Origin of the sequence: Catonella sp. (genome assembly GCF_052173895.1) — a bacterium.
Taxonomy (GTDB): domain Bacteria; phylum Bacillota; class Clostridia; order Lachnospirales; family Lachnospiraceae; genus Catonella.
The window spans coordinates 57672-115342 of sequence record NZ_JBQMXS010000002.1; the positions used below are offsets into that span (position 1 = coordinate 57672).

Below are 57671 nucleotides of genomic sequence, written 5' to 3' on the forward strand. Positions count from 1 at the left end.
CCTTGTAAGCAACCTTGAATGACAAAGCCTCGCTATCCGGATATAACACATAGCTACCTGCTCCCTCCAGATAACTTCCCGGATTAAAATCTTCAACTAATTTTCCATCCCTAAAAAGCTTAAATGTAAGAGTATCGCTTTTGGCAATCATAACTGACTGATTAGTTATGCTACCATTTGCAACGTTAGTTAAAAATACATCGCCACTCTTAAGCGAATTCTTAAAAAGTCCACTGCTCGTATCAAAGGTAACTTCTTCTTTCTCTGCTGCCTGTTTTTCTTTCTCATCAAGCTTTCCAATTAGCTTTTTTATTTCCTCTTCCTTAATCTCGCCTTTCTCATCCATTATCTTAGTATCGGATTCATTTTGTTCTATTTCTTCAAGTTCTCTTGTAATCTCATCCTTATTTATATCTCCAATATCGGGCTCTTCTTTCTTCTTGGTTTCGGAATTCTCTTTATTATCCTCAGATTTTTCCCGACTGTTTTCTAAGCTATTTTCAAGACTATTTCCATTACTATTTCCATTACTGTTTTCATGATTATCCAAGAAGTCTCCCATATTGGGAATCATATTTTTGCCTATATTAGAACTAGATAGGTTTCTTGTAAAATCCTCAAGCCTTTTTTCATACTCAGCTATTTTTTCAAGTTCTTCTTTATTTTTTAATTCTTCTTCAGCCTTAAGCTCTTCCGGTGTTTTTTTAGGCTTTGGCTGTATCCTAAAATGAAAATTTGCTGTGAGCACCTTCCCCCTATCGTTCTTTACTTCAAGTGTAAAATAATATGTTCCTTTTTTAGTAAAATCTTTACCTTTGACATATTTATAAGTTGCTCCATCTTTTTTTACCTTAACCTTCATCTTAGCCGGAAATTCAATACGAACTTTCTTATCTGTCCATCCTCCATTTCCTACACTTGAATAGAAAAAATGCTCATCACCCATTATTTCTTCATAGGTCTTATATTCTTCCTTGTAGTTTTCTACTAAAGTAACCTTTTCTCTATTTGACTCTTCTTGCTCAGTTTCTTCCTCATCCTCATCATCATCTACATTATCTTCAGACTCTTTTTCAATAGTATTTTTTTCTAGATTCTGTTCTACTACCTTCTCAACATGTTTTTTTTCTGTATTTGACTCACTGTTTTTAACTGTATTGCTATCTTGATTAGAATTTTGTTCAAAGATGTTTTTGATTCTATCTAATTTTTCATCTGCAATTGCTGAAGTCATTCCAAAATTAAGACTTGCTACAACTACTGCCAAAATGAAAACTTTATAATTGATCTTCCTCTTCATTTTCCTCTTCCATCTCCTTTCTTTCTAATACTAGATAATTTCTTTCTTCCAAATCATAATAAACCTGAGCGGCATAAAAATCATTTTCCATAACTTCTTCCATATCCATCTGCCCTATTTCAAAGAGAGGACATTTATAAGATGGTGTAAACATGGTTTTTAATGGAGGATTTCCAAATGTTACTATAATAGCATTTCCACTGTTTTTAGCATTATTTAATTTCATAAGTTCAGAAGGATATATAAGTGGACGCTGCTGCAGCGAACTTGAAACTGTAAGGGCTCCTGTTTTATCAATGGTTGAAGATGATACATTTCTTGTCTCAACAGTCATATTTCCACAAAGCTTAGAGAACTCTTCACAGGTTGCAAGGTCGTTAGATCCGATAAACATCTTTAAACCACAGTTTCCCTTAATAATATTTGATACTGTCTGTCCATATACATTATCAAGCTGTGCAAAAGACTGTACCACCATCTGAAACCATATCTTTCTACTTCTTCCTACTGTTATCATCTTGTCAAATTTTTCAATCTTAGGCATATTTCCAAACTCATCAAGTAAGAAATACACATTTCTTTCGAGAGATAAATCTTCATTTGCTGATGCAACCTTTATAAGTGCCTTATATATAGAAAGAATAAATACTGCTGCAAGTACATGCCTTGTATCTTTTTCATCAGGAATTTTAAGAAACAGGGCAGTCTTTTCCTTTGCTATCATTTCAGGCTTAATATCCGTTCCTGCTGTCATTGCACAGATACCTTCATCATGGAACATCGAGAGCTTATCAAAAGCAATCGACATATAAGAAGATAAGGTCTGATCCGGTGCAGATAGTACCTGCCTTGAAAGTCCATAGGCCTTTGAGGTCTTATCTCTTCCCTGAAAATATTCTTTAAGAGCTATGAACTCTCCCTCTGAATTACCTATTGCCTGATTTACATTATAAAAGCAGAATTTCTCCTTAGTCATTTCCAGTTCATCAACTGCACTGTCTTCTAACATAGCTAAAATAACTGCCAATATAATAGACCTTGCTCCCTTTTCCCAAACCGGATCATTTTGTGATTCAATAGGACAAATTACACTTACTAAGTCATTTAAATCTTCATAAATAGAATCAAATATCTTTTGTCTAGCACTTCGTATTTCCTGTAAAAGCTTTTTACAGTCAGCATAAGCCCTTCCCTCATACTCATACCAAGTATCTCCATAAGCATCCTCAGGATCAAGCAATTCTAAGCTGCCTGCATTGTCTATTGTGTCTGTTCTCTCATAAATTTCATCGCCGGTATGAAGATAAGTTTGGTATCTGTCATAAATCTCCTCAAGAGGATTCCAACGAAACGAGCTATAAGGATCTCTAAGGTCAAGAACCATACAGTTATATCCCTGTTCCTTCAGCATCTTTGAATGCATCATAAAAAGCTCACCCTTAGGGTCGGTACAAATCATTGATGAGCCGGCCTCCCTGGCATGTCCTAAAATCTGAATTACAGGATTAATAAAGGTTGTAGTCTTTCCTGAACCGGTAGCACCTATTATAATTCCATGAGCCGGTTTCATAATATTTATGTCTAATTCTCTTCTTTTTGATGAATACACTGCCTTTACAGGGATTCCATCTCCTTTTAACTTATAAAGACTGCTATAAGTAGTTTCAGGAAAAAATTCCTTTTTTTCTTTTTCTGTCATAAATCTTGCATTTTCAAGACTTCCTTCTACACGAGATGATTCCATATTTCTTTCAGAGTCTTTTAACACATTTTTTGTTCTCTTACCTACCCCACCTGTATAGAAAACCTGATAAAGAACTATACTAAGAGTCGCCTCAATAGATCCATAAATCAGAGTGAGTGGAGTAAGCATTTTTGCTATTCCATCATTCGGTTTAAATTCTATACCTTGTATCGCTCCTTCGAAAAAAGCAGTAATTCCACCAAATACTACACAAAGCAATATCCACAAAAGGATGTAATTCACAATTTTTTTACCAATACTTTTCATAAATATAATTTCTTCTTTCTAAGATAGATATATGCCAACATAAAAGCTACTATAATAGACAATAAAAATAAAGGAATCTGAAAAACAGCCCTTCCCAAGCCTTCCTTAATCATCGGATTTTGTTGATATAAAAATGCTAAAACCACTGAAGGCAGATTAAAACCTATATGTACAAAGATTCCCTCTAATATATTTTCCTCAATCATAGAAAGACATATCAACAGAAATCCCATCCCTCCTGCATATATCATCCATATAGGATGAATATGACAGAGCATAAAGGCAATGACTGTAATTGATACTGCTGTCTTTTTCTTAAAATGCCTAAGCAAGGTATTTAACATATAACCTCTAAACACAACTTCCTCTAAAATCGGTGATAAAAAACCTACTGTAATTACACTAAAAATAAAGTCCGGACCCTCTAAAAGTTTTGATAAACTCTGCCTATACCCACTTTCTCCAAGTCCTAAAAGAGTAACCAGGCTAGATACTGCTATTGCTGAAAATACACCAAAGACAAAAAATCCTATTCCTTTTAATAAAAGATCCTTTCTTATATAGAGCGTAGCATCCTCACAAAAGCTTTCTCCTCTTTTTTTTGATCTCTTACGAAGAATGAAAAACGTTGCAATCATCCCTAAAGCTGTATAAAAATTGCCGCCATAGGTAAAAAATTCACCACCTTCCATATTGCTGTGAAATAGCATATATCCTATCGTAGCAAACAATGCCGGCATAACAACATACAGAATAAGTGGCCAAAACGCTCTCAAAATAATACTACAATCTATCCAAATCTTCTGTTGAGCAGTAAGAAGGGAAGGGTCTATTTTTTTATCATGTTTCATGTTCTACCTCCCTCCATTTTAATATATTACTAAGGCATTTTATCTATTTCATAGACACAAAAGGGACACAGGTAACTAGCTATGAATACGTGGAATAAAAATCTTTGCTGTAGTCCCCTTCCCTTTTTCACTTTCAATTTCCAAAGTACCACCTACCATAAGAGCCAATCTTTCTCGTACATTCTCAATACCTACATGACTCCTTCCATCTTCTTTTTTATTGTCCGGGTCATACCCTCCAACACCATCATCTATAACAAAAACCTCATACCCTTCATCACGCTCAACTGTTTTAATGGTAAGCTTTCCCCCCTCCATCGCCTGTCCTATACCATACCTTACTGCATTTTCCACCAAAGGTTGTACTGTAAGTGGAGGTAAAAAGAAATTAATTGTACCAAGCTCATAAATAATTTCAAGTTCATCCTCATAACGGAGTTTTTCTAAAAAAAGATAATTTTTGATATGACCCAGTTCCTTTGAAAATAAAACAGTCCTATCCACTCCTACAGAGTCAAGATTGCCCCTTAAATAATCAGAAAACTCCGCAATAGCATGTTGTGCAAGCTTAGGATCTTTTTCACATAAATAGTGGATTACATTTAATGCATTATATAAAAAATGAGGCCTTATCTGACTAAGCATGATAGATATACGACTTTGAACAAGTTTTTCATCTTTTATACGAAGAAGAACATTTTGTTCAATATGGATTCCAATATAAAGTCCTATAACCAACAATGTAACAATCAAATATACTACAGGTATACCCACATCGGGTACAATCTCTCTCAGTATTATTGATAACAAAAGTCCAAAAACACAACCTATGAATATAATTCTATCTCTTTTCTTTAACACATTAAAAAATAGAACTATCATTAAAAAGATATAAACTATCATTCCAATAGCCATAAACTGTGATAGCCAAAACAACTCACCTCTTTTATAAACACCATCTGTTATACTATATAAAGTACCAAAATAATAAGAAGTTATCCAAATCAAACTCTCAACTGTAGCAAAAATTAATCCTATATGACCAAACCACATTGAAATGCCTGTTTTTTCCCTAATATGAATTATAACATAATAATTAAAAATTGTTAGCATCACAAAGGCAAGTGATGTCGATATAAGAAAAAATATCTCTGCCAAATGGGACATATATCCCGAAATAGAAAGCATATATGAGGCTCCATCCGATGCCAAAAGCAAAAATAAGGTACTCAAAAGTATATTTAAAATGCGTACTTTACTACTTGGTTTTGATATAAAATGACTCTCTATTAAAAGCACAAGCATTATTACAGCCCCAAAAAACTCAACCATAGCATATGTATAATTATGATTTACCATTATATTTCTCCAATATCTTAATCAGCCTTTCAAATGATATTTTTCTCCTCTTTATCGGCTTTTCTTCTTCAATTACAAATGTCCATATTTCTCTCTTCCTCTTATGAACAAACCTGACATTTGACAGATTTTTTGAAAGCTCTCCTTCAGTTAAATTTTCGATAACATGACATATTACTTCTAACAAATTTCCATTAGTTACCTTAGGCATTTGATAACTTATTTTATAGGAAATTCCATTTATTTCTAAATTTTCTAAAACTTCTTCCACCATCATAGGAATATTCACTTCTTGCCCTTCAAAAAATATATTGGAAAAAGTTTCCTCATATTCCATCTTCATAATTAACCTGTCACCTTTGGGCTTATCATTTTCCCAAAAATTTTCATTTTCCCTAGCATATTCCTTCATTTGATTAAGAAATTGCTTTTTTTCAAGGGGGCTTATTTTACTCCAAAGAGCCTTTTTAAGATAGGCATCAATATCATAGTCCTCACCTCGAAAACATTTTTTTAGTTTTTTAAGTTTAATCGTTTTTGTTGCAATCATTGAAACCTCTTCTGATAATCATCCATTAGCATTGCATTAGTATATTCAGCCCAGCTGTACTGACTCATATATTCTCCTCTGTATGCCTCTTTATCTCCCTCTAACCACCTATAATAATCGCATGATACTCTTTCTTTCTGTATACCAAGTTTCCCCCATTCTCTTATAAGAATATCTGAAAGTTCAAATTTTTCTAAAATTCCTATCAAATCAGACCTTAAATTTTTAAGATACGAAATATGTTTTTTTGAATCCATATCATTTTCCCACAAGACAGAAATAAGCTCACCATTACTGCATAATGCACCATTTCTATCAATGAGATAGGCAAGAAGTTCTTTGCTTTTATTATACTTTAACGGAATCGGTGTATTTTCTACAAAAACTTCAAAGTTTCCAAATGTCTGTATTTCCAGCACTTTATCCTTTTCAACCACAGGAAACCTAAGATTAGTAATCTCATTTTTAATCTTTTCTGCAGTAATTGGTTTCATAACATAACCGCTTGCATGTACTGTAAAGGCATCCTTTGTATATTCACTAAATCCACTTGCAAAAATAAGATTTATTTCCGATACTCTCTTTTTTATTTCCTCTGCCAGCTCAATTCCATTCATCTTTTTCATCTCTACGTCCAAAAACACAATATCAGGCACTATTTCTTCAAGCTTTTCTAATAGTTCTAAAGGATTGCGAAAACCATATACCTCTGACTTCGGCACTGCCTTATGTATAGCGCTGATAAGAGCCTCAAGAGCCAATTTTTCATCATCTATTGCAAATATTCGCATTATCTTAACTCCTTAGATATTATCTATATTAAAGTATAGTATAACATGATAAAAGACACAAAATAAGCACAATTTTTTATTTTTCACCTGTGTCCTTTATGTGTCTTTTAATGTGATAAGGTGTCCTCATAAAGCTTGTCAAATAAAAAAGCAAATTGAAGGGAGCGTTAAAATATGTATAACGTAACAGATAATCATATTGAAGAGGGTGTTTACTCAGAAGGACTTATTTTAGATAATTCTCTAAAAAATGCAATAGAAACAGCAGGTGGTGGAGAATTTTTCCATTTTGAAGGAACTGCTGACAATGGATTTACTATGAAACCAAAGATGCCTGAATACGGTAGTGCCTCAATTGGAAGTCCTGTATTTAAGATGAGAATTAACAACAACCGTCTTGTAAAAGGCATAGCAAATCATTTCTTTACAAACGGAGAAATTGATTTTAAAAAGGGATATGATTTTATTACAGAAATCGATGCCAGACTTGGTTTATCTGAACTTCCTATTAATGTTGATATGTTCCGTCAGGGAACTAACGCAAGAGAAGAAGGACTGGACTGGCTTGCAACTGAGCTTGGTATACCTGCTAATGAGCGTGGGGATTTTAAAAATTTTGCAGATGCTATGTTTTACAACCAAGAAGTTGGAAAAATCGCTCCATACATGAGCCAGAACTTCTCTTTACTTTGGGGAGAATTTGCAGCTGCAGGACTTGCTCTTGAACCTGACAACTTTGCTGATATGCCTGAGCAAGCTACAAGAATTAGTGAAAATTTTGCTAAAAAGGAAGATGCTATCAAAGAACTTCGTTCTTTCACACAAATTAACCCTGAAACAGAAATGCGTCTTTTTGTGCCTACAGAGTGTAGTGGAAGTCTGCATAGCAACAAGCAGATTTGTAACTATTCATCTTATGCTGCCGTCAACTTAGGAAAACCAACACCTTCCTTTTCTATATCTGATTATTCTGTAGATTTTGCTATGAAAGATTCTTTAGACGGAGTAACTAAGGGAGAGCGTAAATGGGATCAGCATGTAGCTGCACATATTGGAAATATAACTCTTAAAGATGGCAGCACCTATCAGCTTACCTTAGAGGCTTTTGCTCCACAAGCAGACCGTTTTATGGATCATCCTGCTATGACAAGTGCTGTTTCAATCGGTCTTTTTAAGAATGAAGATGCATTTAAAAACCACTATTATAAGAATGCCCACATTGAAGATACTAATACTACCGAGTTTTGTGAAAGAAAACAGGAGCTTAAAAGCAATAAGTTTACAGCCCTCGAAAAAGATGGTGTATTTGCAAGAGTAGAAGATACTATGAAAATGTTTTCTCCTTATGCTGAGGAGGCATATCAGAGCCTTTATTCTGAATTTCTTAAATACTCAATAGGAAGTGAGTGGGAAAATTCAAGAAATGACAGACATTACAAACCTATCATGGGATTTTCAGGACTTACCACCAACGAGCTTGACCACGAATTTAAGAGTGATCTCCGTATGGCAAAGACCTCTATAAACCGTATTCCTGAGGCGTATAGAGAGGAGTACAAAAATCTCCTAAATACCCTTGATCAGGTTATGGAAAGAAGTGGAGCTATAGGCCATGCTAAACTTCACTTTAACGCCCTTTCTTCTATAATAGAAACCAATGGTGGTTCAAATGATCTTCTCAACACTTCTTATGAAATAACTGCCGAACTTGAAGAAAAGGATATGGAGATGAGGCTTGCAAGAACTGCTACTAGGAGTATTCTTGCTACCGTCCTTACCGGCAGTATGCAGGTTGATCAGATGGACAGGGAAGAAAAAGCATCTCTTGAATCTTTTCTTGGTGGTGACAGCGAAAAACTTGCTCGTATGATTGATATGTCAAAGGCTGTTGCCGGAAAACTCCTTGAGCCAAGCGAAATTAATATGGACATTCAGGTACCTGATAATGAAATTGCAAACGATTTTGTAAGAGCAACAAGACTGGCAAATATCTCAGAAAGAGCTAAAGAATTTGCAAGTCACAATTTTGACCTTGCATTTTCACAGGTTGTGGATAAAAAAGTATTTAAGAGTGACGATCATAGACTCTTTGATAATATTTATATAGATGGAATATCTGCTACTGATGTATTCAAAGAAAAACATATCCACTACGCATCAAGCGAAGATAAGAAAGCTGATATAATGAAGTCACTTTTTGCAGGTAGCCAGATAGATTTTGCCTATAAGGGACAAAATGGTGATATAAATATGCTCCCTCTTCAGGCTACATCTGATATTCCTATTATTGCAGGCCGTCTTAGAAAGGCAAACGAAAAGGAGCATATCAACGTAACTCCTAAAGCAGACTTAATCAATAATAGTATAAGCCTAACTTTACCGGAAAGTTTTGTAGCAGCTAATGGAAATACTGTATCACTTCGTGAAAATTATAACTATCTTATTAAAGGAGTTAGCAATCTCTTCCTTGATGGTACAGGAGATATTAACGAGCACAGTGTTACTAAGGTAAATGACTTTACAAGCCGTTTGTATCATATGTATGCTAATAGTGAAGATATACTTAATCCGGCTGCCTCTAAAGAAGATGTAGAAGGATATAGAGATAAATGGCTCTGTGGACAGCTCGGAATTCCATCTGAAAAACAGGCAGATTTTAAGCATTTTTGGAATGAAAATTTCTCCTTAACAGACGATAAAAAGCTTATAACAAGCAGAGATTTATCGGGTTGGTCAGAGTTTGCAAATAAAATACAAAGTTTTGGCGAACTTGAAAAGGAAATTGGCTCATCTGCCATGAATGCTGTTCGAATGGATTTTGCACAAACATTTAACACCATAAAAAATATTGCTAACATAGATCCTGAAACAAATAAGGAAACATTTATCCCTGTTAATAGAAGTGCAGGATTCTTGAATACACTGAATCAAACTGCTCCTATGATTGATGAAAATGGTAATAAGCTTACATTTTCTATCTCTCAGATTACAGATGGCCTCCTCTCCTCAGACCTTTTAACTGAAGAAAATAAAGAGTCTATGCGCCACCTTAACATCGCAGGTCATTTTTGTAGTGGAATTTTTCAGACAGCAAAAGAATATGGTGAAAAGCTTGTAGGAGAAGAAGATACTTTTACACCTAGAACTTCTGTTGAAAATGAAATGTTTAGAATTGGCTATTCTGCAAGAGAAAAATCAAATGAATTCTTTAGAGAAAGAGAACATGAAACTTTTAAGCAACAATCCGGACTTAGTACAGGACTTGTAGAAACTCTTTCACAGAACATTATGGAAACTAGGGAAGAAAAAGCAAATACAGCTATGTGGGCATTAGAAGAGTTAACAGGTGCGAAACTTCTTGGAAGTAACCACCTAACTACTGATATTACTCTTATTGAGTCTGCTTTATCTAAGGTTTACATAAATGGAAAACCATATACAGAAGGCTTAAATCTTAATCAAAACAATATAGAGTCTACTCTTGCTAACTTTACAGATAAGCTACAAAGCTATATGGATATTTCCAAAAAGTCTGAACATAACCTAAGTCTGGCAGCTGAAAATGGCTTTACCCCAATTACATATAACCCAAAAGCACCTACAGAACCAAAGACCTCTATAAATATTTTTTCCGGAAAGGATAAACGCACCAAACATCGTCTTGAAATAGAGCGTTTTAATGAGGAAACAGAAACAAAGCAAAAATGGGATGAACGTAATGCTGAACGTGAAAAAGAATCCAATTCTTACTATGTAGACAAAGAAAATAAGAGACATGGGGTTTCTTTTGAAGAACTTCATAATAAGTTTAATCCATTTAAGGACAGAAAAACCGAGCACACCCGTACTCGCACGCAGGCACCTGCTAAGGAAAAAGAGTGGGAAGTTACAAGATTATAATTCCAAATTGTGGATACTTAGTTTGGGGACTTCTCATCCTTATATTCAGACCTATAGGCGTGAGAGTTTGGGCAGAGCTTATGATCGTAATCTTTAATATCAATGACAATCCTGCCAAGATAAAAGATTACTTTTATAATAAAAAATAATGAATAAAGGCTTTCCACCTAAAGAAAAATTGAAATTACCGGGACAGGTATTCTAAATGAAATGTGGCTCCCCACTATCATAAGATAATGGAGAGCCTTTTTTATTTTCCTAACAATCTAAAATTATAATCAGGTATTAAAAATATACAGGTATTTAACACCCATATAAACCCTTCATTTTTATCAGCACTTACTTTATTTTGATTTTTAAGAATCTTCAATAACTCAATTTTATTAAACTTAGCTTTCAAGTCTTCCTCATCTTTTTCTTCCTGTATTTTATATGCTTTACAAATATTAAAATATATTATTTCCTGAAAGATTTTTCGTATACAATACCAATATGTTATTTTTTCCTGTATATATCCCGCTTTAATAATCTTATCTTTTAAGTTAAACTTTAAATTTCTTTCTTCTTCAGCATTCCCAATGATATGTAATATGTTTTCTAATTCCTCTTCCAATTTCTCATCGCTTGAAATATTTAATATTTTATTACAACAGTCTTTTACTTTATCTTTGTCTATTGTAAGATCTTTATTTGCAAACACTTTCTCAATTTCATTAGAAAGATTAAGTATTTTCCCAATTTTACTTTGCTCATTAACTCGTTGTTTATATCCTCCCTGTTTTAAGGACGACACTTCCATTTTTCGTTCAAGATATTCCTCATCTGATAATGATTTTAAATGTTTATATGACTCAAGCATAGGATAATTCAAATACAATTTCCCTATGTCAGTTGAATCCTTAAAATAATTCTGCATCTCTTCTATGTTTTTTTCAGAAAAATTCGGATCCTGCCTTTCATAATCAAATACAAGAATAATATTATTAAAATCTACTTTATATCTTACTTGTTCCATGTTTTCTTTTCTACTAATGATAAGAGGCAAATCAATATCTTCTTCTATCCAGTCTTCACCATAATATTCTATAATATTATTATACAACTTATAAATATTAGTGCCATAAACCCATATATCATTTATATCTATACCCAGTTTCGGAAAGCATTGAAAAATCAGATTAAATAATTCATCTTTTTCCCTTTCACCCTCTACAATCAGCAAACTTCGCTTACGCTTCCTATCTTCTATCTGATAATTATTCATACTTGTCAAACTCTCCACTTATGTACATTTTTTCGAGATTATGCCCTTCTCTAAGTTCACGTTCTGTAGCATTACAGAGAGCTGTTAACTTTCCTTCTCTCGATAATATAAATAAGCAGTCCGGACGCATAATTCTATTTGTCATAAGATTGGTATTATGTGATGTAATAATCACTTGGCAATTAGGATAATTCTTTTTGAAAAATAAAATCACTTTTTCTGCCATTTCATAATGATAAAAGGCATCAAATTCATCGAGATATATTAATGATACATCTTCAAATGATTTAATTAATCTTTTGTATAACTCTACTAATGTTAATGTACCACTTGAAGCATTTTCAAAAAAAGGAACTAATCGCTTATGATAAAAATATAATTCTTGTTGTCCATCCGGTAATTTTTTCATAGTTAGCTCACATTTAATACCCATTGAATTTAAGAAGTTTTCAAACCTTTTTAATTCATCATCCTTTTCCAAGGATTCATAAAATCCTTGATTCAATGCAAATAATGGTGGCTCACCATCCAAATAAGTAAACTTTGCCATTTTTTTAATATAATTATATAGTTTCCTCAGAATTGAATCATTTTTTAATGCAACATTATTAATTAGCCAGCGTAAAAACGGCAATCTTGTCTCATTATTATTAGATCCCAAATTTTCTAAATATCTATCTGTATTAGCCGTTTCAGCTCCCACATAAGCTAAGTTATAGAATTTATCTCTTGGAGCATTAAAATTAAAATCAAAAATTTTTTCTCCATCTACCTTCAATTCTTCATTGGCTAATTGTCCATTTTCTAACTTTGAATATTGATATATTACCTCTGTTGTATCAAACTTAAAAGTATAATTAAATGTTACAATATTCTCTTTTGAATCTGCATTAAGTAGTATTCCGTTTCCTATGTCTGAAAATATCATTTCTATATCATCAGAACATATTGTTAGCCTTATATCGAGCAAAGCTTTCCCTAAATTTGTTTTACCTGTTCCATTTCGTCCATAAATCAACATTTTGCCTATAAGATCATTTGAAATGCAGTCTTTATTAAATTGATATTCTCCATGATTTTCAAAGTCTATTACTATTTCATCCTTAAAATTTTTATAATTCTTCACTTTAAACTTTTTTAACATATTGTATACCACCCTTCTAAGTAAACTTCGGTGTATAAATCTACATCTATAGTATAACTCATTTTACAACAATCAGCAACATATTCCGTAATTTTTTTACGGTATTTTTGCATTGTGTACTCAAAATAATTATATCTTTATTGTCCAACATCTATAAAATTGATATAATATTACAAGATACTTAATTAGATAAATTTTATATAACTTTATGATGACAGCTTCGAATAATAAAATCTGGGGCAACAATTTATAATTTACTAAGGAGGCAGTTTATGACAAAAGAAGAACGTGCTAAGAAATGGTTTTGTAATATACCCGATGCTGAATCCATCAGCTTGGAAACAAAAATAAATATATGTAATAAAGCAGCAAAAAGAATGATAATTATATTCTTTGTATTATTTACTGTGGAATGTATTTTATTGTTTATGTTAAGCGATGGTAAAATTTTCGATTTTATGGCAGATTTTCTTAATAATATTTCAGACGGCAGTCCTACAAGAAATCATTATAGAGGGATGGCACTTATAGGAGGTATTGCCTGCCTGCCAATTATAGCCTTACCCTTAATTGTTGTTCTTATATACAAGAATAAATGTCTCCAAGCCGAGGTGGCTAAAATTATAGACATAATGAAAAATAACGATACAAGAGGACAGAATATAACAGACTTTATCGAAAAAAGTACGGAAGACTTTCTTCATTTTGATAATATAAATTTCAAACTGGCCATTGTTCAAACATTGATGTACGACTTAAAACTTTTAGAGCCGTCTTTTGATATTTATGATTTTGCTAACCAATACAAAGATGAAGAAATTGATACAGAAAGTTACACTATAATTAAGCCTGCTCTCAATTATTTTAGAAACCTCCCAATTCCCAAAAAATTTGCATCACAAGTAGAAACAATCTATATGGATGGCGGCAATGAGGTGTATATGAATCTCATCCCTCAATGGGATGGAGAAGATGGCTGCTTCGACCTAAATGAAGTAACTTTGACAGAACTGGAACAATTCCCTAATCTAAAACAAGCAACTATTATGAGTAGCAATTTCGATAAGATAAAAGAAACTTTTGATGCTGCTAATATAGAGGTAGAATTACTTTAAGAGAAAATTTTCACTCCGTACTATCATAAAATGGTGCGGAGCGAAAATTTAATTTTGTCAATTTGTAATCTGTCTTCCTTTAAGTCTATTTTCTATAAAATTGATAAATAGACTAATTACACTGCAATAGAATACAGGTAACGAATAAAACATTATATATGTTGACATATCTGCATTTCCGCCTACATATATCATTGCATTTAAGATTGATACTAAGGCTGCTACTATTAGAAATAATATTATTCCTGTAACTCTTTCATTATTATAGCCATTGGAAGTTGCATTTATAAATATGTACTTATCAATTTTTATCCCCTATATCCATTAGGATTTGCAGACTGCCATCTCCAGCTATCTGCGCACATTCTGTCTATTCCATACTCCGCCTTAAAGCCCAGTTCCTTCTCTGCCTTAGAGCTGTCTGCATAGCAGGCAGGTACATCACCATCTCTCCTTGGTTTCATTTCAAAGCTCAACTCTTTGCCACAAGCTTTTTCAAAAGCATGGAAAACTTCAAGTACAGAAATACCGTTTCCTGTACCAAGATTATATATCCTTATCGCAGGCTCTTCCTTAAACTTATTCAAGGCAAGTACATGACCTCTTGCAAGATCTACTACATGGATATAATCTCTCAAACAAGTTCCGTCAGGAGTAGGATAATCATTTCCAAAAATACCCAGTCTTTCAAGTTTTCCTACTGCCACCTGAGCAATATAAGGTACAAGGTTATTAGGGATTCCCTTTGGATCTTCACCTATCATTCCACTCTCATGTGCACCTATTGGATTAAAATACCTTAAAAGAATTACACTGAAGTCTTTATCTGCAACATGAAAATCATTAAACATATCTTCCTGCATCATCTTTGTAGCACCATAAGGTGATGACGCCTTTCCATGAGGCATATCCTCTGTAAGAGGTAACTTATCAGGCTCTCCATATACAGTAGCAGAGGATGAAAAGATTATATTTTTAACTCCTGCCTTTTTCATAGCCTCTACAAGTGTCAAAGTTCCTGTAAGATTGTTATAATAATATTCAACTGGCTTATGCACAGATTCTCCTACTGCTTTGTAACCTGCAAAATGGATAACTGCATCTATTTTATTTTCTGCAAATATCTTATCCATTGCCACCTTATCAAGCATATCCACCTCATAAAACTTAATACTCTTTCCTGTAATCTTCTCTACTCTTTTGATAGACTCTATACTTGAGTTATAAAAATTATCAAAAACAACAACCTCATGCCCTGCCTCTAAAAGCTCTACACAAGTATGACTTCCGATATAGCCTGCACCACCTGTAACTAATACTCTCATATTTTCCTCCTGTAGTAAACTTACAGCATTTCTACTGCAATCTGATGATTTTTAAGAAATTTGAGTAAATATTCATCCCACAAATTTCCAATTTCTTTAGCCCTAAGAAAATCTACAACTGATACTCCGGTAATTATACTAAGTTCTCCTTTTTCAAACTTCAGATTAAAATACATTCCATAATCTTTTTCTGTAGCATCTTCTACTCCAAGCTCCCCTGCAATCTTTGCTGTGTTTAACTTAGAAAGCCTGAATACTGCCTTTATCCCAATCGGAATTTTTTTGCCTTTAATTAAAGATGCTGCTGCATTCCTTACTTCCTTCCAGCTCACATATTTAAAATCCTCATCTTCCATTTCTTCATACCATTCTTTATTTCTTACACCATCTATAGTAAATTTAGCATAATTAACTATTTCAAATGATACCAAAAGAAAACTGTCAAATACCTCTTCCATAAGGAGTTTATACATAAAGTCCTTAACTCCTATAATTTTAAATGCTACCATTATCAACAATCTCTTTCATAAGATCCCACTTTGTTTCCATATCTGATACCAGCTTAAACTGAGTTCTCGCCCTATCCAAGTTATGCCCTTCTCTATGTACTGCAAAATAATTATCTCCGTCTATATAATCAGTTAGGAAACGCATTCCACACTCAAAGGTCATAGTCTTTGCCCCCATTGGCAGATACTCAATTTCTTTATCAGTCAGATATGGACAAGATTTTAAAAATCCCTTTGTATAAATTTCAAAAAGTTCAAGACTTAAGCTTACTTTAGATAAATCCTTTTCATCTTCTACAGCAGTAGAGGCTCCAAATCTTATGGAATCACCATAGTCATACAGACAAAGCCCCGGCATAACAGTATCTAAGTCAATTACACAAAGTGACTTTCTTGTATCTTTATCAAGAAGTACATTGTTTAACTTAGTATCGTTATGTGTAACCCTATCAGGAAGTACCTTTTCATTTCTAAGGCGCTGTAAAGTCCCCATCTCTTCTTCTCTGTCTAAGCAAAATTTAATCTCTTCCTGCACTCCTGCCGCCCTGCCTAAAGGATCTTTTTCAAGCACTTCATGAAATTTCTTAAACCTATCAGGTGTATTATGAAAATCAGGTATTACTTCCACCAGCTTTTCTACCGGAAAATCTGATAAATCCTGTCCAAAAGTTCCAAAGGCTACAGCACTCTCATAAAAATCATCATTATTCTCAGGAAGTTGTAAACAGAGTGAATCTTCTACAAAATTATAAGCCCTCCAGTATTCTCCATTTACTTTGGCAAAAGACTTACCATCAACTGTAGGTACTACACTAAGCACCCTTCTTTCATCTGAATATTTCTTTTTTAAATGCTCCGTTACCAACATTATATTATTCATAAGTCCGGCTACATCAGGAAAAATTTTATTATTAATCTTTTGTAAAATATATTTTTTTCCTGAATCTGTGACTACCAAAAAAGTGGAGTTAATATGTCCGCTCCCATATCTTTCTGTTGAAACAGCATTGCCGTCAAAGGTAAATGTTTTTAAAATCTCCTCCATAACTTCTCCTTTTCATATTAAATCTCGTACCATATTATCTGATTCGCTTTCATTTCCAGTTCAAACGAAGAGCCATCCCCCTTATAAATAGTTGTAGACTGTAGTTCATAAGTATTATTTACCACACAGTACTTCCCACTATTTAGATAAGCATGTACCTCTATATTATAATTCGAAGAATACCATTTCTCAAGTTCTTTTTCAGAACCTGCACTCCACATAATAGCTCTATATAAAAGTCTGCTATTTTCAAAGCTATATTTCAATCCACTCATATATACAGCCCTGCCCTCTCCAAAGGTATTTACGGCAAGCTGTACCTCTTTATCTCTCTGAACAAGAATTTCTGTATCCTCTAAGGCATAAACATTCTTCTTACCCTCGCCAAAGTCTATCTCTTTTGTAACATCTTCAAGGATAAAATGCTTATGTTCTTCCCAGTTATACTTATCATAGCCTAAGGTAAAGCCTCTTTCTTCCTCCACTCCTAAGATATTAGCAAGCTGGAAGAAACGACCGTTAGCCTGATGTGCAGTCGGCTCACCAACTCCGATAAAGCCTCCACCGTTATATACAAACTCTGTAATGGCTGTGATTATCATAGGGTTAGTCCAATATTCTCCACCACCATGAGCGGTATCCGCATCTCCTACATTTATAATTACATCAATATCTGAAAGTATATTTCTATCTTCAAGTATATCTTCAAAGCTTATAAATTTAACATCAAACGGTGCTCCTGATAATGCCTCAATTATTCCATAGTATGAATAATTCTGTTTCTGATAAAGTGCATGATGCACCATGTGATTTCCCCATGCCCTCATCTTGCCCCAGCAATTAAGAACTGCAACTCGTTTTAAAGAGTGAGCCTTACATCCCTTAATATTATCGTAAAGCACTCTAAACTCCTCACATACACTTTCAACATACTCTATAAAGTCCGGAAACTGCATTGCAAGTTTTAAGTAACCGCCATATCCTATCCTATCTATCGGTTTCCTAAGAATCGCCCTTCGTGCTGTAACCCAGTTCTCCTTAGCCTCTTTTACAGGATTACCTCCCTCATGGAAAGTATCAGGGAAGAAATAAGGAAGAAAGCGTCCTTCTGTATATTTTACTCCTTCAATATCACTTATAAGCCTTAAAGTACAGCCATTACCTACGCTACCTACAACGGCATCAAGCCCTATACTCTTAAACTCCTCCATAAACGGCTCTGTACCGATCCAATGATCTCCCAGGAACATCATAGCCTCTTTACCACATTCATGGCAAATATTAACCATTTCCTTTGCAATCTTTGCCACTTCTCTTCTCTGAAATGCCTGAAAATCCTTAAACTCCTTACTAGGAATTCTATACTGATTATTATAATACCCCTGATCTATAATGAACTCCGGTCTAAACTTATATCCCACTTCTTTCTCAAACTGTTCTAAAATGTAAGGACTTACCGATGCTGAATATCCATACCAGTCCACATATTTTTCCCTTGCCATCTCATCAAACACTAAGGTAAACTGATGGAAAAAGGTAGTAAATCTAAGTACATTCACATAAGGATGGTCTTCTATGAACTTACGGAGTCTTGTCATTGTAAAATCATGCGTTTTTGGCTGGCGTACATCAAAAGTTATCTGATGTTCCACATCCTTCCAATCATTTACAACTGCATTGTACATATGTACCGGATCCCACATTATGTATGCCAAAAAACTTACAGTATATTCATGAAATTTTACTGTCTTTAATTCTACTGTTGTAGTATTTTCATCATAAGTCCAGTTGTCAACAGATACAATTTCTCCGGTAGTTCTGTCGATAACCTCCCACCATCTTTTTATATCATCCCTACTATTAGGAGTAAGCATATCAGGGTATAATCCCTTCATAAGATTTATAGAGATTTTCTCATCAGTTGCAGTATATCTAGGTGTCATAATATACATCTGCTGTACTTCATCCGGATTTGCCTTTGCCCAAGCATTATCTTTTCTAGTAGTATAGTATGTGGAATATACCTTAAGCCCCTCATCCTTAAGTTCTTCCGGAAAATCTGTACCATCACAGTCTCTTACTGCATCTGCTCCCCATTTTTTCGCAAGTTCTTTAGTTCCTTCAATTACATCCATGTCTGTAGGTATAGTCACCCTGCCCTTTGTATTCATTCCATTCTCCTTAATTTTGTTTTCCCCCCCCCTATAAAAAAGGGGCCAATATCTAGCCCCAAAGTTTCTCGGAATAAATTCCCTCTTTTGTAAGTTTCTCTATAGCAGCCTTTACAGTAGGCTTATCTTCCTGATAGGTTACTCCAAACCATTTTGCACCGGTGCCAAATACCTTCATATCAGCCTTACCTTCTGCTATCATATCACTTATTACCTTTATATGGAAGAACTCTGCCTTAAGTGGATTAGAAGAAATATTTCCCAAGAAGTCTGTGAAACCATTTTCCAAAGCATCAAATACCTTTGGAGTAAGTCCCATCATGTTCATTGAGGTTATTGCCTCAAGGCTTAAATCATGTTTTTCTCCTGATGCCGTAAACCCTACAGCAGCCTCTCCTGACTTCTCTATATCAAGATGCTCTTCTATAGATACCAGATAATTATTTGCATCCACACTGCATATACCTCTGGATACAGAACCATTGTCACTTAAAGTATTCTTAAGTAAATATCCTGCCATTCCAAAATGTGCCTTATCATCATTCTCGTCAATATTTGCAAGAAAATCATGCATTATCTTGTAAGGCTCACTTCCATAGAAATCATCAGCATTGATTGCAAGGAAAGGCTCATGCACAAATTCCTTTGCTGCAAGCAAAGCCTGTCCTGTGCCCCAAGGCTTGGTACGTCCCTCAGGAACTTTAAATCCACTTGGAAGATTATCCATTTCCTGATATACATAATGAACCGGAACTCCTGCTTTTTCTTCCAGCCTGTTCCCAATGATTTTCATAAAATCATCTTTAATGTCTTTTCTTATAATGATGACAACCTTGTTAAACCCTGCTTTTATAGCATCAAATACGCTATAGTCCATAATCACTTCACCTTCTGGACCAAATGCATCAAGCTGCTTAATTCCACCATATCTGCTACCCATTCCTGCTGCCATCACTACTAATGTTGTGTTTTTCATAACTACCCCCTAAAATCTAATATTACCTTTCCCTTATCAAGATAAAAATCAACCTGTTCATCTCTTACTGCCAAATCTTTTGTAACTGCCCCAGCTGTTATTTCAGTCAATTCCTTAAAGAATTTAACGGAAACTTCGTCTGTTACTAGAACAGAAATTTTTACCTTTTCCAGATACTCAGTTTCATATATTATTATCCCAAGTTCCAACAAAAGATGTTGGAGTTTAGGCAATAACCCATAGTCTATCACAAACTCCATAAGCCTTGCAGAGGTTATCTCTATCACGTTAGCGGTCTTAATCACCTCAGCAGCTGCTCCTGAATAAGCCCTTACAAGGCCTCCAGTCCCCAGTTCTGTCCCTCCAAAATATCTTGTAACTATTATAATAACATCCACCAGACCTGCCCCTGCTATCACATCCAGCATAGGCTTTCCTGCTGTGCCTGAAGGCTCTCCATCATCACTAGAATGTCTAAGCCCTTGGTCTGAATTTAATATATATGCAGAGCAGTTGTGGGATGCGTCATAATATTTTTTCTTAACCTGTTTTATAAGCATTTCCGCTTCTTCCTCGGACTTCACCTCGGCTATATGGGCAATAAACCTTGATTTTTTTATTTCTATTTCTGCAAAAGCATCTTTTTTAACTGTCTTGTATGACAATTTCCACCTCTTTTTCTACATTAATCATCTGCTCCAACATCTGATACATCTTCAGTTTCATCATCCTCTCCAGTCTCTATGGCTGAAGGTGTCGGCTTAGCCTTTGTAAGATGTGTACTACACTTTGTCTGTACCTTCGATGTCAAAATATACGGAGTATCTGCTGTAGGATACTGCCTTTTCACCACTTTTCCATAAGCATCATTTTGTGTTATTGCCTCATTTTTTACAAGAAATACCTTACTTACAACATTTGGACAGTAAGGACCTGCTGCCTCTCCTGTAGCCTCACAGATACTTAGTTTCACGTGTACATCACAGCTTTCAGTAGGTACTGTCCCAACTGCAAAATACTCTTTCCTTACCTTAGAGCCTCCTTCAGCTGCATCACAAAGTCCCGATACTGCCAGTTTACCACATTTAGAACAGATAAGGGCTGTAGTTACCGATTCAGGTACTTCAAAAGGCTTAGACTTAAGTTTCTTTTTAGCATTGATTCCATCCATTATAGCCTTCCATATAGGAAGATGTCTCCAAGCATTCCCTGTCTGTGAACCATTTTCATCATAACCAATCCACACCGAGCAAGTATAGTACGGAGTAAATCCCGAAATCCAAATATCGTTATCATTAGTTGAACTTCCTGTCTTTGCAGCCTGTCCCATATTTGAATCGGCTAGTCTTGCTCTACCTGCTGTTGCATCCGGTCTGGTAAGAGTATCATGCATGGCATCTGTAAGAAGAAAAGCTGTAGAATCTTTCATTACCTGCCTTGATACTCCCTTATGTTCAAGAACTACATTTCCTGCATGGTCAAGAACCTTGCTATAAAAACTTGGCTTAATATATATACCTTTGTTTGCTATAGCTGCATAAGCTCCTGTAATTTCAAGATTTGTAGTTCCTTTTGAAAGTCCACCGAGTGCCACTGCATAGTTATTATCATCTTCTGTAAGCGTAGTTATTCCCAGTGCCTTAAGATAGGCAAATGCCGGCTGTAGTCCCATAGCCTCAAGCGCCTTAACTGTTACTATATTCATAGAACGGTATATTCCCCTTCTATAACTGCTCCAGCCTTCATAGCTCTTACCCCACCAGTTACGAACTTCTTTATTACTATTTGGGTAGAAATATTCTCCATCGTCTTGAACGCTTGCCAAAGTATATCCTGCTGTATCAATAGCAGGCAGATAAGTAGAAAGTACCTTAAATAAAGAGCCAGGCTGCCTTGTAGTATCTGTTGCCCTATTGAGAGTAAGATTTCCTGTCTTCTTTCCTCTTCCTCCAACAATTGCCTGTACTGCACCGGTTTTCTGGTCTATAACTGTAACAGACAGCTGAGGCTCTATAGTATATTCCACTCTTTCGCCTATTATTTCAGCCCCATCCTTCAGCTTAGCCTTTTTAAACTTTTCTATGTATTGATCTGCTCCACCTTTTTTTGCAAACATTACATTTTCAAGTTCAAACATCCTCTGGATATGCCCCTCTGAATAATTGATAGTCTTACCCTCTTTATCCTGTACAGAAAGAGCATAAGTTAGTTTCCATTTAGCAGGCATCCCTGCAAACATATTTTCATCAGCTGTTACACTGTTACATATTTTCTGAATTACAGGATCCTGATATGTATATATTTTAAGTCCTCCTGAATATAGAAAATTATAAGCTTGAGTCACTGAATAGCCCTTTTCCCTACATAAATCTTCAACTACCTGATTAATTGTAGCATCTACATAATAAGAATTGACAGATGTATCTACTTTAATTTCCTTATTGACTGCTTTTATTCTTTCATAGACATCATCTTTTTCAGCCTCATTTCGTTCTAATTCAGTGATATAACCCAGTCTCAACATATTTGCGAGGACTTCCTTCCGTCTTTTCGCATTATTTTCAGGATGGGTAATAGGATTGTTGCCCGTAGGATTCTTTGTAATAGCAGCTATCACTGAGGCTTCTGAAAGTGTAAGCTTATTTACATTTTTATTAAAATATCTAAGTGCTGCAGTCTGTACTCCCAAGGTATTCTGTCCAAGGTTTATAGTATTCAAATAATATTCAAGTAGCTGATCTTTGCTATATATATTCTCAAGCTGGATTGCAAGATACTGCTCCTGTATTTTTCTTTCTACCATGGACATTATTGTTTCTTCTTCTCCACCACCAAAAACCTGATTTTTAAGAAGTTGCTGAGTAAGTGTACTTGCTCCCTGTTTCTTTATACCTCGTGACAAAAGAGTTACAAAACCTGCTCTAAACATACCCCTTACATCAATTCCCCCATGCTCATAAAATCTTTCATCTTCTATTGAAATAAAAGCATTTCGAACGATTTTAGGTATATCATCCAATTTTTTATAAATACGATTTGCTCCAGCCCCTACTACTGTCCTTACCCTCTTGCCTTTTGCATTGTATATATATGTCTGAAAGCCTGTAGGCATAACGTTGACAGATTTTATCTTCGGAGCCTTATCCACTATCCCTTTCACACTTCCATAAATAAGATAACCTCCAAGAACAGTGCCTGCAACTACTGCCACCATCAAAATCCTTATTACCCAAATCACTATCTTAGATCCTAATTTCTTAGGAATAGATCCGTATTTTCTTTGTTTTTCTTCTATACTAAATCTGCTATAACTCATATATCTCCTTTTTAAAACTTATCTGTTTTTCAAAAGATTTAAAAACTGAAATACAGATTCTGCCGTCTGCCCCATATCATTGTAGCAAGCAGCTATGCCTCTCTCCGGCAAAGAATCAATCATTTTTACTATAAAAAGTTCTTTTTCATTCACCTCGTCTATACAATAGTCCGGTACACAGGCTATTCCAAGCCCTATCCTTGCAAGATCTATAAGAAGATCATTACTAGCCAATTCAATTTCAGGAATCAACTCCAAATGGCGTTCCAAAAATAATTTATGCAAAAATTCACTTGTAGTTGATGCTTTATCAAGCATCATCATCGGACATTTTTGAAGTTCTTCCAAGCTCTGCACTCCATTTAAAAACTTTGGAAATGCCTTTCTATTTGCCACAAAAACATCCCTAAATTCCTTAACCGGAACTATTTTTCCAACCTGTCCTAAAGCACTGTTAGGAGTATTTACAACTATAATATCAACTGTTCCATTTTGTAGATACTCAACACATTTTAATGACGTTCCGTTCACAACTTTTATATGTACATTTGGATATTTGTTATGAAATTCTTTTAAAAATGGTTTCAAATAATACCTACATATAGTATCACTTGCCCCAATACTTAGCTGTCCGCCATTTAATGACTTTGACTCTAAAATTCTTGTTTCTCCTAGATTTATTAAATTGATAGCCGGCTCTATATGACTAAAAAGTATCTCTCCCTCTTTGGTAAGTCTTACCTTCTTCGTACTTCGTATAAAAAGTTTCTGGCCAAGCCTCTTCTCCAAAACTTTAATAGACTGGCTTACTGCCGACTGTGATATAAAAAGTTCTTTTGATGCTTCTGAAAAACTAAGTGTCTTTGCTACATGATAAAATACCTTATATAATTCATGGTTAATGTCCATTTTTACCCCTTTTACTTTACTATCATACTATCATTTTCATTTTACTATATTTTCTACCCAATTTCTAACTGCTATATTATAATCTTGTACTTTTGAGCCTATTACTGACAGTCCACTTTCTACCTTTGCCCCCTTACATATTTCTTTTATTTCTTCAATGCTATGTCCAAATCCACTACCTTCATGTGTACAGAATGGATAAATTTTCTTTCCTGTAAAATCAAACTTTTCAAGAAAAGTCATCACACACATAGGCAGTGACCCCCAATAATTCGGATAGCCTAGAAAAATTATATCATACGCATCTATACCGGCTATACAATCTACAATCTCCGGCCTTGCATTCATTGCCTTATCTGCTTTACTCTCATCAACACAAATCTGATAGTCATCAGAATAAGGTACTGTCTGCTTTATCTGAAAAAGTTCTCCACCACTTATTACTGCAATTTTCCTAGCTATAACCTCTGTATTACCCTCTTCTAAGAAAATAACACCTCCATTATGATAATTCTCACCTGCTCTTGAAAAATATGCTATAAGTATATTCATAGATACAAGTACCTCCTTCATATACATTTTTATAAATTTCTCATGCCTAACCTATATTATCTCATTATTTAATCTATAAATCAACAGTAATTATATTTTTTATTAAATATAAGCTGCTTTTTTTATTAACATAGGTTATAATCTATAGTACAAGTATCAAAAATATAAATACATTTTGAAAGGAGAATTTTATGTCTTGTACTACTATACTTGTTGGAAAAAAAGCAAGCTATGACGGCTCTACCCTTGTTGCCAGAAATGACGATTCACCTTCCGGTAGTTTTATGCCTAAAAAATTTACCGTTGTTACTCCTGATAAGCAACCGAAGGTTTATCGTTCTGTAATTTCTCATGTAGAAATAGAACTCCCTGACAATCCCCTCCGTTACACCTCCCTTCCAAATGCTGTAGATGGCGAAGGTATCTGGGCTGCTTGTGGTGTAAATGAATTAAATGTATCAATGACTGCTACCGAAACTATAGCCTCCAATGAAAGAGTACTTGGAGCCGACCCTCTTGTAGTATATTCACCTGCCAAAGGTAGAAAAAATACTGCAAACTATGTTCCTGAGAAAATAGGTGGTATCGGCGAAGAAGATATCGTCACAATAGTCCTACCATATATTAAAAGTGCCAGAGAAGGAGTAATAAGGCTTGGTGAACTTCTTAGCAAGTATGGAACCTATGAAATGAATGCCATAGCTTTTCAGGATGAAAATGAAATATGGTGGCTTGAAAGCATAGGTGGACATCACTGGATGGCAAAAAAAGTACCTGATGACTGCTATGTAGTAGCTCCTAATCAGCTAGGCCTTGACAGTTTTGACTTTGAAGATGCTTTTAATGAACAGAAAAATTACCTCTGCTCAAGTGACTTAAAAGAGTTTATTGATGATAACCATTTAAATCTTGCTCTTTACAAAGCCTTCAACCCTAGAGATACCTTCGGTACCCATTCTGACCTTGACCATATTTATAATACCCCTCGTGCTTGGGTTGCTCAGAAATATTTTAACCCTAACACAAGTAAATGGGAGGGCGATGATGCCGACTACACCCCTCTTTCAGACAATCTGCCTTGGTGCAGGATTCCTGAGCGAAAAATTACTGTTGAAGATATAAAATGGGTACTTTCCAATCATTATCAGCATACCCCTTATGACCCATATACAAACGGTGCAAAAGAACTTTACCGTCCAATAGGTATTAGTCGTACTGATGTTCTGGCTCTTGTGCAAATCCGTCCTTATATGCCTGATGCTCTTAAAGCCATAAAATGGATTGCTTTTGGCAGTAATGTATTCAATACATTTGTTGGAATGTATGCTAATATTACAAAGACTCCAAAATACCTTGCTAATACAACAGGCGATGTGGACAGCCACAATTTCTACTGGGCAAGCAGGTTGCTTGGTGTAATTGCTGATGCACATTTCAATCGCTGCCTCCCAAACATTGACCACTATCAGACTGCAGTAATGTCTAAAAATCATGAACTTATCAATAGGTTTGACAAGGAATTTGAAAACTACTTAAATAACAAAGAAACTTCAGGTACCCTCTTCTGCGAAAAAGCTAATGAAGAAATAGCTAAAATGCTTGAAGAACAGACAACAAAAGCCTTGAATAAGGTAGTTTATAGTGCCAGCTGTCTGATGAAAAACAGTTTCTCAAGGTCGGATGCATAAACATAATAAAATTTTCTACTAAATAAAAAAGGCTATGATACTAAACTTTACAGCTTGCATCATAGCCCTACTTTTTTATCTAACAACTTTTTTAATCTCTTCTAAAAGCTCTTCATAACTTTCTAAAGTCCTTATATCCTTATTTTCATTTTTAATCCTCTCCGGACTTCTAAATAAAAAACCTGCCTTACTTGCTCTTATCATTCCCAAGTCATTATAACTGTCCCCTGCTGCAATAGTCTCAAACCCAACACTCTGAAGTGCCTTTACTGTATCAAGTTTAGTACCGTTTTTTCTCAATTTATAATTTACTATCTCACCATTTTCCACTATCTCAAGTTCATGGCAAAAAAGTGTAGGGTTTCCAAGCTTTTTCATAACCGGCATTCCAAACTCCTTATAGGTATCGCTTAAGATTACTACTTGAGTAAAAGTTCTAAGCTCATCTAAAAATTCCTTAGCTCCTTCATAAGGTTGCACCTTTTCTATAACCCTTTGTATCTCTTTTATCCCATAATTGTTTTCCTTAAGAATCTGAAGACGGTGTTTCATAAGCTTATCATAATCAGGCTCGTCCTTGGTTGTAAGCCTCAGTTCTTCTATGCCTGTCTCTTCTGCAAACTCTATCCACATTTCAGGGATTAAGACCCCTTCTAAGTCAAGACAAACTATGCTATTCATAAAAACCTCCAAATATCATTATATATTACTGCCTAAAAAATTTCCACACTGATACCTCATTTGACTTGCTTAAAAGCCTATCCATATCTATGCCGGCAGGACATATATCTTTACAGGCAAGCGACTTTCCACATCCCTTATAAATATGTTCCTCATATTCTTTTTTCAATTCACTAGCCTCTCCCTTTTTAGCAGCTGATATAAGCCTTGATACAGATACAAAAGAGGCTGTACCATAAAAATCTCCACCGGCAAAAAAATTAGGACAGACTTCAAGGCAGCAGCCACACATAAGGCAGCGTGATGCCTCATAAGCTGTATCAGTATCCTTATCTTTAAATACAAGCTCCCTATCAAGATATGCCTTCATATCTTTTAAGTTATTATATAATATGCTCCTATCTACAATCAAATCTTTTATAACAGGAAACTTACTAAGTGGTGCTAGACTTATTCTCCCTTTTTTCAGATAATCTCTTACAAACGCATCGCAGGCAAGCTTAGGTTTGCCATTTATTAGCATCGCACAGGCTCCACATTTTTTTTGTAAACAGCTGCACTCCCAACTTATCTTTGATACCTTCCTTCCTTCCACATCCTTAAGTTCTAAATGGGCATTCATGGTACGAAGTAGGCTTGCAACAGTTAAATTATCTCTTTCTATTTCCTGCTCAATCAGCTGTGTATAAGGCTTACTGTCTACATCCTCCTGCCTTTTTATCTCAATTAGTATCTTCATCAGCTCTCCAAATTCCTATATCTATCTTATTTCCTTGTAAGATAACTCTCGTCATTCCTTTATAAGCATCGTTTCTTTCTGGATAATCTTCCCTAAAATTTGCTCCTCTGCTCTCTTTCCTATATAGACTGCTTAAGATCATAGCTCTTGCAAGATTTATCCTAGCTATTTCTTCCTTATTTAGAGGCTCTTTAGTCAACTCCTCAAGCTGTAACAGTCCTTTATTTAACCCCTGTTCACTCCTTACTATTCCCATAGTTTCAAACAAAATATCTCTTACTTTTATTGTAAAACTTTCTTCATTATTTTCAAGCCAAGCCTTATCATTTTCTTTATCAACAGCTATTACTTGGGGTTTTATAATTTCTCCAAAATCAGTCTTTCCTTCTTTCTCAAGCCTTGCCACTGTTTTAGCAGCACATCTTCCTCCATAGATAGCTCCTAACAGTGAGTTACCCCCAAGCCTATTTGCCCCATGATAAGCTGAACAGCATTCTCCGGCAGCAAATAAATTTTCTATATTTGTAGAATGATTCCTGTCCACATCTATTCCACCCATAAAATAATGTATGCCCGGAGCGACCGGTATCGGCTCGGTTTTAGGGTCTTTACCAAGATAATGAATAATTTCTTCTCTCAAATCCGGAAGTCTGTCTTTCCATACCTCTTTACTAAGTTCCGTCATGTCTAAATATACCTGAGCATCATTACCTCTACTTACAAAGTACATTTCCCTTGAAACTACATCTCTTGGCATAAGATTTTTCAGTTCAGGATATTTTTCTTCCATAAAATACCATTTTTCATTATTTTTGTAAATAAACAGCCTACCACCTTCTCCTCTTGCCGCCTCCGACACAAGACAGGCTTTATCAGCTATTTTAATTGTAGTCGGATGGTACTGTATCATTTCAAGATTGCTAAGTCTTACTCCCTGCTCAAAAACTTTAGCCGTTACAAAACCTGTATTTGCAGTACTTCCGGTAGTAAGTCCTCTAAATATACCCGAAAGTCCACCTGAGGCAAGTATCACCCTCCCTTCAAAATAATAACATACACCGGTATAATTATTTCTTACCTCTACTCCCTTACATATATTATTTTCAAGCCTCAAACTTAAAAATTCATGGTTTGAGTATCTCTTAATAAGTCCCAACACTTCATATTTTCTAGCCTCATCTATAAGGGCAGTCATAATAACCTTTCCTGTACTGCTCTTTGCATAAGCAGTCCGCTTTTTCTTCTGTCCTCCAAAGTTTCTCTGCCGGATTTCATTATTTTTCAGATTAAACGGTACTCCTATACTCTGCAAATATCTTATTATGTCGGGGGCTGTTTCTACAAGCCCTCTTACCATAGCCTTATCCGCTATTTCTCCACCAGCCTTCATAGTATCTTCAAAATGATACTCCGTATCATCATCTTCGCCCATGGTATTGATTGCCCCGTTTATGCCACCCTCCGCCATAACAGACTGTGCTCTCTCAGAAGGCAGATTAGAAATGAGATTACAGCTTATTCCCTGCTTTGCAAGACTTATAGACGCTGATAAACCTGCAAGTCCTGCACCTATTATATTCACCAAAGCCTAGTACCTCCATCCTATGTTCCATCTTATATAATAGATCACAAATGCCACTGTTGAAATAAGGAGTATTACCGATAACACCAAAAAAATGTCTTTTATACAAGCCTTAGTTCCTGCAACTCCCAAGGCTATAAGAAGAGGTCTTATATTTGCAACTATATGGATTAATAGAATTAGTACCAAGAGTATAGAAAATACAAGCTGAATCTTTCCAAAATCATTAAGCCTAAATACCTCTGTATTACTCGTAAACAATAAAACATGACAGATTATAAGAAGTATCATAGCAAAGCCCGTTATTCTTCTTATCCAAAAAACTGCATTTTCCCTAAAATAAAACTTTCCGGTTTTTTTACCTATTAATATAGAGTCTATTGTAAACTTTGTTCCTATAACAGTATGAACTACCGTAAGAAACAACATAAGATAGGATAACTGTTTCATCAGTTCATTACCGCCCGGAATCATCCTCATAAGCTGAAATGAACCTGCTATAGTATGGATTAAAAATAATATTATTAATAGTATGCTGACAACGGCATTCCACTTCCTCATAATCTTATTTTCCCCCGCTAATCTTTATTCCTCTTATATAACTTTTATTTTTCTCTCTCAATTTGTAGGACTGTGCAAACTCCTTAGACATAAGTAGAACATCAAACTTCCCCTCTTCTGCCCTCGACACTGTAAGGATTGCCTCTTCCTCTTTTATCTTCATCTGATTTTCAGGAAGTTTGGACTGAAAACTCTTTGCCATTTCTAATCCTAAGCTATCTCCGTCAGCAACTGAACAAGCTATGTCTTCAAAAATTATATCCGTTTCTTCTCCACTGAAAAACTTTATCCACTCATCAAGTTTTTTCTTATCCCTATGAAGTTCTGTATTAATAAGAACTATATAATTTCCTGAGGGTTTATCTATAATTACAGAGGGGCTTGATACTGCATCTACCTCATTAGAAGAGAAGAGTCCCTTATAATAATCCGTCATCATAAAAGGGACTCCCACCATTGCAAATACCAAAATTGCCACTATAAAAAAATGTTTTATAAATTTTGTTATTTTCATTTATTACTTCACTTCTGCCTCTTTAAGAGCTATCTTTGCCGCCTCAACAAACTGACCATGATTTATAGTTGCACCTGAAATTGCATCAATATCATCAGGGTTTCCACTCTGCATAAGCTTATTGGCATACTCATCACAAGCCTTAACCGCCTTCTGTGCCTTATTGTAGAAATCTCTATTTGCTACACTTCCCTGCTTTTTTCCGTACTCAGAATCTTTCTCCTTACCGTCAGGCTCGTATGTTTTGAATGTACATTCTGTAATAGCATTATCTTTCACCGTAATCTTGACTACCCCATAACCATTTCCTGCATCAGAACCATCAGGATTGGTATAAACAGAACTTGTACCCTCATAACTGCCGTCAGCAAGCTTTACACTGCCACCACAAGCAGTCAATATAGCAATTACCGCAGCAAATCCGGCAATTCTAATATATTTTTTCATTGCTTAACTCCTTTCTACACTTTCATTTACCGAAATTTAATTCACTGATTACTCATGAAACCTTATATGCCCTGTAAAATTACTATTTACACTTTCCTTAGAAATTTTACCGTTACGAAGTACTATCATCCTCTCTGCTACCTCTGCCACCTCTATATCATGTGTAACCACTATAAGTGTTGTACCTTCACTATGAAGTTTTCTAAAAAGTTCAACTACCACCTCTTCATTGGCATCATCAAGGTTACCGGTAGGCTCATCTGCAAGTATAATTTCAGGCTGATTAATGAGTGCTCTCGCAACGCATACTCTCTGCTGTTCTCCTCCTGAAAGCTGACTAGGCAGATGCTTTGCCCTATCTGCAAGTCCCACCCTGTCAAGAGCTTCCATAGCTTCCTTTTCATCAGTAATGCTATGATAATACTGTGCAAGCATTACATTTTCAAGGGCTGTAAGGTAATTTACAAGATGGAACTGCTGGAAAATAAGACCTATCTTGTCTCTGCGGATATTGGTAAGATTCTTTGCATTTTCTTTGGCAATATCCACTCCGTCTAAAAGTACCGCTCCCTTAGTCGGCTTATCCATGCAGCCAATTATATTCATCATTGTACTCTTGCCTGAACCTGACGGTCCCATTATAGATACCCACTCACCTTTTTCAACCTTAAAGTTTACACTGTCAAGCGCATGGAGATCTCCATATATTTTATATACATCTTTCAACTCTAACAAGCTCATTTTTTATTCTCCTTTTAATACTAAGGCAGGATCTATCTTAGTTGTCGTCCTTATAGGTATAAGGCAGGCAATTCCTGTAACTACTATTGAAACTATAATCGTAATTGGTACTAATAATGGTCTAAATGAAATAGAACTTCCAAATACATTTATACTAACTGTCTGTGCAAAGGCAAAGCCTATTAGTGAACCTACTATACCTCCAAGTCCTCCAAGCAATATGCCCTCTCCCATAAACTCCTTGATTATACTTGAATCTGAGGCTCCTATTGCCTTTCTAAGCCCTATTTCTTTTCTTCTTTCTGTAACTACCGCTGTCATTGTAGTTGCTACGCATATCATAGTAAGTGCAAGCACTATTACCGTCACAAGAAATACTAAAGCCTGTAACTTAGAAAGCACAGTAGTTTCAGAGGCCGTAACTCTTTTTACAAGCCCTGCACTTACTTCGGCTACCTTATCATTTATATCAGAAACATACTTATTAAGTTTCTCACCTGAGGTCGAAATACTTACCTCTGCAAGGTCTATATTCCCTTCTGCCCCAGCAAGTTTTTCCAAATCAGACATCGACATATAAATATAGTCCTCTTCACTTCCACCTGTATTAAGTATGCCTGTCACCTTACAATCCAATACATTATCTTCCTGATCTTTAGCAGCATTTTCAGGAGTAAAACTTACAGTAACCGTATCACCCTCTTTAAGTTCAAGACTGTCTGATATTTTCTTTCCAAGTATAATCTCATTCTCATTCTTTGGCCATTCTCCATCCACCAACCAATACGGACTTGTCTTCTTTACTGATTCCATATCCGTTCCTGCAGCAAGAATTGGCTGCTCATGCATCCTAACTGTTTCATAGCGAAAAGGTGTTGCCCCTACCAGTTCATTTGATTTTATTATATCAGTTGTTTCTTTTAACTCATTATAAGTGAATCTGTTCCCTGTCGGAGTAAGTATCATATTGGCACCATAGTTACGAAATTCTGCTCCCATCTGTCTTGGCACATCATAATAAATGGTTACAAGCCCCGAAAGTATGGCAGCTCCTATTGCTATTGCAAGGAGAGCTATTATCATTCTTGACTTTCGCCTCATCAAAGAAGCTGTAATCATCCTAATAAACATTCTTCTATTTTTCATTTTTATCTCCCATGTAATACTTCCTCAGGCTCTAATTTAAGAAGCATCCTTATCGCAGGTATACTTCCTATAAGGGTCACAATCACTACAAGTACTGCCACTATAGGTATGACCATAGGTCTAAGTGTAATGAGAGAACCGAATACACTCTTTCCAATAATCTGTGCAAATCCTATACCGCAGCCAAAGCCCACTACTCCACCTATTATGGCAGTTATTATTATCTCCGTAAGCACAAGTCCTGTTATTGCAGAATTATGAGCACCTATAGCCTTCATTAGTCCTATTTCACCACTTCTCTCCATAACTGAGGCAGTTACAAGATTACATATTCCGAGGGCGGAGCCTATAAGACTAAGAATTGTAATAAGGAGCATCAAAAGTTTTGTTTTATCAAGAATTGCCCCCTCTGAATCAGCCACCTGTCTTACAGGAGCTGCTACCGAGTCAGTTATAACTTCCTGAATCTGATAACATATAGAGCTTACATAGGCAGTACAATACCATATTTCATACTGTGCTACAGTCAAAGACTGAGGATCTTTTGCAGCTTTTACAGCCAGTTCGTTATCAGGGGTTGTAAGTGCACTTACTTCTATGGTGTCAATCTTTCCTTCAAGTCCGTCTAAAGCCTGTGCAGCCTTAAGCCCTGTAAATATATTATCATCTTCATCTCCACCCGAAGAAAATACTCCTACTATATTTAACTCTCTCTCTTCCTGTAAGCCTTTTACCTTAACCTTATCACCTGATTTTACTCCAAGTTTTTTAGCAAGGTTATTTCCTATCATACAGGCATTTTCATCAGCATTCACCTGTTCATCTATCCATTTTCCATCGGTAATCTCCCACCAACTTCTAAGGCTTGCTATACCTGCATCAAGCTGTTCGCCTGTAGGAAGATCCATATGATGATTAAACCAACTTCCTATTACCTTTACATCAGAACCATCAGTAAGCTTTGCATTACTCTTTACAAAAGGAGTATAATCAACTATATTGAACGCCCAAAATATAGTCTTTATCTTTCCTAACTCATCTTCTTTCAAGTAAGCTCCATTTGATTTTCCACCACTAACATCATAGAGCTCACTTACCACACTCTGTCTCTTAGGCATTACTGTAATATTTGCTCCAAAAGTCTTTAATTCCTTATTGACCTTATCTCCTACATCTAATACAACACTTAACATTGCAGTTGCTAAAGATGCTCCAAGTCCTATAGTAAAGGCTATAAGAATCATTTTTTTCCATTGGCGGATTAAAGTCCCTTTAACCATTCTAAAAAACATATTTATCTCCCTTACTTAAAAATATCCTCATGCTTTACGAGTTCTGCTATTGGAACAATTATATTTCCATCTTGAAGTTTATAGTCAATTACTATCGGATTACATCCGCCCTTGAAACCTATTGTATTTATATTCATAACTACATTACAGAGGTTACATACTACCTGTCCCTCTCTTTCATAGTATCCTGTTTCTCCACAAATATCACAGGCATCAAGTCCTATTCCATATGCACTTGAATTAGGCTTTTTAATTACTATAAATCTTACCGTCTTTCCTTTTTGTGTAGTATATCCGAATCTATGCAGATGGCCGTCTGCTACCTGTTCAAAAGAAACCACTACACTCTCATCGGTTACTTTAGCCTCTTCAATAGGCGAAATCTCAATTTCTTGATTGGCATAGGCTCTTAAGCTTGTAAGTGTGACAAAAGAAAAAACTACACAGGTAATTGCCACCCTGCTCCATCTCTTTATATTTCTCCACTTTGCTTTTATCTTCCTATGCTCAGCATTGTTTTCATAAGGCTCATTCACATTACGGCTCTTAATTAAGAGAGCAAGTGGGATTATTAAACAGACTGCTGCAATAAATAGAGTGAACCATATCTTATTATTTGAAGTAAATACTGCAAAGGTAAAAAGGGTATGATTGGTTTTAATTATTCTCTTTGCAAGAAATACTCCAAACATATCGCCAAGTTCATTTACCATATTTACTATTACTGAAATAAACATAATAGACAGAGAAAGAGCCGGAGACAACCTTATATTTCCCTTGTAAACTGCAAGTCCTGCTATGAAACTGAGGGTAAGCCCAAAGAACATTCCAACCATACTATAAAGGAAGTTTGCCGACAAAATACTCTGCTCCGCAAATAAAATCGCATGAGGATTTTCAAAAAACGGAGGGATAAAATATAAGAGCATAACTGCCGCCATAAGACCTAGCATAACTGACTGCAACATCTTCTTTACTTCCTTAAATTTTGCTGCAATCAAACTTATCAATACGAATAGAACTAGGGCAGCCGCATTAATTACATATATTCTTACATTCCACATACCCGTATCTATCTTATTGGTCGTCGTCTTAAAAACCGTCATTACTATAGCCGATAAAAGACCTGCTATTACTGAAACATATTGGAAAATCTTGTAGTTCCTATATCCAATATACTTTACTCCTGAAAGCAAAAGCCCTGTAAGCAGCATCATAGGAAGTAGCTGCTCTGTCGCCAAAACAAAATATTTAAGCACTTCTTTCTCCTTATCTATTAACCTACAATATTACAATAGCTGCACTGGGATTTTACTCCCACTGCAGCAAATTGTCAATCACTCTAGTATATATTTTAATTACCAGCTCTGCTTTACATAATTCCAATCATGCTCAATTGTAAGGTTGCCATCCTTAAAATATGTCTCAAGAACCTCTCCCGGACCTGTCTCAGCATCACTGTGGATTAAATATCCATTTTCAGCTGGATTATGGATAGTGAATTTAATCTTATAAGAACCTGACTCACCCATCTTTATGTTCGCACCATAGTGAGGACCATCAGACGCACTCATTGGCATAAATGTTCCACTATTTACTTCCTTACCATCCTTATCTGAAATAGAATAATCTATAGTAAGATATGGAACCCAGTCACCTGTACCATAGCCAAGTTTATTCTCAAGGGCTGAAATATCTGCCTCAAGGTGTACCTCGTTCTCCTTGTCAATTTTTTCCTGACCCGGAGCCATTGGTACCGGCTGAAAATATACAGCTGATACATTCATAAAAGCTACCTTCTCATCCTCAAAAATAGGAATCTCGGTAAAACCTGCCTCTTCTCCCGGAGCTGCTGCACTTGCTACTGAACCGGAAGCCATACTTGTAGTAATATTTGATACCTGACTTGCCGGAACACTTTCTACACTTGCTGTGCTTGCCTTAGCACTTGAAGCCTTGCTTGCTGCATTATCTGCCTTCTGTCCACAACCTGTTACTGCTGTTACAGCAAAAGCAGCTGCAATAGCAAGAGATAAAACTTTCTTTTTCATGTTCTCCTCCTATGAAATGTGAAAATAAAATTTATATGATAACGAAACATAGCTATATTCCGTTTACCAACCTTATAAAATATTTAACTTTATATTAGTTTGAAACTCTTTCTTCCATTACTTCTTTAACTATACTCTTAATAAGTTCTCTTAACTTATTCTCTTCTTCTAATTTAGCCTCAGCCTCTTTTTTTGCAAGCTCTTCAGCTCTCTTTTTAGCTGCCTCTTCCCTTATAACTAAGTTCTTCTTTCTCCAATGTAAGTAAACAACTACAGTTATAGCCAAAAGTATGAGCTGAGGAATAAGGGTTTCAAGTATAGGATAAACTCCCAATACCTCAAAAAACTCATTAGACGGTATCAAGGCTGATAGCCATTCCGGTGAAGTCATAACAAGCACATCACCCTCTATAAATTCCTTTATACCTGCTCCAAGGAAAGAAATCGACATAATGAACATCAGTATACTTGTCGCAGTAAAAAATGGTCTTAAAGGTATTCTCACACTGAATGCATTAATAGCATAGTACACGAAGATAAGAACTACAAACCCTACAATGAGTCCTGCCCACACCATGCTTATGTTCTCATCCTTAAGCATAGGCTGGAAGAAAAGCACTACCTCAGCACCTTCTCTAAATACAGCAAGAAAAGCCGTAATTGCCAGTGCCATTGTACTTCCACTCTTGGCACTGCTCTCCGTCTTATTCTTAATGTAATTAGTCCAAGCATCACTTTCAGACTTTGATAACATCCAATTACTTACATAATACAGTACTACAACAGCAGTAAGGGCTGTAAGACCTTCAATAACTTCCTGAGATGCACTATTTGCAAGCATAAGTACTTCTAAAAGCCAAGCCAGTATAAAACTTGCTACAATACCCAAGATAGAGCCTAAGTAAACAGGTCTTGTAAGTTTCTTTCTTCTTTCAGCATCCTCACCGGCAGATTTTATAAGGTAAGCTATAATCGCTCCTACTATAAGTATAGCCTCAAAACCTTCTCTAAGTATGATAGAAAAACAAGCTATGAATGTTGCAGTAGCGGCACTATGTGAACCACCTTCTTTCTCTGCAAGCACTTCTTCTACAACCTGTCTTATTGTTGATTCATCAGTCTTTCCACTTTCGGTCTTTCCCGATGTCTTAGGTTTATTACCGTCAAGGATACCGGCATCATTTCTAATCATTGACTTTAATTTATCTACTTCTTTATCAAAATCCTCTGTTGAGCCTCCGTTTTTAGTTATAGCCTTACAAGCCGCAAACTGTAGTTCAACCTCAGACTTTCTTGCACCTGAAATTTTAGCAAGAGTATGTCTCTCAAATCCGGTAGTTTCATAATAACCATAGTAACCATGATTTACTGAATCATAAGCCCCCTTGGAATCTCCTGCCTTGTAAAGCTCCTTTGCCTTTTCAAAAACAGCATCCATAGCATCTGCCACATTATCCCAGGTAACAGATGGTGCTCCACTTGCCTTATATTCTTTCCAAGTAGCATAATAATTGCCCTCTGCCTTAACTGTATTTGTAAATCCAATACCGGCTAAAAAAACAAATAGCAATAATGATACTCTAGCTATCAATATTTTTCTTTTAGTTTTAAACATTAAATCTGCCTCTCTTTTTAATTAGTTATTTCTAACTTAATATAAACTATCCCAATTTTTCTTTTTTGTCAAGTATATTTCCTGATTTCATTTCAAAAATTCTATCAGCAAATTTAAAAACCTCTTTATCATGGGTGATTACAAGCACTGATTTTCCTTCATTTGCAAGATTTCTAAACATACTTAAAACAATTTCTGTATTTTCATCATCCAAGTCCGAAGTAGGCTCATCAGCCAATATAAATTCCGGATTATTTATCAAAGCCCTGGATATAGACATTCTTCTAAGTTCTCCTCCTGAAAGTTCAGTTGGCATCACATTTTCAAGTTCTACTATTCCTGTCTTTTCAAGAAGTTTCCTAGCTCTTTCTTCTATTTTCGATTCAGAAAATTCAGACTTAGAAAAATTTTTATTTTTTTTGTATGAATTATTATATAAATTGTAAGGAAGTAAAACATTTTCCATAACTGTAAGAGTATTAATCGCTGACTGTCCTTGAAGAATTATCCCAAAATGCTCATTTCTAAACTTAGAGACTCCTGCGTCATCTAGCTTATATATATCTGTTTCACCTACCATAACAGTGCCTGAACTAGGGGTAAGGAGCCCTGAAAGAACATTTAATAAGGTACTCTTACCACTACCCGACTGACCATAAAGTACTACAAGTTCTCCCTGATTTAACTCAAAATCATTTTCATTCAACGCAAAAAATTTGTTAGAGCCTCCTCTATCTCTAAGAAACCATTTGCTTACATTCTTTGCTGTAAGTTTCATCAGTTACCCTCCCTTAATATAAGTGCAGTATCTATCTTAGATGTCTTAAATGCACTTAGCGAAGATGCAAGACAGCCTGCTATAACCGAAACCACAACCATCCCAACAGATATTATAAATATCTCAGAAATATCAGGAACCAAAAACGGAAGATCAAAATTTGTAAGACTTACATTACTTGAAAGCAAGACTGCTATTACTGCAATTACAGCACCTATAATACTACCTACAAAGCTCACTATAACCGCCTCTTTAAGGATGACTCCTGCCACCATTTTTCTTGAAGAGCCCAAAACTCTAAGTATCGCAAATTCTTTTTTTCTTTCATTTGCAATCATTGTAAATGCGAGTACAAGTATAAATATTGAAAGTAACCATATTGCAACAATTAAGAAACCGATGATTTTTGAGGCAGATTCCAGCTGTCCTGCGACTCCTGAAATCATGTCCTTGGTCTGTATAGCCTCTACTCCCCTTGTCTTTATATTTATTTCAGTCATTACTTCTAGAGGAGTATGCCCATTTGCCACATTTATAAGAATACAAGATGTAAGAGTATCCGGATTCCCTTTAACTGCTTTTACCATACCCGATTCCTCAGCAGACTTAAGCAGAGCCTTTATAGAATCAATGCTCATATAAACTGCCGTATCAAGGTAAGTACCTGTTTTTTTCAACTTTCCTTTTACGGTACAACATTTATTATAAAATGTTAGTTCATCTCCTGCAAAAGCATTCAAATCATTGCCTACCAGTATTTCAAACTGTCCCAAATCACCGGCATAAGACTCTTTGACCCAAGGCCTTATAGTGAAATCTGTTTTAGGATCAAATCCAATTAACTGAAGTTTGGCCGAACAGCATCCTGCCTTTGCAGATGCAAGAAAATACTGCTCCGAAATTTCTTTTATTCCTTCTATATTTTTAATCTTATCCAAAACATTTCTATTCATATAAAAATATCCCGGATTCCCCTGCAAAATCATATTTGAAAAATCAGTTTTTGTTGTAGCCTCATACGGAACAACCATAATATCCGCTCCAAGCCTTGATTTTAGCGACAACAATCCTCCTTTTAAACCGGTTATTGCTAAAGAACCTCCCGTAACCAAAAAACAAAGCATTGCAGACAATAATATCAAAATAAAGCTCCTGCCGGGCCGTCTCACTATATTTTTATACGAAATATTTTTTAAAACAGACATTTTCTCTCCATCTATATTTATTACTTATCTTTTCTCAAGTTTATAATTATATTTACACATTCAACAACTATCAATACTATCGTAATACCTAATACAGCCGGACGCATAGTAGTTCTGCAAGCCATTTCAGGCATCATACAAAGCCTAATTGTTACTTGTGGAAATAACATAGCTGATATTGTAGCAGGTATCATACAAGCTGATATAGCTACCCTTTCCCCTGATTTTTTGAAAACAAACAACAATAAAGACATTACTGATAATACTATTCCTGTAGCAAATACTCCCTGCTCCGCCCAGTGACAAGGCATAATTTTTCCCATTTCGCCCATAGCCATAGGGCAGGCATGAAACACAAATTTTACTCCAATAGTTAAGCAAAGACTAAGTGCCAACAATAATACCGAAATTATCATCGACAGAATTCTTTTTCTTTCCATAAAATACACTCCTCAAATAATTGATTTTATTCCTAGTAAGGCTGTCGGTTTATTATTGTACCCCAAGCCTCTTACTCCGTCAAGTAAATTTGAGAATAAAAATCAATTTCTCCTCTATTTGAGCCAGTCTACCACACTGTTCCAAGCTGCCTTCCTCTCAAGTCCCAATTTCCAAAAAGCTATACCTGCTACCTCATCTCTTTTCACAAGTCCAAGTTTTGCAGCAAGAGAACGCTCTTCTTCAAGCCAAATCTTCATCTTGTCTTTTCCGTCTTTCCACTCGGCATAATACTGCCCTGCCTCATTATTCCATGCCTTTTTAGCATTATTATTATGTACAAGATTTAAACCTGCATCCATCCCCAGAGCCTTTGTCTCTAGTTTTCCTTCTTTAGTTTCCCTCCAAATTCTTGTATAAAATGGAAGACCTACTATTATTTTTTTCATCGGAGCATATTTTGCTGTATTTTCTACACTTGTCTTCACCCAGTTAAGACTTGATACAGAGCCTGCCTCTGCAGAACCTGAATAATGCTCATCATAGGCCATCACACAAAGGTAGTCTGCCACTATCCCCTGTTCTGCTATATTGTAAAAGGCATTAAATTCTAACGGGATGTAATTATCAATGGATAAAACCTTCTTCCTAGCCCTCATCTCTATAGAAAGTTCCCTTAAAAACTGGATATATCCTTTTGCATAAGAACTTTTAACCTTTTCAAAATCTACATTTATTCCATCAAGATTATACTTTTCAACAAAATAAATAATATTATTTATTAACTTAGTTCTTGAATCCGTACTTGTAAGCAATAGCTTAAAATCCACATCCTTATTAAAGTCACTTATTAAAGGCCATACATCTATATTTATATTGTGCAGTTTATTTACATAGTTTTCTGATGCAAAACTCATTATTTCACCTTCAGAATCTGCAACACTAAACCATGTAGGCGATACAACATTAACACCCTCTGCCTGAGAAAGAACCTCAGAAAGACTACCATTTGCTTTCTCACCTGTAACCTGATGCCAGCCAAGAACTATAGGCTCCTCCCTTGTTATACAGGTATAACTTTCATTTTCTTTTGTCCTGTCAAAATCAAATTTTTTATTTTCCAAGTTAGCCGTATCAAGCTTAGAGGCAGCCACATATCCTGTAATACCATCCTCAGTAAATACCCTTAAAAATTCATCAGAAACATTACTTATAAGATATAATTTTTCTCCCTCTTCAAGTCGGTCAAGTATAACTTCTTTATCGCTGTTTCCTTCCCTTAACTCGGTACTTTCTTTAACTACACAACACTTATACTCCTCATTATTATCTTCAAAAATCACTACCCTACCAGGATTTTCAAAAATATCAAATTTAATCTCATGGCGTTTTGCAATAAAATTAACTGAAACATAAAGGTTGCCGCCTTCTTCTATAAAACTTGGTACTTCATCCTTTTGTTTCTTTCCATTTACCTCATACTCTTCTATATCAGCCTTAAACACAAACTTTTCTACACCTGTAGTATATACTATCACATTGTCCATAGCATCATAATATATCCTAGGCATCATCTTCTCTGCCTCTTCATATGGAATATATGCTGTTTTATCCCTAAGAAGTGCATTTGCATCAATCTTTTTTATATCAATAATGAGCCTTGCCTCACCTTCCGGAACTTTATAATAATCTGTTAATGAAACTTCTGTTTTGTTTGATGAATCTGAGGGATTCATCTTAAAAATTTTTCCGGCTATTAGAATCATCACAGATATTACTGCTATAACAATCAACGGAATTACAACTGTAATAGGAACTATTTTTTTCTTCATTTGTACCTCCAGCCAAATATTAATACACTTTATAATAACACTATTAGAGGTATTTGTCATTTTATTTTTACTGCCCTATATTTTGAAAATTTACATTAGTCACTTCCCCAAACATATTTATATCAAACTCCACCATATATCTTTCATCTTCTGCTAAAGCCTCTGCCATGTAAAGCTCATTCAATGCTCTCTCTCCACATGAAAAACTAACTCCCCTATTCCAGTATTTTCTAATCTCAATCATTAACATATCTTCTTTATTATCTTTTTCCATTTCCTTCTCCAAAATAGTATATGGGCTTTCCCTTACGGAAAGCCCACTTTCCATTCAATAAGCCACAGTGAATAACTCATTTTGTGATATAACTATTCCTTATCATTCCAGTAAGCAGCAGTTTCTTTCCATTCTTGTTCTTTAATTCCCCTTGCCTTTACTTGTGACAGTCTCTCTTGCTCTAATGCCTTATCAAACTTGACCTCGTAATTATAACCGGAAAGATTGTTGACACCCTCTTTATTACGCAAGAGCCTGTCTGCCTTTTTATTAACCGGATAATTTATCTTAGCTTTTTCTTTTTGCTTTCCTATTGCTAAGTAAAGCCTAGAACCTTCAAATAACTTCAAATCAGATATTGCACTTTCTAAAATTATAATTTCTTCTTCACAAAGTGCCAGATACAAAAAGGAATTTTCTCCTGAATTATTAAAGTCCATAATTCTTTTTTCGGAAACTACAGTATAGTTACTACCATCTGCTAAAGACAATCTAATATCTACATAATCTCCTGCTTGTAACATTTTTGGCATACAAATCTCTGAATACTCACAGATAAATTCATTATCAGCCGCAACTGTATGTCTCCCAATTGGCAGTATTTTTTCACCAACTGTCACTTCACCATTGTCCATAATTTTTTCAGAATCAGCTGTCTCGTCCACAGCCTTTTCATCAGCTTTATTATCTTGTATAACTTCTTGTACATTAATGTTATTATCTGATTTTTTTACAATAAATATATACACCAAAACTGCAACACCTAATATAATTGTAAATATTATCACAAAAATTAAGACTTTCTTCTTTCTGCCCATCCTTTCAAATTCATCATCAGATAATAATTCTGCCTCTTCCCTATTTCTATACATAACTACTCCTTTAACTCATATTCTCTTCATCCCCATTCCATTACATTCAATCTTTAATCCCATCTTCCTCACCAACATCTTTGTTGATTCAAGTTGCCTCTCATCTGAAAGATTATCTATAATCTTCCAGCCTTTTTCGCCAACATAATCACGATGTTCCTCTAAAAATTCTTCCAACTCCCTACCCTTTATAAAATTATTCTGAGCAACTATTATTTTTTCATCACAGCTATGAAACAAAAGAGAGGGCTCATCAGCCTTACCAAAGTCTATTATCAGATTGTCAAAACCTTTTTTTAGAAAAAATGTTATATCTTCTTCATAAGCATCTTTGTATACCTTAATATTTTTCAAGTTATAAGAAAGCCTTAGCAGATTATCACCATCTCCCTTATCTAGGGCTACATAAGCTACCCTATTCCCCTTATCTGCCAATTCTTTTGCTATACAAAAGGCAATATGAGTTGTTCCTACACCATTTGATACTCCACAGATTCCAATCTTAGAGGCATTTATATTGCCAATCAACCCCGTATTATCTGACTTCAAAAACTTATGCCTTTTGTTAAGCCTACCTACAGCCCTCCCTATAACCCTTATATTAGGGCGTTCAGAAATATTTTTCTTAGTGCATCTACTTGCCAGCCTAATACATTTTTCTTTGGCTGTATGAAAAAACCAAATTTTTTTACTTTCAGTATTTTGTGCCAGATAGTTTATTATACAGCCAAACCCATAGATATCTGTATAACTGCCAAGCTTTTCTCCACTCTTAAGTTCAGGTGCGGCAAAGCCTTCTGTAGCCAGCCCCGTAAAACCATCACTGTCTTTAAGATAGCATACAGAGCCAAAATCCACTATTTTTAAGCCTTTGGGGGATAAAATTATATTGTCCGGTTTCCAATCGATATAAAGCACAGATTCTTCCAAAGAATTTATAAATTTGAGAAAATCAAACAGCAAACTTACTACGCTTAAAAGTTCATCTTCTTTTAACTTATGGTTCAAAAACTCCCTAGAGCCAAGCCCCCTTCCCTGTATATACTCTTCAACCAAATACAGGTTTTCGTTGTCTTCTTCTACATCATATAACCTAGGTAGAAATTCCGAATTATTTTCAGAGAGAAACTTAGCCTCTTTTTTCAACTGTTTAAAAAATGGATTGGCTTTTGAAATTTTTTTGATTACACGATATTCATTTAGCTTTACATGGGTAGCTAAAAATACATGAGGATTGGGACTTAATGAATCAAGAATAGATAGAATATGGTATTTACCTAACCAAAGGTTAATCCATCTCATCTCCTTTCACTTATTTAGGAAATTTCCAAAACTAACATTAATGTACCTATATTTTAGCTAGAGTGAACATATTTTGCAATGTCATTTTTCACAAAATATAAGAGAATTTTTCGGCAATATAACCAAAGTTATGATAAATACAGATAATTATGCTATAGTTACTTTTTCAATATTTGACAATAGACTTATTTTATTTTATACTATGGTTTTAGAGAACTATTAGTGCTATTTTTTAGAAAGGTTAATTTATGAAAATAGAAAAACTTAGTGAAAATCAGTTAAAAATTACCCTTGCCCCTGAAGACCTTACTACAAGAGGACTTGCACTTAATGAACTTTCTTATGGTTCGCCTAAAACAAAGGATTTATACAACGAACTTATGGAACAGGCACTCCGAGAATTTGGATTTGAAAATGAAAACGGTGCCTTAGTCATAGAGGCTATTCCTACCGGTAAAGGGAATCTCGTTATTTTTATAACAAAAAATGATGAATCTGATAATTTAGATACCGGATTTTCAGAATTCTCCCCTGACTCGCCTTACGATTACGATGATGAGGCACAAGAGGGCGAAAACGAATTTGTTCCACTTACTGAGTTGCTCAATATTTCGGATACTAAAAATAAGACTGCCAAAACTCAAAATATAACATCATACAAAGAAAACCCTAGGATTTTTATTTTTAATTCTCTGGATGCCATTACAGAAGTTTCTCTTCAGTTAAAAGATGTGTTTACAGGCAGCAGTTCTGTTTATAAAAACAAAAGAAAGGGACTGTATTTTCTTATTCTTGAAAATCTACAGTCCGATAAAGATGAATTTCGTAAAATATGTAATTCAGTCTTTGAGTTTTCAGGTTATAGCAAGAGTAACTATGCAACCCTTTCAGTTATTACCGAGCATTGTGAAAAAATAATTGGCTCAGATGCCATCAATATACTTTCTAAAATATAAAAGTAATGAAGTGTGTGCTCTGCACACACTTCATTACTTTTCAGTGAAAATAGCTTTGACTACCTTCCTTAAGCTATAAATTCGTTAAGAAGTTCACAAAGTTCATCCGCATCAATTCCATGTACCTCGGCCGCCTCTTCAAGAGTTTCTCCCAAAGAAGACGGGCAGCCTACACAATGCATTCCTGCATTAAGAAGAACGGGAATTAAATTCTCATCTACCTTAAGTATATCTGCAATTATCATATCTTTTGTAATTTTCTTTTCTGACATATTTTACCCCTTTAACTAAATTATTTTAATTAACCAAACATAAATGCCAAAACCTAACATTTATGCTATTATAAAATACATTCATCATTTCGTCAAGAATCGCTTATGGAGTTTCATTCCCTTCCTCTGAATGATTATTTTCAGGCTCTACTTGATTGTTGTCTTCTTGTGTATTATCGTCTGAATTTTCAGGAATATTCTCTTCCTCAGATGGATTTTCATTAGTTTCTTCAGTTTCTTCATTTACATCATCCTCTGATTCCCCCTCTTCCTCATTATTTTCGGCCTCTTCCTCTGCCTTTTCCCTCTCCTCTTCTAATCTCTTCTCTTCTTCAAGCCTCTTCTCCTCTTTAGCCTTCTCCTCCTCAAGCCTCTTTTCTTCCTCAGCCTTCTTTTTCTCTTCTTCCTCGTCCTTATCCACTTTCGGTTTAGCCACAATTTTATAATCATCTAAAGGCTTAACTTCTAACCCCTGATGCAACTCTTCCATATATGTTTTCCAAATTCCAAGCGGTGTAGCAGAAAACGCCAGTCCATTAAGGCTCTGAGGGATATCATATCCTACCCATACACTTGTTGTATAATACTTTGTAAAACCTACAAACCACAAATCCTTACTATCATTAGTGGTTCCTGTCTTTCCTGCACAAGGCATTAAACTAAGCCTTCCCCCTACTCCTGTTCCCTTAGTCATAACAGCCTCCATACAGGTAGTTATCATTTTGCAGGCATTTTCATCATACACATACTTAGTAATTCCATTTTGATAAAACCCATCTGCTATTACATCATTTCCTTCTGCATCAGTCATCTTCATAATGCAGGTAGGCTCTCTAAAAGCTCCACCATTTTCTATTGCCGAATAAGCAGATGCCATTTCTACTGCACTCATTCCCTTTGTAAATCCACCAAGTGACGCCGCAGGATAATAATCGGTATCTTCTATACCTGTAAATCCCATTTCCAAAAGCTTATTTATGCCCACTGTAGGAGAAATCTCTGTAAATAGCCTCCAAGCTGTAGTATTTCTCGACTTTGCAACTGCGTCTAAAATGGTCATATCTCCAAGGTAGGTTCTATCTGCATTTACAGGGCCTCCCTCTATCTTCTCATCTTTAATTATACTTTCCGGAGTATAGCCCTGTTCAAAAGCCGGTGTATACACAATAACAGGCTTAATGGTACTTCCCGGTTGCCTAAAACTCTGATATGCTCTGTTTAAGGTTCTCCCCTTAAGCTTTTGGCTCCTACCACCAACAATAGCTACTACTCTTCCACTACCATTATCTATAGTAACTGCCGAGCCTTGAAGTTTGTAAATTCCTACTTCACTCTTCTCGTTATGTATACCTAAGCCCTTATCCACTGTAGCCTGTAACAGCTTTTGTTTTTTCGGGTCTAGAGATGTATAAATCCTATATCCTCCGGAATAGAGCTTACTTTGGCAACTTGAATAAACCTCTCCATAGCTTTCATTATACGCCTCTTTATCTTCTAAAGACAAAAAAGAATATCTAAATTGAAAGCCCTCCGATTTCATAAGGCTCTTAACTGCCCTGTCAAGGGCAAAGGTAAGCATATATCCACTCTTTTCAGCCTTTGGCTCTTTTACCTTTATTTCCTCACCCTTTGCTGCCCTAGCCTCAAATTCAGTTATTTTCCCATCTAATACCATTTGGTCTAAAATACGGTCTCTTCTACTAAGCGTACCCTCAATATTCTCATAAGGATTGTACCTGTTAGGACTGTTAGGTATACTTAAAAGAAAGGTAATCTGCGATAGCGACAAAGAATTTACCCCCTTGCCAAAATAGCCCAGGGCAGCAGACTGTATCCCATAATACCCATTTGCAAAATAAACATTATTCAAATAAAATTCCATAATTTCATTTTTAGAATATTTTTTTTCTAATTCACGAGCAATAAAAATCTCTCTAGCCTTTCTCTCTATACTTTCTTCAAAAGAAAGGAAAATATTTCTTGCAAGCTGCTGAGTTATGGTACTTCCTCCCTGAGTAACCTTGCCTTTATTTTTTAGATAGGCAAAACCTGCCCTCATAATCGCCTTAATATCATAGCCCTTATGCTTAAAAAATCTCTTATCTTCTATGCTTACTATAGCCTCAACAGCCTCTTTAGGGATTTCATTATATTTTATATAATAAACATCCTTTTCGCCTTTTAGCTTAGAAATAATTGTTCCATTTGCATCATAGACTATACTGGTTTCATTCTGCCTAAAAGTGTCCGGACTGCTATTTAACACTATCTTTTTTGCATCTGCCTCCATAGCCGATATTCTCTTGCCATATTTCATATATATCAGAATTCCACAAGCAATAAGGGCAGCAAGCAATAAGGCTATTATTATTTTTACAACTATACCTATAGCCCTACTTACAGGACTTTTAGACTTCTTTTTTCTTTTTGCCAAAATCTTTCCCTCCTTTTTGGATTCTTGTATTTTATCACATTTTTCTTAAAGTTTAATGATTAATTCCTTAATTTTTAACTAATCTTTACTTATAGCAAAAAACTTTGTCAAAATTTTGCCCTTGAAAATATAATACAATTATACTATACTAGAAGACCGAGTGTTAAAACCTTCCCACTCATATAAAAACTAAAGGAGAATAAAATAATGGAAAATTCAAAATTTCTAACGCCGGGTATGTCACGTACCCTAACAGTCACTCAGGCCGCTATAATAGCCGCCCTCTACACTGTACTTACCGTCTTTGCTGCTACACTTGATCTTGCAAGCGGTGCAATTCAGGTAAGATTCTCAGAAGTTCTCACCATCCTGCCTTTTTTTAGCTTTGCCGGTGTACCCGGAGTTACCCTAGGTTGCCTTATATCAAATATAATAATAGGAAGTCATATATTTGACATTGTATTCGGTACCTTTGCTACCTTCATAGGTGCAGTCGGAACTTGGTACATAGGAAGACTTTTTAAGAGAAGCAATGCACTCATAATAAAGTTGTTTGCAGTTCTTCCCCCTATTTTGGCAAACACGATAATAGTTCCCTTCATACTTACCTATGCTTACGGCCTACCTGACAGTATACCTTTCCTTATGCTTACTGTAGGGGCAGGCGAAGTTATTTCTTGTGGAATACTGGGCACTATCCTGCTTTCTGTCCTATATCCTATCAGAAATAAGATATTTAATTAAGAAATTATCACTCGAAAAGTTTATTCTATTAAACAAGTACGGCATGGCTATAAAATATACTTTATAACCATGCCGTTTATTTTTATACTTCAAAGTTTTTATAATTCACAATTTCCTACTGTTCTTGGGAAAGGAACTACATCTCTTATATTGCTCATTCCGGTAAGATACATTACACATCTTTCAAAACCAAGTCCAAAACCTGCGTGCCTTGCTGTACCATATTTACGAAGGTCAAGGTAGAAATCATAGTCCTCTTCATTAAGCCCCAATTCCTTCATTCTATTGGTAAGAAGAGTATAATCCTCTTCTCTCTGGCTCCCCCCTATAATCTCTCCAATGCCCGGTACAAGGCAGTCCATAGCTGCAACCGTCTTGCCATCCTCATTAAGTTTCATATAAAACGCCTTAATTTCCTTTGGATAATCAGTTACAAATACAGGACGCTTAAAAATCTTTTCTGTAAGATAGCGTTCATGCTCAGTCTGTAAATCACAACCCCAGCTTACCTTATAATCAAATTCATCATTATGCTCTTTTAAGAGTTCGATAGCCTCAGTGTAAGTTACCCTGCCAAAATCTGAACTTGCAACTCCCTTAAGCCTTTCAATAAGCTCCTTATCTATAAACTGATTAAAAAAGGCCATTTCCTCCGGAGCATTAAGAAGTACATAATTAATTATGTACTTAAGCATAGACTCAGCCAAGTCCATATCATCAGAAAGGTCTGCAAACGCTATTTCAGGCTCTATCATCCAAAACTCTGCTGCATGCCTTGTAGTATTGGAGTTCTCTGCCCTAAAAGTAGGGCCGAAGGTGTATATATTTTTAAATGCCATAGCGTAGGTCTCACCATTTAGCTGTCCACTAACCGTAAGATTAGTAGGTTTACCAAAGAAATCCTCACTATTATCCACCTTACCGTCTTCTCCTACAGGAAGATTGTCAAAATCAAGAGTTGTCACCCTAAACATCTCCCCTGCTCCCTCAGCATCAGAGCCTGTAATTATTGGAGTATGCACATATACAAAATCCCTCTCCTGAAAGAACTTATGTATAGCATAAGCAATAAGAGAACGCACTCTAAATACTGCTTGAAACGTATTGGTTCTTGGACGGAGATGAGAAATAGTCCTAAGATACTCTAAGCTGTGGCGTTTTTTCTGGAGAGGATAGTCGCTTGTAGAACTTCCTTCCACTATTACTTCTATTGCCTGTATCTCAAAAGGCTGTTTTGCATCCGGAGTAAGTGTAAGCTCTCCTCTTACTATGATAGCTGAGCCTACATTTAGCTTGCTTACCTTAGCAAAATTCTCCATATTATCATGATAAACTATCTGTAAAGTTTCAAAATATGTACCATCACTGAGTACAATGAATCCAAAGGTTTTTGAATCTCTTACACTTCTAACCCATCCACCAACTCTAACTTCTTTTCCTGCATACTTTTCTTTTTCTTTGAAAAGTTCTCTGACTGTAATAAGTTCCATAATGTCCTCCTGCTCTTTATAACTTTTATATCGTATTAGTATAGCATAATTTTTAGTTAGGTTCTAGTAGGGTTTGGGATTTTATTATTGAGTTCTAATATATATCCCTAATTATACACAAAAACTCCAGCCTTAAGTTTCCCTAAGGCTGGAGCCTCTTTATTCATATATTAATGAATATTTAGAAGATTATTTTACAATTACAAAATCACCAACATACTTTGTAGTAAATGTTAATTTCTTTGTCTTTGCATTATATTTAGCTTTAACCTTCTTACCTGTACTTACGTCCATTACATAAACTGTTCTGTTCTTATTACCAAGGCTTACTTTAAGAGTTACATTAATCTTGCTGCCACTTACCTGCTTATCTGTAAGGTTCTTAGAACCATTCTTAATATTAAAGCTGTAAACAGTCTTGGTTACAAGTTTGCTCTTGCCTAATTTCTTAGTAACAGCCTTTGAAGTACTCTTTGTCTTAGATTTATTAAGACTTACAGAAAGCTTAGATGTATTTCCACCAACTGCCTTCTCTAATCCAGAACCTACACTCTTAAGAGTAACACTTCCTGTCTTTGTTGATTTCTTCACAGCATCTTTAATTGCTTTGCTAGTATCAGCTGGAGCAGGTGTTTTGTTATCTGTATTAGTGTTGTCCTTCTTATCCTCAGGCTTTTTGGTCTCGTCTTTCTTTGTGTCTTTCTTGTCTTCAGGCTTTTTGGTCTCGTCTTTCTTTGTCTCTGTACCGTTATAAGCTACAACACCATTATTACCATTCAACCTAAGTTCAACTATGTTAGCATTCTCCTCATAAGCAGTTGAATTAGTGGCAGGAACATATTTAATTCCTATTTTAATAGTTGGTAACATATAATTGTCAACAACACGATTTTCTTCAGCAGTACCCCATTTCAAAGAATTACCTGCTTCCACACTATAGTTTACATTACCTGCAAGTCCCTCTACTGCTGGTTGCTCTTTTATAGTTATCTTTTTACCTACTTTATTAGTTGAAGTTGTAACAGTATAGTCAAGTTTTAACTTAGGCGCTTTAGCTTTTTCTACTGTAACCTCTTTGCTTGTAGCAGGAGATGCATTTCCAGCTCCGTCAACTATACGGATAGATAAAATATTCTTCTCTCCCACTGTAAGATTATCAAAATCAGCACTGTTAACCCAATTTTCGTTGTTTAATCTATACTGGTAGGTCTTTCCACCTTTAAGAGTCTCCGGACTCTTTATAATATATTTCACTTTTCCATCATGAGTTCCTGCAACTACAGTATACTCAAGTTTTGGTGCCTTATCACTAAGGGTAGTTTTAGTTAAATTTACAGATTCTTCTACAGCATCACCAGCCTTCATAGTATCTGTTTCCTTATAACGAATGTAAACTTTGTAAGCTGTTTCAGTATTACTTAATTCATCCTGAACATTATTATCTGAATAAATTCCATTACCAAACTTATACTCTGCACCTTTTACCTTGTTAATTATAATCTTCTTGGTATTTTTCTTTGCTCCATCAGCCAATGTATAATTTAGTGCTATCTTATTAGTATTGTCAAGCTGCTTAAAATCTATCTCATCTGATTTCTCTTCATCACTTTCTACATTTCCGTCCTTTGCAGCTACCCTTGTTCCAAATGTATGATTTCCAGGCTTTATCCCATCAAATGTAGGACTACTCTGCCACTTACCACCATCCATTCTATATTCCTGTCCTGCTTCTCCATTAAGAGTTGCAACAAAAGTCTTTTCATTAGTCTCACTTACCTTATAGGTTCCTTTAAGCGTAGGTTTAGCAGGTTTATCAGGTTTTTTATTCTTTATCTCTCCATCTACAAACTTTATATCCTCAGAACCTACTGTATAATTTTTCAAGTCTTCCTTAAGTGTAAGCTTAACCTTTCCTGACTTCTTTTCTCCAACTGCAGGGCTGTCAAACTTTCCTTCAGCATCGAAAGTCTTCTTATCTTTCAAAGCTTCTTTTTCACTTTCTAAGAAACCTTCAAACTCAGCAGTTTTTACATCAGCAGCTGTTATAGTATCTTTTCCATCATAATCTTTAACTACTTTTAACTTTTTAACTTTAATCTTAATAGGAGTTATTTCCCAGCTAGCAGAAATTGTTGAACCTGCATAATTTCCTTTTCCTACTAATTCAAGAGTATACTTACCTGCATCCTTTGCTGTTTTTTTCTTACTATTTTCATTAGTTACAGTAAAGTCAGTATCTTCTTTAAGAACTACGTCTTTTTCTTTAACTGAAAATTTTACAGTTCTATTTGTTCCATCATATTTAAAAGAACTTCCGTTATCAAATGCAATTTTGGCATTCTTTAAATCCTTATTTACAAGCTTAATCTTTATTGCATTTGTTACATCTGTAGCAAATGCATAGTCAGCATTACTCATTGTAAATTTTAAGACCTTTTCACCAGCATTCTTTTTATCTGCTGTTTCAACTTCTACATTATAGTCAGTTCCTTTTTTAAGAGTAACTGTCCCATCCAGTGCATTTCTCTTGACCTTTATCTCCTTAAGGTCATCTGCTATATCTAAATCTTCTCCTGTAACTTCAGCTGTTCTAATTATACCATCTGCTTTATCTGTAATATCTTGTTTATCAACATTTACACCAAGTTTTGAGTCAGCTGGTTTATCAAAAGAAGAACCTACTTGAGGATCTCCATAAATCAAGCCCTTCGTTCCCTCATATACAACACCTTTGTTTAATTCTTTGCTTGTAGCAGATTTATAATGTACTACTGCATCACCATTTACAGTAAGCTTACCAGTTATAGCATCAGCTATTTTAGCCATTCCACCTGTAACAGTAACATCTCCACTTATTGTACTGACTGCATCAAGCTTTCCTCCCGATACTGTTACTGGACTTGTATTTGTTACAGCACCTGTCAATTTAAGGTTTCCACCTTTTACATTCAAGCTCTTTGCAGTTAGAACACCCAGCTCAAGGCTACCTTCTCCCTTTACTGTCAAATCATCTGTTGCAGCTAAGCCTATATTACCAGTTACCTTATTTGTTCCTTTAAGGTTAAGCTCAACTTTCGCATTAGCAGCCACTGTCAACCACTTTTCACTTGACAAAGAAGTTGTATAATCCTCTAAATTGATTTTTACCTCTGTAAGCTCATCAACGATTATTCTAGTCTCAGCTTCATTACCCTTGATTGTAATACCACCTTCAGGCACTAATTTCTTTTCTGGTGTATTCCAATCAGCTCCGTCATTTGATACCTGATACTTTACTTTATTCTCATCACCTGCATCTTTAGCTATCTTTATAATTTTAACTTCAGAACTAGTTGTTATTACTCCTGCAGTTTCCTGAGCTAATACAGCTATGCGATTTACTCTTATGTTACTTGCTGTCTGAGCAGAAGTTGTAACTCCTGTGCCAGTTATTGTAAGAGCTGCAGCAAGTGCAAGAGGAAATACATGCTTAACTTTCCTTGATAATTTTTTATTGTTGTTCATTATCATTTACTCCTTTTCCTGTCAGATAAAGTACTGACAAACTTTAGATTTTACTGTTTTTAGACAAAACGCAGCTCCAAGGCATACTTACTATAGTAGGCTTATAGGGCTGCGTCCTGTCATTGGATTGTTCTAATTTTTAGTTTTGTTACAGTATTTTATTTAATGTTAACTGTTATAACTTTTTCAAATGTATAATTAGAGCCAGGAGCATTTATCTTAAGTGTAAATACTGTAATATTCTCATTACCTCTCTTAACCACTTTACTTAAAGTAAATGCAGTCTCTGTATTACCATTATGCTTATTAGATATAAAGTGAACAGCATCTTCATCATAATCAGTTACAGTGAGAATAGGAGTTACATTCTTAATTGCCTCATCATACTGATCCTTAAGAGTAATTCCAGCTGCAGCCTGTATCTCAGCCCAAGTTATTGTCTGTCCTTCATTAAGCTCTATTGTAGTTCTATCAATGCCGGCAGTAACAAACTTTCTTCCTTCATTAGAATACTCAAATTCTTTTGTTACTTCTGTTGGTCTATCATCACTTACAGTAACCTTAGCAACTGCCTTTCTCTTTGTAAGAACATTTTCATTAATGTAAGGTATTTCAGTCTTGTCGTTCAGACCCCAAGCCTTGTAGTCACCTGCTGCAAGCTTTATAGGCTCTCCTGCATAGTATCCAACTACCTCTGGTACAAAGTATTTTGAATCATCTGTTCTTACCTCATATTCAAACCTTCCAGTAGCCTTCTCATACTTATTTATAGCTCCAGGTAACTCAGCTGCTGCCTTAAGATGAATATCCTTAATTTCAAATCTACTCATATCATTGAGAAGTACATTATAAACCTCTACACTCTTTTCATCACTTGTTTTTTCAAGTTCTTTCTGAATAGATGCAGTATTATGTACAAGCTTAAGCTTAAGGATTGATGATCCTGTCTTCTCAACACCATCTGTTATAGCATTTATGTCAACAATCTGTGTTCCTTTTCCAGTTATCTCTACATTTCCATCTCTTGTTGAAAGGTTAGTATCGTTTATCTCAAAGTAACTTCTATCACCCTGATCTTTAACTCCTACTGCAATCCTATAACCACTATCTTTAAATAAATCTGGATCAATTGGATTTCCAAACTGATCCTGGAATCTTATATGTTCTGCCTTAAGAACTAAATTCTTTCCTCTATGTGTCACACCCCTTGGAGCTCCTGAATTTAATCCTACAATAGAAACCGGTCTTCTCTGAGCTCTTACATTTAATGTTGCTGTACTAAAACTGTTTGTAGGTGTTACAAAAGTAAGTATCTGTGTAGACTGAATTCTATCATCATTGATTGTTATTCCATAAGGTCTGTAAAGAAGACCTACTTTACCATTATCTTTCTTTACAAAGTAAAGTTTAGCAGTAGCTAAAGCACCTCTATTAAAATTCTTAAGGTATCTGCTATCATTAAGAACTTTAAGCTTATCCCAGCTTGTTATTTCCTTACCATTTGCATCAAGTGCTGTAAAATCAAGCCAGTTATCCTGTCCCTCATATACTCCATCTGCACCAGCTCTTACAGTAAGCTTATCTACCTTATTTGAAGGGGCAACTGTGAGTTTATTTGATGACATTTTACCATTATTTACAGAAATAGCCTGAACTGTAATATCACCTTCTCTTGAAGGAGTCATATAAGTATGATCTTTCTTCCAGTCATTAGAAGTATTTGTTAACTTATATGCATAGTAATAATCATCCTCACCTAATTCCTTATTCTCTACTACACTTTGATTAGCAAGAGTAGCATTGATTGTAGAAACTCCGGTAATACCTAATAAGGTAACCATAAGCTCATCTTTATGATATTCTTCTTTTGATATATCAGTCTGATACTGATCCTTAACCTTGAAAAGAAGTCTGTAATCATCAAGTTTGCTATCATCACTGATATTTTCAACAAATTTCTTAGTAACGATATTATATACACCCTTATACTCATGCTCCCAAACTCTTGAACGGTCACCAACTGTAAGAATAGCACTTGTATTAGCACCGGTCTTTGTATCAACTACAGCTACACTTACCTTGCTTAAGTTAAGCTGGAATTGGTTTTTAATTCTACCATCAGCCTCTTTAACTATAAAAGAGTTGTCTGGAGTAAATGTAATCACTCCCCTTTTTGTACTAGCAGCAGCCTGATGTGAACCAGATACTGTTATATTAGCTGATATAGGACTCTTAGTTACATCATCACCAAACTGGTCAAACACCTTATAGTAAACTTTTGCTCCATCATTTGTCATTATTGCAGTATTTGAAGGTATAATTTGGATATTTTTAACAACTGCCTCAACAACCTCAAGTTCTACAGGCTCTCCACCATTATAAGAAAGTGTATACTTACCTACTGGTAACTGACGAGTACTTCCTTCAAGTGTAACCTCTGTCTTAGCTTCATTTACAAGAACTGTATCTTTAACTGTTTTATTGTCAACAACAGCATCCTTAAGTTCTACCACTTTGCCACTTGAATTTTTAAGAACATAAGCACTCTTGCTTGCTACAAGGTCTGTACCCATAACAGTAATCTTGTTAGCACCACTCTGCTTAGCCTCAAGCTTACCATTTACCTTAACTGTAAACTCAGTTGTAGCCTTAATCTTAACTTCCTTAGCCTTAGCAAGAGTACCTACCTGAGCTGCATATACCTTAATAGTAGCAGGAGTAGCAGACTTAGCAACACCCTTAACCATAAGCTTTGTTCCATCAACTGAAACATCAGCTACATCAGTATTTAAAGACTCAGCGAAGAGCTTATATGTAGTATCATCTGCGCCTGCTGCCTTAACCTTCTCTGAAAGCTCCAAAATTGCATTTACATCTACACTCTCGCCTTCTTTAACTGTAACTGCAGCTGGAGAAACCATAACCTTAGAGGCTCTTACTCTTCCGTAAATCTTTACAGAAACTGCCTTCTTTGACTTCTTGTCTGTGAACTTAATTGTTGCTGTACCAGCACCTGTTACCTTAACAACACCGTTCTTATCAACAGTAGCAACCTTCTTGCTGCTTGTTGTCCACTTACCTGCAGAATCCTTTACTTTCTTTCCCTTGATCATTGCATCAAAGTCTACTGTCTTACCTGTAAGATAGATATTCTTAGACTTAACAGTCTTTGTGCTACCCTTAAGTACAACTGCATTCTTAGCAGCTGCCCCTACATTCTGTGGTGCATAAAGGGATGTAACCACCATAGCAGTAGCCATAACGAATGAGAGTTTCTTACTGAAATTCTTCATCTTTTTTCTTCCTCCTTAAATTTCGGGTTTACTTATGCCCTGTTATATATCATCTTGCTTATTGATACAAAGCCGGTACTAAGCGGTGTGATCTATTGCAAGAGACCCGTCACAGGATATAATCTTTCCAAT

The 57671-nt window shown here is 35.4% G+C and carries 48 protein-coding genes (1 of these 48 only partly in view); 6 read left to right on the plus strand and 42 right to left on the minus strand.

Features of this window, described 5'->3' with window-relative positions; all coding sequences use genetic code 11:
• The 6 genes from ACTTG8_RS00765 to ACTTG8_RS00790 form a co-directional block, all read right to left on the minus strand.
• Positions 1-1300: the 5' portion of a hypothetical protein gene (locus ACTTG8_RS00765; protein WP_442560243.1), read on the minus strand. It extends 551 nt beyond the left edge of the window; only the first 1300 of its 1851 coding nucleotides appear in the window; its start codon is at positions 1298-1300; the stop codon falls past the left edge of the window.
• Positions 1278-3311, minus strand: a complete 2034-nt coding sequence (locus ACTTG8_RS00770; protein ID WP_442560244.1) for a type IV secretory system conjugative DNA transfer family protein — start codon at positions 3309-3311, stop codon at positions 1278-1280. Before ACTTG8_RS00770 ends, ACTTG8_RS00765 begins: the two co-directional genes overlap by 23 nt.
• The gene (locus tag ACTTG8_RS00775) at positions 3308-4162 is read right to left on the minus strand and encodes a CPBP family intramembrane glutamic endopeptidase (protein ID WP_442560245.1); all 855 of its coding nucleotides are present in this window, start codon (positions 4160-4162) and stop codon (positions 3308-3310) included. The genes ACTTG8_RS00770 and ACTTG8_RS00775 overlap by 4 nt, the downstream gene beginning before the upstream one ends.
• A gap of 75 nt (positions 4163-4237) precedes the next feature.
• A complete protein-coding gene (locus ACTTG8_RS00780) occupies positions 4238-5521 on the minus strand; it encodes a sensor histidine kinase (RefSeq protein ID WP_442560246.1) in 1284 nt (427 codons plus the stop codon).
• Positions 5508-6071, minus strand: coding sequence for a hypothetical protein (locus ACTTG8_RS00785; RefSeq protein ID WP_442560247.1), 564 nt, complete (start codon positions 6069-6071; stop codon positions 5508-5510). The genes ACTTG8_RS00780 and ACTTG8_RS00785 overlap by 14 nt, the downstream gene beginning before the upstream one ends.
• Positions 6068-6862, minus strand: a complete 795-nt coding sequence (locus tag ACTTG8_RS00790; RefSeq protein ID WP_442560248.1) for a response regulator — start codon at positions 6860-6862, stop codon at positions 6068-6070. The genes ACTTG8_RS00785 and ACTTG8_RS00790 overlap by 4 nt, the downstream gene beginning before the upstream one ends.
• A gap of 174 nt (positions 6863-7036) precedes the next feature.
• Here ACTTG8_RS00790 and ACTTG8_RS00795 point away from each other — a divergent pair, with 174 nt between their 5' ends.
• Both ACTTG8_RS00795 and ACTTG8_RS00800 read left to right on the plus strand, forming a co-directional pair.
• Positions 7037-10762 (plus strand): hypothetical protein, encoded by a 3726-nt coding sequence (locus tag ACTTG8_RS00795; RefSeq protein ID WP_442560249.1) that lies wholly within the window; start codon positions 7037-7039, stop codon positions 10760-10762.
• Positions 10741-10911, plus strand: a complete 171-nt coding sequence (locus ACTTG8_RS00800) for a DUF4282 domain-containing protein (RefSeq protein WP_442560250.1) — start codon at positions 10741-10743, stop codon at positions 10909-10911. Before ACTTG8_RS00795 ends, ACTTG8_RS00800 begins: the two co-directional genes overlap by 22 nt.
• A 101-nt stretch (positions 10912-11012) precedes the next feature.
• On the opposite strand, the gene ACTTG8_RS00805 is transcribed toward ACTTG8_RS00800, so the two are convergent.
• Both ACTTG8_RS00805 and ACTTG8_RS00810 read right to left on the minus strand, forming a co-directional pair.
• Positions 11013-12026, minus strand: coding sequence for a hypothetical protein (locus ACTTG8_RS00805; protein WP_442560251.1), 1014 nt, complete (start codon positions 12024-12026; stop codon positions 11013-11015).
• Positions 12019-13170 (minus strand): AAA family ATPase, encoded by a 1152-nt coding sequence (locus tag ACTTG8_RS00810; protein WP_442560252.1) that lies wholly within the window; start codon positions 13168-13170, stop codon positions 12019-12021. The genes ACTTG8_RS00805 and ACTTG8_RS00810 overlap by 8 nt, the downstream gene beginning before the upstream one ends.
• Before the next feature lie 272 nt (positions 13171-13442).
• Between ACTTG8_RS00810 and ACTTG8_RS00815 the strand changes: the two genes are divergently transcribed.
• Entirely contained in the window at positions 13443-14285 is an 843-nt protein-coding gene (locus ACTTG8_RS00815; protein WP_442560253.1) for a DUF6892 domain-containing protein, read from the plus strand.
• A gap of 57 nt (positions 14286-14342) precedes the next feature.
• Here the strand turns inward: ACTTG8_RS00815 and ACTTG8_RS00820 are convergent, their stop codons facing one another.
• The 10 genes from ACTTG8_RS00820 to ACTTG8_RS00865 all read right to left on the minus strand — a co-directional run bounded on the left by ACTTG8_RS00820 (position 14343) and on the right by ACTTG8_RS00865 (position 25088).
• Entirely contained in the window at positions 14343-14480 is a 138-nt protein-coding gene (locus ACTTG8_RS00820) for a hypothetical protein (protein ID WP_442560254.1), read from the minus strand.
• Between the two features lie 113 nt (positions 14481-14593).
• On the minus strand, positions 14594-15610 hold the full coding sequence (galE, locus tag ACTTG8_RS00825; protein ID WP_442560255.1) for a UDP-glucose 4-epimerase GalE: 1017 nt from the start codon (positions 15608-15610) through the stop codon (positions 14594-14596).
• A 20-nt stretch (positions 15611-15630) separates the two neighbouring features.
• Positions 15631-16119, minus strand: coding sequence for a DUF5721 family protein (locus ACTTG8_RS00830; RefSeq protein ID WP_442560256.1), 489 nt, complete (start codon positions 16117-16119; stop codon positions 15631-15633).
• Complete coding sequence (locus tag ACTTG8_RS00835; protein WP_442560257.1) at positions 16106-17164, minus strand: phosphotransferase enzyme family protein; 1059 nt, start codon at positions 17162-17164, stop codon at positions 16106-16108. Before ACTTG8_RS00835 ends, ACTTG8_RS00830 begins: the two co-directional genes overlap by 14 nt.
• 17 nt (positions 17165-17181) lie before the next feature.
• Positions 17182-19335 carry a 1,3-beta-galactosyl-N-acetylhexosamine phosphorylase gene (gene gnpA / locus ACTTG8_RS00840; RefSeq protein WP_442560258.1) on the minus strand — a complete coding sequence of 718 codons (2154 nt, stop codon included), beginning with the start codon at positions 19333-19335 and terminating at the stop codon, positions 17182-17184.
• A 52-nt stretch (positions 19336-19387) separates the two neighbouring features.
• Positions 19388-20311 carry a nucleotidyltransferase family protein gene (locus tag ACTTG8_RS00845; protein ID WP_442560259.1) on the minus strand — a complete coding sequence of 308 codons (924 nt, stop codon included), beginning with the start codon at positions 20309-20311 and terminating at the stop codon, positions 19388-19390.
• Between the two features lie 2 nt (positions 20312-20313).
• Positions 20314-20976, minus strand: a complete 663-nt coding sequence (locus ACTTG8_RS00850) for a YigZ family protein (protein ID WP_442560260.1) — start codon at positions 20974-20976, stop codon at positions 20314-20316.
• A 20-nt stretch (positions 20977-20996) separates the two neighbouring features.
• Positions 20997-23627 carry a transglycosylase domain-containing protein gene (locus tag ACTTG8_RS00855; RefSeq protein WP_442560261.1) on the minus strand — a complete coding sequence of 877 codons (2631 nt, stop codon included), beginning with the start codon at positions 23625-23627 and terminating at the stop codon, positions 20997-20999.
• A gap of 18 nt (positions 23628-23645) precedes the next feature.
• The gene (locus tag ACTTG8_RS00860) at positions 23646-24536 is read right to left on the minus strand and encodes a LysR family transcriptional regulator (protein ID WP_442560262.1); all 891 of its coding nucleotides are present in this window, start codon (positions 24534-24536) and stop codon (positions 23646-23648) included.
• Between the two features lie 36 nt (positions 24537-24572).
• The gene (locus ACTTG8_RS00865) at positions 24573-25088 is read right to left on the minus strand and encodes a flavodoxin (RefSeq protein WP_442560263.1); all 516 of its coding nucleotides are present in this window, start codon (positions 25086-25088) and stop codon (positions 24573-24575) included.
• Between the two features lie 191 nt (positions 25089-25279).
• Here ACTTG8_RS00865 and ACTTG8_RS00870 point away from each other — a divergent pair, with 191 nt between their 5' ends.
• On the plus strand, positions 25280-26776 hold the full coding sequence (locus ACTTG8_RS00870; RefSeq protein WP_442560264.1) for a C69 family dipeptidase: 1497 nt from the start codon (positions 25280-25282) through the stop codon (positions 26774-26776).
• Between the two features lie 75 nt (positions 26777-26851).
• Here the strand turns inward: ACTTG8_RS00870 and thrH are convergent, their stop codons facing one another.
• From thrH to ACTTG8_RS00965, 19 genes are all read right to left on the minus strand, one after another.
• The gene (gene thrH, locus ACTTG8_RS00875) at positions 26852-27457 is read right to left on the minus strand and encodes a bifunctional phosphoserine phosphatase/homoserine phosphotransferase ThrH (RefSeq protein ID WP_442560265.1); all 606 of its coding nucleotides are present in this window, start codon (positions 27455-27457) and stop codon (positions 26852-26854) included.
• Positions 27458-27482: 25 nt separating this feature from the next.
• Positions 27483-28196 (minus strand): 2Fe-2S iron-sulfur cluster-binding protein, encoded by a 714-nt coding sequence (locus ACTTG8_RS00880; protein ID WP_442560266.1) that lies wholly within the window; start codon positions 28194-28196, stop codon positions 27483-27485.
• Positions 28180-29778, minus strand: coding sequence for an FAD-binding protein (locus ACTTG8_RS00885; protein WP_442560293.1), 1599 nt, complete (start codon positions 29776-29778; stop codon positions 28180-28182). Before ACTTG8_RS00885 ends, ACTTG8_RS00880 begins: the two co-directional genes overlap by 17 nt.
• Positions 29779-29784: 6 nt before the next feature.
• The gene (locus tag ACTTG8_RS00890) at positions 29785-30339 is read right to left on the minus strand and encodes a pilus assembly protein PilX (RefSeq protein WP_442560267.1); all 555 of its coding nucleotides are present in this window, start codon (positions 30337-30339) and stop codon (positions 29785-29787) included.
• A 4-nt stretch (positions 30340-30343) separates the two neighbouring features.
• On the minus strand, positions 30344-30853 hold the full coding sequence (locus ACTTG8_RS00895) for a hypothetical protein (RefSeq protein ID WP_442560268.1): 510 nt from the start codon (positions 30851-30853) through the stop codon (positions 30344-30346).
• Positions 30854-30856: 3 nt separating this feature from the next.
• The gene (locus ACTTG8_RS00900; RefSeq protein WP_442560269.1) at positions 30857-31300 is read right to left on the minus strand and encodes an FMN-binding protein; all 444 of its coding nucleotides are present in this window, start codon (positions 31298-31300) and stop codon (positions 30857-30859) included.
• Positions 31301-31348: 48 nt separating this feature from the next.
• Entirely contained in the window at positions 31349-32041 is a 693-nt protein-coding gene (locus ACTTG8_RS00905) for an ABC transporter ATP-binding protein (protein WP_442560270.1), read from the minus strand.
• Positions 32042-32044: 3 nt separating this feature from the next.
• A complete protein-coding gene (locus ACTTG8_RS00910) occupies positions 32045-33187 on the minus strand; it encodes an ABC transporter permease (RefSeq protein WP_442560271.1) in 1143 nt (380 codons plus the stop codon).
• Positions 33188-33189: 2 nt separating this feature from the next.
• On the minus strand, positions 33190-34479 hold the full coding sequence (locus ACTTG8_RS00915; protein WP_442560272.1) for an ABC transporter permease: 1290 nt from the start codon (positions 34477-34479) through the stop codon (positions 33190-33192).
• 11 nt (positions 34480-34490) lie between these two features.
• Positions 34491-35738, minus strand: coding sequence for a Fe-S-containing protein (locus ACTTG8_RS00920; RefSeq protein ID WP_442560273.1), 1248 nt, complete (start codon positions 35736-35738; stop codon positions 34491-34493).
• Positions 35739-35837: 99 nt separating this feature from the next.
• Positions 35838-36530 carry an iron transporter gene (locus tag ACTTG8_RS00925; RefSeq protein ID WP_442560274.1) on the minus strand — a complete coding sequence of 231 codons (693 nt, stop codon included), beginning with the start codon at positions 36528-36530 and terminating at the stop codon, positions 35838-35840.
• 94 nt (positions 36531-36624) lie between these two features.
• On the minus strand, positions 36625-38145 hold the full coding sequence (locus tag ACTTG8_RS00930) for an FTR1 family iron permease (RefSeq protein ID WP_442560275.1): 1521 nt from the start codon (positions 38143-38145) through the stop codon (positions 36625-36627).
• 46 nt (positions 38146-38191) lie between these two features.
• On the minus strand, positions 38192-38923 hold the full coding sequence (locus tag ACTTG8_RS00935) for an ABC transporter ATP-binding protein (RefSeq protein WP_442560276.1): 732 nt from the start codon (positions 38921-38923) through the stop codon (positions 38192-38194).
• Complete coding sequence (locus tag ACTTG8_RS00940) at positions 38923-40128, minus strand: ABC transporter permease (protein ID WP_442560277.1); 1206 nt, start codon at positions 40126-40128, stop codon at positions 38923-38925. The genes ACTTG8_RS00935 and ACTTG8_RS00940 overlap by 1 nt, the downstream gene beginning before the upstream one ends.
• 20 nt (positions 40129-40148) lie before the next feature.
• Positions 40149-40568 carry a DUF4418 family protein gene (locus ACTTG8_RS00945; protein WP_442560278.1) on the minus strand — a complete coding sequence of 140 codons (420 nt, stop codon included), beginning with the start codon at positions 40566-40568 and terminating at the stop codon, positions 40149-40151.
• A gap of 114 nt (positions 40569-40682) precedes the next feature.
• Positions 40683-42398, minus strand: a complete 1716-nt coding sequence (locus ACTTG8_RS00950; RefSeq protein WP_442560279.1) for a glycosyl hydrolase family 18 protein — start codon at positions 42396-42398, stop codon at positions 40683-40685.
• Between the two features lie 67 nt (positions 42399-42465).
• Positions 42466-42672, minus strand: coding sequence for a hypothetical protein (locus ACTTG8_RS00955; RefSeq protein WP_442560280.1), 207 nt, complete (start codon positions 42670-42672; stop codon positions 42466-42468).
• Positions 42673-42764: 92 nt separating this feature from the next.
• Positions 42765-43544 (minus strand): hypothetical protein, encoded by a 780-nt coding sequence (locus ACTTG8_RS00960; protein ID WP_442560281.1) that lies wholly within the window; start codon positions 43542-43544, stop codon positions 42765-42767.
• Between the two features lie 15 nt (positions 43545-43559).
• Positions 43560-44846 carry a protein kinase domain-containing protein gene (locus ACTTG8_RS00965; protein ID WP_442560282.1) on the minus strand — a complete coding sequence of 429 codons (1287 nt, stop codon included), beginning with the start codon at positions 44844-44846 and terminating at the stop codon, positions 43560-43562.
• A 248-nt stretch (positions 44847-45094) separates the two neighbouring features.
• Between ACTTG8_RS00965 and ACTTG8_RS00970 the strand changes: the two genes are divergently transcribed.
• Positions 45095-45802, plus strand: coding sequence for an adaptor protein MecA (locus ACTTG8_RS00970; protein WP_442560283.1), 708 nt, complete (start codon positions 45095-45097; stop codon positions 45800-45802).
• Between the two features lie 68 nt (positions 45803-45870).
• Here the strand turns inward: ACTTG8_RS00970 and ACTTG8_RS00975 are convergent, their stop codons facing one another.
• Together ACTTG8_RS00975 and ACTTG8_RS00980 are read right to left on the minus strand one after the other, a co-directional pair.
• A complete protein-coding gene (locus ACTTG8_RS00975; RefSeq protein ID WP_442560284.1) occupies positions 45871-46074 on the minus strand; it encodes a DUF1858 domain-containing protein in 204 nt (67 codons plus the stop codon).
• A gap of 103 nt (positions 46075-46177) precedes the next feature.
• Complete coding sequence (locus ACTTG8_RS00980; RefSeq protein WP_442560285.1) at positions 46178-48508, minus strand: transglycosylase domain-containing protein; 2331 nt, start codon at positions 48506-48508, stop codon at positions 46178-46180.
• A gap of 207 nt (positions 48509-48715) precedes the next feature.
• Here ACTTG8_RS00980 and ACTTG8_RS00985 point away from each other — a divergent pair, with 207 nt between their 5' ends.
• Positions 48716-49252, plus strand: a complete 537-nt coding sequence (locus tag ACTTG8_RS00985) for a QueT transporter family protein (RefSeq protein WP_442560286.1) — start codon at positions 48716-48718, stop codon at positions 49250-49252.
• 98 nt (positions 49253-49350) lie between these two features.
• Here ACTTG8_RS00985 and asnS read toward each other — a convergent pair whose 3' ends face one another.
• The 3 genes from asnS to ACTTG8_RS01000 form a co-directional block, all read right to left on the minus strand.
• Complete coding sequence (gene asnS, locus ACTTG8_RS00990) at positions 49351-50742, minus strand: asparagine--tRNA ligase (RefSeq protein ID WP_442560287.1); 1392 nt, start codon at positions 50740-50742, stop codon at positions 49351-49353.
• A gap of 189 nt (positions 50743-50931) precedes the next feature.
• Positions 50932-54246 carry a hypothetical protein gene (locus ACTTG8_RS00995; RefSeq protein WP_442560288.1) on the minus strand — a complete coding sequence of 1105 codons (3315 nt, stop codon included), beginning with the start codon at positions 54244-54246 and terminating at the stop codon, positions 50932-50934.
• 158 nt (positions 54247-54404) lie between these two features.
• Complete coding sequence (locus tag ACTTG8_RS01000; protein WP_442560289.1) at positions 54405-57539, minus strand: Ig-like domain-containing protein; 3135 nt, start codon at positions 57537-57539, stop codon at positions 54405-54407.
• Between the last annotated feature and the right edge of the window lie 132 nt (positions 57540-57671).

Coding starts and splice junctions, on each gene's coding strand:
- ACTTG8_RS00770 (WP_442560244.1), bottom strand. CDS start 3,311: ATGAAAAGTATTGGTAAAAAAATTGTGAATTACATCCTTTTGTGGATA.
- ACTTG8_RS00775 (WP_442560245.1), bottom strand. CDS start 4,162: ATGAAACATGATAAAAAAATAGACCCTTCCCTTCTTACTGCTCAACAG.
- ACTTG8_RS00780 (WP_442560246.1), bottom strand. CDS start 5,521: ATGGTAAATCATAATTATACATATGCTATGGTTGAGTTTTTTGGGGCT.
- ACTTG8_RS00785 (WP_442560247.1), bottom strand. CDS start 6,071: ATGATTGCAACAAAAACGATTAAACTTAAAAAACTAAAAAAATGTTTT.
- ACTTG8_RS00790 (WP_442560248.1), bottom strand. CDS start 6,862: ATGCGAATATTTGCAATAGATGATGAAAAATTGGCTCTTGAGGCTCTT.
- ACTTG8_RS00795 (WP_442560249.1), top strand. CDS start 7,037: ATGTATAACGTAACAGATAATCATATTGAAGAGGGTGTTTACTCAGAA.
- ACTTG8_RS00805 (WP_442560251.1), bottom strand. CDS start 12,026: ATGAATAATTATCAGATAGAAGATAGGAAGCGTAAGCGAAGTTTGCTG.
- ACTTG8_RS00810 (WP_442560252.1), bottom strand. CDS start 13,170: ATGTTAAAAAAGTTTAAAGTGAAGAATTATAAAAATTTTAAGGATGAA.
- ACTTG8_RS00815 (WP_442560253.1), top strand. CDS start 13,443: ATGACAAAAGAAGAACGTGCTAAGAAATGGTTTTGTAATATACCCGAT.
- ACTTG8_RS00820 (WP_442560254.1), bottom strand. CDS start 14,480: ATGATATATGTAGGCGGAAATGCAGATATGTCAACATATATAATGTTT.
- galE (WP_442560255.1), bottom strand. CDS start 15,610: ATGAGAGTATTAGTTACAGGTGGTGCAGGCTATATCGGAAGTCATACT.
- ACTTG8_RS00830 (WP_442560256.1), bottom strand. CDS start 16,119: ATGGTAGCATTTAAAATTATAGGAGTTAAGGACTTTATGTATAAACTC.
- ACTTG8_RS00835 (WP_442560257.1), bottom strand. CDS start 17,164: ATGGAGGAGATTTTAAAAACATTTACCTTTGACGGCAATGCTGTTTCA.
- gnpA (WP_442560258.1), bottom strand. CDS start 19,335: ATGAATACAAAGGGCAGGGTGACTATACCTACAGACATGGATGTAATT.
- ACTTG8_RS00845 (WP_442560259.1), bottom strand. CDS start 20,311: ATGAAAAACACAACATTAGTAGTGATGGCAGCAGGAATGGGTAGCAGA.
- ACTTG8_RS00855 (WP_442560261.1), bottom strand. CDS start 23,627: ATGAGTTATAGCAGATTTAGTATAGAAGAAAAACAAAGAAAATACGGA.
- ACTTG8_RS00860 (WP_442560262.1), bottom strand. CDS start 24,536: ATGGACATTAACCATGAATTATATAAGGTATTTTATCATGTAGCAAAG.
- ACTTG8_RS00865 (WP_442560263.1), bottom strand. CDS start 25,088: ATGAATATACTTATAGCATATTTTTCAAGAGCAGGTGAGAATTATCAT.
- ACTTG8_RS00870 (WP_442560264.1), top strand. CDS start 25,280: ATGTCTTGTACTACTATACTTGTTGGAAAAAAAGCAAGCTATGACGGC.
- thrH (WP_442560265.1), bottom strand. CDS start 27,457: ATGAATAGCATAGTTTGTCTTGACTTAGAAGGGGTCTTAATCCCTGAA.
- ACTTG8_RS00880 (WP_442560266.1), bottom strand. CDS start 28,196: ATGAAGATACTAATTGAGATAAAAAGGCAGGAGGATGTAGACAGTAAG.
- ACTTG8_RS00890 (WP_442560267.1), bottom strand. CDS start 30,339: ATGAGGAAGTGGAATGCCGTTGTCAGCATACTATTAATAATATTATTT.
- ACTTG8_RS00895 (WP_442560268.1), bottom strand. CDS start 30,853: ATGAAAATAACAAAATTTATAAAACATTTTTTTATAGTGGCAATTTTG.
- ACTTG8_RS00900 (WP_442560269.1), bottom strand. CDS start 31,300: ATGAAAAAATATATTAGAATTGCCGGATTTGCTGCGGTAATTGCTATA.
- ACTTG8_RS00905 (WP_442560270.1), bottom strand. CDS start 32,041: ATGAGCTTGTTAGAGTTGAAAGATGTATATAAAATATATGGAGATCTC.
- ACTTG8_RS00910 (WP_442560271.1), bottom strand. CDS start 33,187: ATGAAAAATAGAAGAATGTTTATTAGGATGATTACAGCTTCTTTGATG.
- ACTTG8_RS00915 (WP_442560272.1), bottom strand. CDS start 34,479: ATGTTTTTTAGAATGGTTAAAGGGACTTTAATCCGCCAATGGAAAAAA.
- ACTTG8_RS00925 (WP_442560274.1), bottom strand. CDS start 36,530: ATGAAAAAGAAAGTTTTATCTCTTGCTATTGCAGCTGCTTTTGCTGTA.
- ACTTG8_RS00930 (WP_442560275.1), bottom strand. CDS start 38,145: ATGTTTAAAACTAAAAGAAAAATATTGATAGCTAGAGTATCATTATTG.
- ACTTG8_RS00935 (WP_442560276.1), bottom strand. CDS start 38,923: ATGAAACTTACAGCAAAGAATGTAAGCAAATGGTTTCTTAGAGATAGA.
- ACTTG8_RS00940 (WP_442560277.1), bottom strand. CDS start 40,128: ATGTCTGTTTTAAAAAATATTTCGTATAAAAATATAGTGAGACGGCCC.
- ACTTG8_RS00945 (WP_442560278.1), bottom strand. CDS start 40,568: ATGGAAAGAAAAAGAATTCTGTCGATGATAATTTCGGTATTATTGTTG.
- ACTTG8_RS00950 (WP_442560279.1), bottom strand. CDS start 42,398: ATGAAGAAAAAAATAGTTCCTATTACAGTTGTAATTCCGTTGATTGTT.
- ACTTG8_RS00955 (WP_442560280.1), bottom strand. CDS start 42,672: ATGGAAAAAGATAATAAAGAAGATATGTTAATGATTGAGATTAGAAAA.
- ACTTG8_RS00960 (WP_442560281.1), bottom strand. CDS start 43,544: ATGTATAGAAATAGGGAAGAGGCAGAATTATTATCTGATGATGAATTT.
- ACTTG8_RS00965 (WP_442560282.1), bottom strand. CDS start 44,846: ATGAGATGGATTAACCTTTGGTTAGGTAAATACCATATTCTATCTATT.
- ACTTG8_RS00970 (WP_442560283.1), top strand. CDS start 45,095: ATGAAAATAGAAAAACTTAGTGAAAATCAGTTAAAAATTACCCTTGCC.
- ACTTG8_RS00975 (WP_442560284.1), bottom strand. CDS start 46,074: ATGTCAGAAAAGAAAATTACAAAAGATATGATAATTGCAGATATACTT.
- ACTTG8_RS00985 (WP_442560286.1), top strand. CDS start 48,716: ATGGAAAATTCAAAATTTCTAACGCCGGGTATGTCACGTACCCTAACA.
- asnS (WP_442560287.1), bottom strand. CDS start 50,742: ATGGAACTTATTACAGTCAGAGAACTTTTCAAAGAAAAAGAAAAGTAT.
- ACTTG8_RS00995 (WP_442560288.1), bottom strand. CDS start 54,246: ATGAACAACAATAAAAAATTATCAAGGAAAGTTAAGCATGTATTTCCT.
- ACTTG8_RS01000 (WP_442560289.1), bottom strand. CDS start 57,539: ATGAAGAATTTCAGTAAGAAACTCTCATTCGTTATGGCTACTGCTATG.